The organism is Paenarthrobacter sp. NPDC091669 (assembly GCF_044756725.1).
GTDB lineage: Bacteria > Actinomycetota > Actinomycetes > Actinomycetales > Micrococcaceae > Arthrobacter > Arthrobacter bambusae_C.
This window is the reverse complement of the sequence record NZ_JBIVTK010000009.1, coordinates 171,655-227,917: the sequence shown is the minus strand read 5'-3', so window position 1 is coordinate 227,917 and position 56,263 is coordinate 171,655. Positions and strand designations below refer to the sequence as shown.

52 protein-coding genes, 1 tRNA gene and 1 pseudogene (2 of these 54 running past the window's edge) are annotated in these 56,263 nt (G+C 63.1%); 25 read left to right on the top strand and 29 right to left on the bottom strand.

The genetic code is table 11. From position 1 onward, the window contains the following. The 6 genes from ACIQLI_RS16565 to ACIQLI_RS16540 form a co-directional block, all read left to right on the top strand. Positions 1–669, top strand: the final stretch of a protein-coding gene (locus ACIQLI_RS16565) for an ABC transporter permease subunit (RefSeq protein ID WP_400390337.1). 1,002 nt of this gene lie to the left of the window's left edge; only the last 669 of its 1,671 coding nucleotides appear in the window; the start codon falls outside the window, past its left edge; the stop codon is at positions 667–669. Then, the gene (locus ACIQLI_RS16560; RefSeq protein ID WP_354231150.1) at positions 669–1,604 is read left to right on the top strand and encodes a sugar ABC transporter permease; all 936 of its coding nucleotides are present in this window, start codon (positions 669–671) and stop codon (positions 1,602–1,604) included. The genes ACIQLI_RS16565 and ACIQLI_RS16560 overlap by 1 nt, the downstream gene beginning before the upstream one ends. A 2-nt stretch (positions 1,605–1,606) precedes the next feature. Continuing rightward, on the top strand, positions 1,607–3,556 hold the full coding sequence (locus tag ACIQLI_RS16555; protein ID WP_400390335.1) for a glycoside hydrolase family 13 protein: 1,950 nt from the start codon (positions 1,607–1,609) through the stop codon (positions 3,554–3,556). A gap of 205 nt (positions 3,557–3,761) precedes the next feature. Next, entirely contained in the window at positions 3,762–5,171 is a 1,410-nt protein-coding gene (locus ACIQLI_RS16550) for an FAD-binding oxidoreductase (protein WP_400390361.1), read from the top strand. 327 nt (positions 5,172–5,498) lie between these two features. Next, positions 5,499–6,800 carry an MFS transporter gene (locus ACIQLI_RS16545; RefSeq protein ID WP_400390334.1) on the top strand — a complete coding sequence of 434 codons (1,302 nt, stop codon included), beginning with the start codon at positions 5,499–5,501 and terminating at the stop codon, positions 6,798–6,800. 49 nt (positions 6,801–6,849) lie between these two features. Continuing rightward, positions 6,850–7,338, top strand: a complete 489-nt coding sequence (locus ACIQLI_RS16540) for a pyridoxamine 5'-phosphate oxidase family protein (protein WP_400390333.1) — start codon at positions 6,850–6,852, stop codon at positions 7,336–7,338. A gap of 85 nt (positions 7,339–7,423) precedes the next feature. Here the strand turns inward: ACIQLI_RS16540 and ACIQLI_RS16535 are convergent, their stop codons facing one another. The 6 genes from ACIQLI_RS16535 to ACIQLI_RS16510 all read right to left on the bottom strand — a co-directional run bounded on the left by ACIQLI_RS16535 (position 7,424) and on the right by ACIQLI_RS16510 (position 14,648). Beyond that, positions 7,424–8,641: an amidohydrolase family protein gene (locus tag ACIQLI_RS16535; protein ID WP_400390332.1), complete on the bottom strand. Its 1,218-nt coding sequence runs from the start codon at positions 8,639–8,641 to the stop codon at positions 7,424–7,426. A gap of 36 nt (positions 8,642–8,677) precedes the next feature. Next, positions 8,678–9,700 carry an oligopeptide/dipeptide ABC transporter ATP-binding protein gene (locus ACIQLI_RS16530; protein WP_354231140.1) on the bottom strand — a complete coding sequence of 341 codons (1,023 nt, stop codon included), beginning with the start codon at positions 9,698–9,700 and terminating at the stop codon, positions 8,678–8,680. Positions 9,701–9,708: 8 nt separating this feature from the next. Further along, complete coding sequence (locus tag ACIQLI_RS16525) at positions 9,709–10,761, bottom strand: ABC transporter ATP-binding protein (protein WP_400390330.1); 1,053 nt, start codon at positions 10,759–10,761, stop codon at positions 9,709–9,711. After that, positions 10,758–11,759: an ABC transporter permease gene (locus tag ACIQLI_RS16520; protein WP_400390328.1), complete on the bottom strand. Its 1,002-nt coding sequence runs from the start codon at positions 11,757–11,759 to the stop codon at positions 10,758–10,760. Before ACIQLI_RS16520 ends, ACIQLI_RS16525 begins: the two co-directional genes overlap by 4 nt. A 74-nt stretch (positions 11,760–11,833) precedes the next feature. Continuing rightward, positions 11,834–13,558 (bottom strand): ABC transporter substrate-binding protein, encoded by a 1,725-nt coding sequence (locus ACIQLI_RS16515; RefSeq protein WP_400390326.1) that lies wholly within the window; start codon positions 13,556–13,558, stop codon positions 11,834–11,836. 43 nt (positions 13,559–13,601) lie between these two features. Further along, positions 13,602–14,648, bottom strand: a complete 1,047-nt coding sequence (locus tag ACIQLI_RS16510; RefSeq protein WP_400390324.1) for an ABC transporter permease — start codon at positions 14,646–14,648, stop codon at positions 13,602–13,604. A 138-nt stretch (positions 14,649–14,786) separates the two neighbouring features. Here ACIQLI_RS16510 and ACIQLI_RS16505 point away from each other — a divergent pair, with 138 nt between their 5' ends. Both ACIQLI_RS16505 and ACIQLI_RS16500 read left to right on the top strand, forming a co-directional pair. Beyond that, entirely contained in the window at positions 14,787–16,253 is a 1,467-nt protein-coding gene (locus ACIQLI_RS16505; protein WP_400390322.1) for a chlorohydrolase family protein, read from the top strand. A gap of 34 nt (positions 16,254–16,287) precedes the next feature. Further along, positions 16,288–16,989 carry a GntR family transcriptional regulator gene (locus ACIQLI_RS16500; protein ID WP_400390320.1) on the top strand — a complete coding sequence of 234 codons (702 nt, stop codon included), beginning with the start codon at positions 16,288–16,290 and terminating at the stop codon, positions 16,987–16,989. Between the two features lie 63 nt (positions 16,990–17,052). On the opposite strand, the gene ACIQLI_RS16495 is transcribed toward ACIQLI_RS16500, so the two are convergent. From ACIQLI_RS16495 to ACIQLI_RS16475, 5 genes are all read right to left on the bottom strand, one after another. Beyond that, on the bottom strand, positions 17,053–18,474 hold the full coding sequence (locus ACIQLI_RS16495) for a DUF4032 domain-containing protein (RefSeq protein WP_089593812.1): 1,422 nt from the start codon (positions 18,472–18,474) through the stop codon (positions 17,053–17,055). Continuing rightward, entirely contained in the window at positions 18,471–20,054 is a 1,584-nt protein-coding gene (locus ACIQLI_RS16490) for a beta-N-acetylhexosaminidase (RefSeq protein WP_400390318.1), read from the bottom strand. Before ACIQLI_RS16490 ends, ACIQLI_RS16495 begins: the two co-directional genes overlap by 4 nt. A gap of 93 nt (positions 20,055–20,147) precedes the next feature. Then, positions 20,148–21,230, bottom strand: a complete 1,083-nt coding sequence (locus ACIQLI_RS16485) for an ABC transporter ATP-binding protein (RefSeq protein ID WP_089593814.1) — start codon at positions 21,228–21,230, stop codon at positions 20,148–20,150. A gap of 206 nt (positions 21,231–21,436) precedes the next feature. Then, complete coding sequence (gene otsB / locus ACIQLI_RS16480; RefSeq protein WP_400390316.1) at positions 21,437–22,234, bottom strand: trehalose-phosphatase; 798 nt, start codon at positions 22,232–22,234, stop codon at positions 21,437–21,439. Beyond that, the gene (locus ACIQLI_RS16475; RefSeq protein ID WP_400390314.1) at positions 22,224–23,723 is read right to left on the bottom strand and encodes a trehalose-6-phosphate synthase; all 1,500 of its coding nucleotides are present in this window, start codon (positions 23,721–23,723) and stop codon (positions 22,224–22,226) included. The genes otsB and ACIQLI_RS16475 overlap by 11 nt, the downstream gene beginning before the upstream one ends. A gap of 175 nt (positions 23,724–23,898) precedes the next feature. Here ACIQLI_RS16475 and ACIQLI_RS16470 point away from each other — a divergent pair, with 175 nt between their 5' ends. Next, positions 23,899–24,777, top strand: coding sequence for a thioredoxin domain-containing protein (locus tag ACIQLI_RS16470; protein ID WP_354231122.1), 879 nt, complete (start codon positions 23,899–23,901; stop codon positions 24,775–24,777). Between the two features lie 179 nt (positions 24,778–24,956). After that, positions 24,957–25,033: transfer RNA gene (locus ACIQLI_RS16465), tRNA-Thr, on the top strand. A 242-nt stretch (positions 25,034–25,275) separates the two neighbouring features. On the opposite strand, the gene ACIQLI_RS16460 is transcribed toward ACIQLI_RS16465, so the two are convergent. Then, positions 25,276–25,770 carry a DUF2306 domain-containing protein gene (locus ACIQLI_RS16460; RefSeq protein ID WP_400390312.1) on the bottom strand — a complete coding sequence of 165 codons (495 nt, stop codon included), beginning with the start codon at positions 25,768–25,770 and terminating at the stop codon, positions 25,276–25,278. A 9-nt stretch (positions 25,771–25,779) separates the two neighbouring features. Further along, complete coding sequence (locus ACIQLI_RS16455; protein ID WP_400390310.1) at positions 25,780–26,709, bottom strand: helix-turn-helix domain-containing protein; 930 nt, start codon at positions 26,707–26,709, stop codon at positions 25,780–25,782. Positions 26,710–26,945: 236 nt separating this feature from the next. Here ACIQLI_RS16455 and ACIQLI_RS16450 point away from each other — a divergent pair, with 236 nt between their 5' ends. Next, positions 26,946–28,334 (top strand): MFS transporter, encoded by a 1,389-nt coding sequence (locus tag ACIQLI_RS16450; protein WP_400390359.1) that lies wholly within the window; start codon positions 26,946–26,948, stop codon positions 28,332–28,334. 75 nt (positions 28,335–28,409) lie between these two features. On the opposite strand, the gene ACIQLI_RS16445 is transcribed toward ACIQLI_RS16450, so the two are convergent. From ACIQLI_RS16445 to ACIQLI_RS16430, 4 genes are all read right to left on the bottom strand, one after another. After that, positions 28,410–28,877: a hypothetical protein gene (locus ACIQLI_RS16445; RefSeq protein ID WP_354231114.1), complete on the bottom strand. Its 468-nt coding sequence runs from the start codon at positions 28,875–28,877 to the stop codon at positions 28,410–28,412. A gap of 91 nt (positions 28,878–28,968) precedes the next feature. Next, entirely contained in the window at positions 28,969–29,376 is a 408-nt protein-coding gene (locus tag ACIQLI_RS16440; RefSeq protein ID WP_400390294.1) for an Hpt domain-containing protein, read from the bottom strand. Then, complete coding sequence (locus ACIQLI_RS16435; protein WP_354231110.1) at positions 29,360–30,085, bottom strand: signal peptidase I; 726 nt, start codon at positions 30,083–30,085, stop codon at positions 29,360–29,362. Before ACIQLI_RS16435 ends, ACIQLI_RS16440 begins: the two co-directional genes overlap by 17 nt. 178 nt (positions 30,086–30,263) lie before the next feature. Then, the gene (locus ACIQLI_RS16430) at positions 30,264–30,872 is read right to left on the bottom strand and encodes a TasA family protein (RefSeq protein ID WP_400390292.1); all 609 of its coding nucleotides are present in this window, start codon (positions 30,870–30,872) and stop codon (positions 30,264–30,266) included. 272 nt (positions 30,873–31,144) lie between these two features. On the opposite strand from ACIQLI_RS16430, the gene pnuC reads away from it, so the two are divergent. From pnuC to ACIQLI_RS16415, 3 genes are read left to right on the top strand one after another with little or no spacing between them, the layout of a single operon-like run. Next, positions 31,145–31,810 (top strand): nicotinamide riboside transporter PnuC, encoded by a 666-nt coding sequence (gene pnuC / locus ACIQLI_RS16425; RefSeq protein WP_400390290.1) that lies wholly within the window; start codon positions 31,145–31,147, stop codon positions 31,808–31,810. Position 31,811: 1 nt separating this feature from the next. Next, positions 31,812–32,921 (top strand): AAA family ATPase, encoded by a 1,110-nt coding sequence (locus ACIQLI_RS16420; protein WP_354231104.1) that lies wholly within the window; start codon positions 31,812–31,814, stop codon positions 32,919–32,921. Further along, a complete protein-coding gene (locus ACIQLI_RS16415) occupies positions 32,918–33,688 on the top strand; it encodes an NUDIX hydrolase (protein ID WP_400390289.1) in 771 nt (256 codons plus the stop codon). Before ACIQLI_RS16420 ends, ACIQLI_RS16415 begins: the two co-directional genes overlap by 4 nt. A 42-nt stretch (positions 33,689–33,730) precedes the next feature. Here the strand turns inward: ACIQLI_RS16415 and ACIQLI_RS16410 are convergent, their stop codons facing one another. The 6 genes from ACIQLI_RS16410 to ACIQLI_RS16385 form a co-directional block, all read right to left on the bottom strand. Beyond that, the gene (locus ACIQLI_RS16410; RefSeq protein WP_400390288.1) at positions 33,731–34,384 is read right to left on the bottom strand and encodes a DedA family protein; all 654 of its coding nucleotides are present in this window, start codon (positions 34,382–34,384) and stop codon (positions 33,731–33,733) included. A 129-nt stretch (positions 34,385–34,513) separates the two neighbouring features. Continuing rightward, positions 34,514–35,593, bottom strand: a complete 1,080-nt coding sequence (locus ACIQLI_RS16405) for a LacI family DNA-binding transcriptional regulator (protein WP_400390286.1) — start codon at positions 35,591–35,593, stop codon at positions 34,514–34,516. A gap of 38 nt (positions 35,594–35,631) precedes the next feature. Continuing rightward, positions 35,632–36,534 (bottom strand): carbohydrate ABC transporter permease, encoded by a 903-nt coding sequence (locus tag ACIQLI_RS16400; protein ID WP_354231098.1) that lies wholly within the window; start codon positions 36,532–36,534, stop codon positions 35,632–35,634. Then, on the bottom strand, positions 36,531–37,412 hold the full coding sequence (locus ACIQLI_RS16395; RefSeq protein WP_354231096.1) for a sugar ABC transporter permease: 882 nt from the start codon (positions 37,410–37,412) through the stop codon (positions 36,531–36,533). Before ACIQLI_RS16395 ends, ACIQLI_RS16400 begins: the two co-directional genes overlap by 4 nt. Positions 37,413–37,458: 46 nt before the next feature. Beyond that, positions 37,459–38,796 (bottom strand): ABC transporter substrate-binding protein, encoded by a 1,338-nt coding sequence (locus tag ACIQLI_RS16390; protein WP_400390285.1) that lies wholly within the window; start codon positions 38,794–38,796, stop codon positions 37,459–37,461. A gap of 51 nt (positions 38,797–38,847) precedes the next feature. Then, positions 38,848–40,284 (bottom strand): glycoside hydrolase, encoded by a 1,437-nt coding sequence (locus ACIQLI_RS16385; protein WP_400390284.1) that lies wholly within the window; start codon positions 40,282–40,284, stop codon positions 38,848–38,850. Between the two features lie 338 nt (positions 40,285–40,622). On the opposite strand from ACIQLI_RS16385, the gene ACIQLI_RS16380 reads away from it, so the two are divergent. The 3 genes from ACIQLI_RS16380 to ACIQLI_RS16370 all read left to right on the top strand — a co-directional run bounded on the left by ACIQLI_RS16380 (position 40,623) and on the right by ACIQLI_RS16370 (position 44,707). Continuing rightward, positions 40,623–42,182, top strand: a complete 1,560-nt coding sequence (locus ACIQLI_RS16380) for a glycoside hydrolase family 32 protein (protein ID WP_400390282.1) — start codon at positions 40,623–40,625, stop codon at positions 42,180–42,182. 127 nt (positions 42,183–42,309) lie between these two features. Beyond that, complete coding sequence (locus ACIQLI_RS16375) at positions 42,310–42,918, top strand: dihydrofolate reductase family protein (RefSeq protein ID WP_354231088.1); 609 nt, start codon at positions 42,310–42,312, stop codon at positions 42,916–42,918. A 130-nt stretch (positions 42,919–43,048) separates the two neighbouring features. Then, positions 43,049–44,707, top strand: coding sequence for a RecQ family ATP-dependent DNA helicase (locus tag ACIQLI_RS16370; RefSeq protein ID WP_400390281.1), 1,659 nt, complete (start codon positions 43,049–43,051; stop codon positions 44,705–44,707). A gap of 41 nt (positions 44,708–44,748) precedes the next feature. On the opposite strand, the gene ACIQLI_RS16365 is transcribed toward ACIQLI_RS16370, so the two are convergent. Then, positions 44,749–45,663 carry an NAD(P)H-hydrate dehydratase gene (locus ACIQLI_RS16365; protein ID WP_400390280.1) on the bottom strand — a complete coding sequence of 305 codons (915 nt, stop codon included), beginning with the start codon at positions 45,661–45,663 and terminating at the stop codon, positions 44,749–44,751. Further along, on the bottom strand, positions 45,647–46,432 hold the full coding sequence (locus ACIQLI_RS16360; protein WP_400390278.1) for a histidine phosphatase family protein: 786 nt from the start codon (positions 46,430–46,432) through the stop codon (positions 45,647–45,649). The genes ACIQLI_RS16365 and ACIQLI_RS16360 overlap by 17 nt, the downstream gene beginning before the upstream one ends. Positions 46,433–46,558: 126 nt before the next feature. On the opposite strand from ACIQLI_RS16360, the gene ACIQLI_RS16355 reads away from it, so the two are divergent. Then, positions 46,559–47,854, top strand: coding sequence for an NAD(P)/FAD-dependent oxidoreductase (locus ACIQLI_RS16355; RefSeq protein ID WP_400390277.1), 1,296 nt, complete (start codon positions 46,559–46,561; stop codon positions 47,852–47,854). 55 nt (positions 47,855–47,909) lie between these two features. Here the strand turns inward: ACIQLI_RS16355 and ACIQLI_RS16350 are convergent, their stop codons facing one another. Then, positions 47,910–48,626 (bottom strand): 3-keto-5-aminohexanoate cleavage protein, encoded by a 717-nt coding sequence (locus ACIQLI_RS16350; protein WP_400390357.1) that lies wholly within the window; start codon positions 48,624–48,626, stop codon positions 47,910–47,912. 103 nt (positions 48,627–48,729) lie between these two features. On the opposite strand from ACIQLI_RS16350, the gene ACIQLI_RS16345 reads away from it, so the two are divergent. Further along, positions 48,730–49,191, top strand: coding sequence for a GatB/YqeY domain-containing protein (locus tag ACIQLI_RS16345; RefSeq protein WP_354231078.1), 462 nt, complete (start codon positions 48,730–48,732; stop codon positions 49,189–49,191). Between the two features lie 40 nt (positions 49,192–49,231). On the opposite strand, the gene ACIQLI_RS16340 is transcribed toward ACIQLI_RS16345, so the two are convergent. The 3 genes from ACIQLI_RS16340 to ACIQLI_RS16330 all read right to left on the bottom strand — a co-directional run bounded on the left by ACIQLI_RS16340 (position 49,232) and on the right by ACIQLI_RS16330 (position 50,783). Then, positions 49,232–49,963, bottom strand: a complete 732-nt coding sequence (locus ACIQLI_RS16340) for a DUF72 domain-containing protein (protein ID WP_400390276.1) — start codon at positions 49,961–49,963, stop codon at positions 49,232–49,234. Between the two features lie 40 nt (positions 49,964–50,003). Further along, positions 50,004–50,219, bottom strand: coding sequence for a hypothetical protein (locus ACIQLI_RS16335; RefSeq protein WP_354231074.1), 216 nt, complete (start codon positions 50,217–50,219; stop codon positions 50,004–50,006). A 105-nt stretch (positions 50,220–50,324) separates the two neighbouring features. Next, positions 50,325–50,783 (bottom strand): MarR family winged helix-turn-helix transcriptional regulator, encoded by a 459-nt coding sequence (locus ACIQLI_RS16330; RefSeq protein ID WP_354231072.1) that lies wholly within the window; start codon positions 50,781–50,783, stop codon positions 50,325–50,327. Between the two features lie 139 nt (positions 50,784–50,922). Here ACIQLI_RS16330 and ACIQLI_RS16325 point away from each other — a divergent pair, with 139 nt between their 5' ends. The 6 genes and pseudogenes from ACIQLI_RS16325 to menE all read left to right on the top strand — a co-directional run. After that, entirely contained in the window at positions 50,923–51,876 is a 954-nt protein-coding gene (locus ACIQLI_RS16325) for an SDR family NAD(P)-dependent oxidoreductase (RefSeq protein ID WP_400390274.1), read from the top strand. Between the two features lie 2 nt (positions 51,877–51,878). After that, on the top strand, positions 51,879–52,769 hold the full coding sequence (locus tag ACIQLI_RS16320) for an amidohydrolase family protein (RefSeq protein ID WP_400390273.1): 891 nt from the start codon (positions 51,879–51,881) through the stop codon (positions 52,767–52,769). Next, complete coding sequence (locus ACIQLI_RS16315) at positions 52,738–54,012, top strand: acyl-CoA dehydrogenase family protein (protein ID WP_400390272.1); 1,275 nt, start codon at positions 52,738–52,740, stop codon at positions 54,010–54,012. The genes ACIQLI_RS16320 and ACIQLI_RS16315 overlap by 32 nt, the downstream gene beginning before the upstream one ends. A gap of 32 nt (positions 54,013–54,044) precedes the next feature. Continuing rightward, entirely contained in the window at positions 54,045–54,500 is a 456-nt protein-coding gene (locus ACIQLI_RS16310) for a MaoC family dehydratase (RefSeq protein WP_354231066.1), read from the top strand. A gap of 38 nt (positions 54,501–54,538) precedes the next feature. Next, positions 54,539–55,865: pseudogene (locus tag ACIQLI_RS16305) on the top strand (MFS transporter). Between the two features lie 12 nt (positions 55,866–55,877). Further along, positions 55,878–56,263 carry the 5' end (the start) of an o-succinylbenzoate--CoA ligase gene (menE, locus tag ACIQLI_RS16300; protein ID WP_400390271.1) on the top strand. It continues 1,165 nt past the right edge of the window, so 386 of the gene's 1,551 nt are visible here — the first part of the coding sequence; the start codon lies at positions 55,878–55,880; its stop codon lies off the right edge, out of view.

Below are 56,263 nucleotides of genomic sequence, written 5' to 3'. Positions count from 1 at the left end.
GCATTGACCTTCGTGATGGGACTGTTCCTGGCCATCACGTTCAACCGCGAGGACCTTCGTGGCAAAAAGGCCTACCGGATCCTGATGATCCTGCCGTACGCCTTCCCCGCATTCCTGTCCGGCCTGGTGTGGTCCGGAATCCTGAACCCCGAGTTCGGCTGGCTGAATCAGACACTGTTGGGCGGCGCCAACATCGGTTGGTTGACGGACCCCGTCCTGGCCAAGATCAGCGTGCTGGTGGTCAATGTGTGGCTCGGCTTCCCGTACATGTTCCTGGTCTGCACCGGCGCCCTGCAGTCATTGCCCTCAGAAATTGACGAGGCCGCACGCATGGATGGTGCTTCTGCCTGGCGGGTATTCCGCTCCATCAAGTTGCCACTTCTGCTGGTATCCGTAGCGCCTTTGCTGATCTCTTCCTTCGCCTTCAACTTCAACAACTTCAACGTCATCTACATGCTGACAGGCGGTGGACCGCGGTTCGCGGACACGGACCGGGACATCGGATCCACCGACATTCTGATCACCCTGGTCTACAAAGTGGCGTTCGGCCAAGGAACCGGACGGGACTACGGCCTTGCCAGCGCACTCGCGATCATCATCTTCATCATCGTGGCCACCATCTCGGCCATCAGCTTCAAACAGACCAAAGCACTCGAGGACGTGAACTGATGAGCGTACGCACACTCGCCGACACCAAGGAAACAGCGTCCGACGGCGGCACCCCACCGTTGACTCCCACAAAACGCCGCCCGTTCGGGGCCTGGTTCAAAGACAAAGGCTGGCGGCATCTTGTAGGCATCGTCACCACCATCTTCGCCGTTTTCCCGCTCCTCTATGTGCTGTCCGCTGCCCTGGATTCCAACGGCACCCTGGTAGGTTCCAACGGGCTGTTCACCAGATTCGATACCGGTAACTTCGTGGCTCTCTTCAGCGACCCCACCAGGCCCTTCGGACGGTGGTTCGTGAACACCCTGGTTGTAGGAACCGTCACCTCCGCCGCTACCGTTTTCCTCGGTGCCATGGCCGCCTACGCGTTCTCCCGCATGCGCTTCAAGGGCCGCCGGATGGGACTGTTGACCCTCCTGCTGCTGCAGATGTTCCCGCAACTGCTGGCCGTCGTCGCCATCTTCCTTCTCCTGAGCGGTATCTCCCAGGTGATCCCCGCGCTGGGACTGGGCAGCCAGCTGGGCCTGATCATGGTGTACCTCGGCGGCGCGCTGGGGGTGAACACCTATCTGATGTATGGGTTCTTCAACACGGTCCCGCAGTCATTGGACGAGGCCGCCAAGATCGACGGCGCCAGCCACGTGCAGATCTTCTTCGGCATCATCCTGCGCCTGGTGACTCCCATCCTCGCGGTAGTGGGGCTGCTGGCGTTTATCGGTATCTCCAGCGAATTCGTGATCGCCAGCGTAGTGCTGACCGACCCCGACAGCCAGACACTCGCCGTCGGACTTTACTCCTACGTGGCGCAGCAGCGTTCCGAGAACTGGGGCGTCTTCGCCGCCGGCGCCGTGATCGCCGCGATCCCGGTCATGGCGCTGTTCCTCTTCCTGCAGAAGTACATCGTCAGCGGCCTCACCGCCGGCTCAGTGAAAGGCTGACCATGCCGATCGCCCTTCCGCACCACGACGGTTCGGGTCTCTTCGTCACCAACACCGCAGCTCTGTCCGTGTCCCTGGGCGATACCGTCCGGCTCCGCGTCCGCGTCCCGCAGGGGTGGGGTCCGGCGTCGAAAGTGTGGGTCCGTTCCATCCAGGACGGCGAGCCCCGCTACGACGCCGCCATCCGGTTGGGCTCAGCCGAAGGCTGGGACTGGTGGGAAGCGGCGATGCTGGTGGCCAACCCCGTGGCCAAGTACCGCTTCCTGCTGGAGGTCACTGAAACGCCCGACGACGGCACAGGCGCGGCGGCCGCCGCCGGCAGCACCGTGGGACGCCGGTACTGGCACCTCAACGCCCAGGGTCTGTTCGGCAGGGATGTTTCCGATGCTGCCGACTTCAGGCTGACCACTTTTGCCCCCGCGCCGGAGTGGCTGCACAGGGGCACTATGTACCAGGTGTTCCCGGACCGCTTTGCCCGCTCCACCCAAGCGGAGAACCATCCCACTCCCGACTGGGCCGTCGCCTGTGGCTGGGATGAGCCGGTAAAGGGAACGGGAGCGGAGACGCCCACACAGTTTTATGGGGGAGACCTGCCGGGGATCACAGGCAAACTCGACCACCTGCACGCATTGGGCGTCGACGTCCTGTACCTGACGCCGTTCTTCCCTGCACGGTCCAACCACCGCTACGATGCCTCCACTTTTGACTGTGTGGATCCACTCCTGGGCGGGGACCAAGCGTTGGTGGACTTGGTGGAGGCAGCACATGCGCGCGGCATTCGCGTTATGGGGGACCTCACCGCAAACCACTCGGGCGACGCCCACGAGTGGTTCGTCAAGGCGCTCGCCGACCCCGGTTCGGAAGAGGCCGGGTATTACTGCTTCAGCCACGATCATCTGAGCTACGAGTCCTGGTGGGGTGTGCCATCCCTGCCCAAATTCAACTGGTCCTCAGAGGCCCTCCGCCGCCGCTTCGTGACGGATGAGGATTCCGTGGTGGCCCGCTGGCTGAAGCCGCCGTTCACCCTGGACGGATGGAGGATCGACGTCGGAAACATGACAGGACGCCTGGGATCTGTAGATCTCAACCATGAGGTTGCCCGGCTCATCGCGGAGCGGGTCAGGGAGGTCAACCCCCACGCTGCCCTGTTGGCCGAGTTCACGTCCGATGCCGGTCCGGATGTCACCGGGGAACACTGGCAGGGCGCCATGACCTATTCCAACCTCACCCGTCCGCTGTGGTCCTGGCTCGCGAAAGACGCTCCGAACGTGAACTTCTTCGGATCGCCACAGCCCGGCCCCCACAGGATCTCCGCCGAGGACTTCCTCGCGACGCATCACGACCTTGCCTCGGGATTTAGCTGGGGTGTGCGACAAAACAACATGAACGCCCTCAATACCCACGACACTGCCCGGGCGGCGACTGTCATGATCGACGGCGGCCAGGAAGTGGGCGCTGTGCTCACCTTTTGCCTGCCCGGAGTTCCGGTGATGTTTGCCGGCGACGAATTCGGCTTCGAAGGATACAACGGCGAGGACTCCCGGACGCCGATGCCCTGGGACCAGGGCGTCCGGGCCGGGAATCATCGCGTGGTCAAGGACCTGCGATCCGTTTACTCACGCCTGTCCCGGCTCCGCAGGGAACTGCCGGCACTGACGGAGGGCGGAGTGCGCTGGCTGCATGCCGAGGGTGACGCCATGGTGTTCATTCGGGAAACGCCGGAGTCTTCAGTGCTGGTGTTCGCCGCGCGGGACGCTGCGCAGGTGCTTCTGGACCCTTCCGTTCTCAGCGATGCCCAACTGGGCGCGTTGCTCGCCGCACCACTGCACCAGTCCGGGACGGTGACATCGGCACCTGCGGGGCCATCCGGCGTCGACGGTGTTTGCCTGCATGCCGAAGGTATCAGCGCTGGGATCTGGGCGTTGCCGGGAACCGCGGTTCCAATCCTGTGATTGCAGCGGGTTCCGGTCGACGCCGCTGCTGGTTGAGGCCGCTGCCTGCTGCCGTCACTGCCCATGCCGCTCTGGCTAGACTATGAGCACTGAAAACGCTGCGAAGACTGCCGGTTTGGCGTGTCCGCGGCGCTTATGTGGAGGTAGTGCTTTGTCGGACGAAACGGCTGTGGCCGGTACATCAGCGGAACGCATCAAGGACCGTATGGCGGGGCCGGCGGAAGAAACCCGACCAACAAGCGGGCAACGGGCGTTCCTGCAGGAGTTGTCGGCGGGGCTGCAGGCCGGGCAAATGGCCGGCGACGAAGAAACCCTCACCGTCTACTCCATCGATCAAGGGCCAACGCTGGAGAGGCACCTGCCACTGGCCGTCGTCTGGGCCGAATCCGTGGACGACGTGCAACACGTCGTCCGCACGTGCGCGGCGCATCATGTGCCGATCGTCGCCCGGGGTGCGGGCACCGGCGTTTCCGGCGGAGCCCACGCCACCCAGGGGTGCATCGTGCTGGGCCTTGAACGGATGAACCGCATCCTGGACCTCAACCCCGACGACGAGACCGCCGTCGTCGAACCCGGCGTCATCAACGCCGACCTCAACGCTGCAGCCGCCGAACACGGCCTCATGTACGCGCCCGACCCTGCCAGCTACAAGGTGTCCACAATAGGCGGCAATGTGGCCACCAACGCCGGAGGGCTGCGCTGCGCCAAATACGGCGTGACCCGCGATTCCGTCTTGGCCCTGGATGTTGTCATGGCCGACGGCTCCCTCATGCACACCGGCCACCAAACCTTCAAAGGCGTGGCCGGGTACGACCTCACCGCGCTGTTGGTGGGCTCCGAAGGGACACTCGGAATCGTGGTGGGCGTGACCGTCCGGCTGAAATACCTGCCCCGCGAAATCCACACCATCGCCGCGTTCTACCAGGACTTCCGAAGCGCCGCCGCCGGAGTGCTTGCCGTGGGCAAGGCCCGTGTCCAGCCCGCCATTATGGAGCTACTGGACAACGGCACCCTGGAGCAGCTCGACGAACTCCACGGCGGCGACCTCCAAAAGCGCGGAAAATCACTGCTCCTCATCCAAACAGACGGTTTCGGTGCGGCCGCAGAGGCCGACGTCGTCCGGCAAGTACTCGTCGACGGCGGCGCCACCGTCACCACCGAAGCCAGCGCCGAAGCCGAGATGCTGGTGGAACTGCGGCGCAACAGCCGCGGCGTGGAAGTGGACGACGAATTCCGGGTTGGCGAAGACATCGCCGTTCCCCGCTCGCGGTTGGTGGACTTCGTCGCGGAGCTCGAAGCCATGGCCGCACGGTTCCAGGTACGCCTCAAAGTGGTAGCCCATGCAGGCGACGGCAACCTGCACCCCACCTTCTGGATGGAGCGCGTGGACCCGACCACCGACGCCGACGCGTTGAGGCGGCTGAACGCTGCCCTGGACGAATCCATCCGGGTAGGCCTGGACATGGGCGGCACCATCACCGGCGAGCACGGGGTGGGCCAATACAAACTGCGCTGGCTCGGATTGGAACAACCGGAGCCTGTGCGGGAGTTGCAGCGGCGGATCAAGGAGCTGTTCGACCCGCAAGGGATCCTGAATCCGGGGAAGGCTATCTAGGGCCCTCTTCGTGGTGCGGCGCAGGGTGTGGCCCGCAGGGCCGCAACGCTCGGCGCGCTCGGTCGTTCCTCCCTTAGACGCGCGCTGCCGCGTCCCGGCCCTGCGGGGCCGCCAGTGGGGCCTGACGCTCTATCACGTCCCGCGTGGTTGGGGGGTGACGCTCTATCACTTCCAACCATCGTGCAGATCGCCTCAAGGTTTCTTGGTATTCCAAACCCGTAGCGATTGACGTTGGTCTCATTCGTTCGCCTTGTTTGCTTCCATTTACTTTCCGCCACTCTCCTCATAGGCTTACTTGGTATACCAAAGTGCTATGAGGGGAATGACGTGCGCGAGAAGCGGCAGGCTGGAGCTGGACTGGGTCCGAGGCTGACAACAGGGCTGGTGTTGCTTGGGCTCGTCATGGTTTCCGTCAATCTTCGGCCGGCCATTACCACCGTTGCCGGGGTGATGAACCAAGTGCCGGGTGTGTTTGGTCTGGATCCTGCGCTTCTTCCGTTGCTGGGGACTTTGCCTGTGTTGGCCTTTGGGGTTTCGGGTCCGATCGGACCTTGGCTGGCCCGACGATGGGGGACAGGGCGGGCTGTGGCTTTTGCGTTGATGGTTCTCGCTGCTGCGCTGATTGTCCGGGCAACGGTGCCCGCACTCTTGCTGCCGGGCACGTTCCTGGCCGGAATGGCGATCATGACCGCCAGTGTCCTGGTGCCTCAGATCGTCAAGGCAAACCGCGGCACGGGTTGGTGGACCGGGCTCTGCACCATGGGATTTGGTCTGGGCGCTGCGCTCGGCGCCGGGCTGGTCCAGCCCTTGCAACACCTCCTGGGCGGCAGCCTCCCATGGGCCTTGGCCGTATGGGCGCTGCCTGCCCTGGTAGGCGCCAGCCTCATTTACCGATCCGGAGGTACCCCTTGGAAAGGTGCCGATCGGACGAAAGGTGGCGACGCGTCGTCGTCGGCCGACACCAACAGAGGCGGCACCAACGTACCTGTCCCCGGGAAGTCGGCTACTCCGCTCAGAAAGCAGCGCACTGCGTGGGCGGTGACCGCGTTTTTCGGCCTTCAAGCGATGCTCTACTTCGCCATCACGTCGTGGCTGGCAGTGTATTTGGTATCCCGGGGAATCGCGCCAGCAGAATCGGCGGCCCTCTTGGCGTGGTTCAGCCTGGCGGGACTTCCGGCAAGCCTGCTGGCCCCCGTACTCGCCGGCCGTCCCGGCATCCTGAAAATCCTGGCACCGGGGCTTGGCTTATCGGTGGCGCTCGCGCTCCTGGGCGTCCTGGCGGCCCCGGTTGAAATGCAGTTCATGATGGTAGGGATTCTGGGCGTGGTGCAAAGCGCCGGATTCGGGCTCGCCATGGCACTGGTAGTGATCCGCTCGGCCGGACCTCAATCTGCAGGACGACTCTCCGCCATGAGCCAGGGGTTCGGATTCGCACTGGCGTCCTTCGGGCCGCTCGGGGCGGGGTTGCTGCACACCCTGACCGGTGGCTGGGAAGTGACGTTCTGGGTGCTGGCCGCCGAAGCCGTGGTGCTCGCCGGCGCAGGATTCTTCGCGATCCGTGGCCCCTTGGTGAGTGTGGAGCAGGCAACGGCAGCAGCTGAGCCAGGCCCCCAACCAACCCACGTTTGATCATGTGGGGCCCTGTCCGGGCGCAGCCCTGCAGCGTATCCTCGGCGGTATGACGAACTCACCATCAGGGACCGATCAGCCAAGCACTCCAGCCACCGAAGTCCTGGAAACCAACGAATGCTGGGAGCTCCTCAGGGGTGTCTCCGTGGGCAGGCTTGCCGTGTGGGTGGACGATCATCCGGACATCTTCCCCGTGAACTACAAGGTGGACCACGGAACCATGGTGTTTCGGACCGGTGAAGGCACCAAGCTCCACGCTGCCCTCAGCGACACCGCAGTTGCCGTTGAAGCCGATGGCGTCAACGTGGAGACGGGCGTGGCGTGGAGTGTGGTGGTCAAAGGCCAGGCGTCCGCGGTGAAGCTTGCCCAGGATGTCCTGGATACCGTCGGGCTTCTCCTGTTTCCATGGGAGGCGGGACAAAAAGACCAGTTCATCCGCATCACCCCCACCACAGTGACGGGCCGCCGTTTCACTGTGACACCTCCGGTCACGTGGTGGACCCCGTTGGATGATGCGCCCACAGCGCGGAGCGAGTAGCTCTTAACGCCGGAACCCGCCCCTGTTCGATCACCCTCGCGTTCAGCTGCGGGGGATCGGACAAGAGCGGGTTCAAAGGGGTAGCTTAGACCAGTTCCAACTGGTCCGCCACGATCTTGCCCTGGTGCATCACGGTCCGGTCCTTGCCACGATCCATGACGGTCGAGGCCACCGTTTCGCCGTCCACCAGCAGCAGGTCCGCTGGGTCTCCAACCTCGACGCCGGGACGGTGGGCCGTGTCCTTGAGCCTGGTCGCGTTGGGGTCAAGGATGCTGGCGCCGCCGATGGTGGCGATGGCCAGGCAGTGTTCGATCAGCTCGTCCTTGCGGAAACCGTGGGTGAAGGCCAGCTGCCAGGTGCGGTCCAGCATGTCGGTGTTGCCGTAGGGGGACCAGTAGTCGCGCTGGCCGTCTTCGCCCAAGCCCAAGCGGACACCGGCCTCGGTCAACAAGGGGATCGGCAGTTGGCCGGCAGCCGAGGGGGCAACCGATGCCAGGGAAACGTCCAACCCCGCGAACGCATCAATCAGCCTCCGGGTGGTGGCCTCGTTGACGCTGCCCAACTGGTAGGCGTGGGACATGGTTACCTTGCCCTGCATACCCAGCGCGCGGGTGCGCTCAAGCACCAGATCCGTGCTGAACACACCCAGCTCGCCCGGTTCGTGGAGGTGGATATCGATGGGAACCTGGTACTTCTCCGCCAAACCGAAGACGATGTCCAGATGCTTGGCCGGGTCCCGGTCCAAAGTGCAGGGATCGATGCCACCCATCACGTTGGCCCCTGCCTTCAGTGCCTCTTCCATCAGCTCAACAGTGCCCTCCTCGAGCAACAGTCCGGCCTGCGGGAAGGCGATGATGTCCACGGACGCTTGACCGGCAAACTTCTCCTTGGCGGCAGCAACGGCGTCGAAACGCTCCAGCCTGCAGTCCACATCCACCTGCGCGTAGGAACGCACGCGGGTGGTGCCCCGCGCGATCATCCGTCCCAGGGTGTCGTTCACCCGATCCTGCAGCGGGACCTCGGCGTTGCGCCAGTTCTGACGGTCGTTCATCATCATGTTCCACACGCCCGGACCACCCGTGTGTTCGCGGAAGGGCAAGCCGATGCGAGTGGAATCGAGGTGGACGTGGACGTCGGAGAACGACGGCAACAGAATCCGGCCGCGGCCATAGACAACCGTCACACCATCGGGAACGGCGCGGGCCGGGTCGTGAGGTTCGACGGCGGTGATCTTGCCGTCAGCGATACTCACATCGCTGATCCCTTGTCCCCAAGGACGGACGGCGTGGATCAGGGTGTTCAATGGGTGCTCCTTCGGTAGTGGATCTGTTGCATGCCTCTATTGCACGCCTGCCAGTACCGCTGCCGCCATACCCGTGTGGTGGCAGGCAGGGGCGGCAGGAGTGGCAGGCGTGGGGATCTGGTCGATGCAGCGTTGCCGCTGATCGTCGGGGAGGGTGCCGATCAGCGGGCAACGGGTGCGGAAGACACAGCCGCTGGGCGGGTTGGCCGGTGAGGGCAGGTCGCCGCGAAGCCGGATCTTCACTTGTTCCCGCGCTGCACGGGGGTCCGGCAACGGCACTGCCGAGAGCAGCGCCTTGGTGTACGGATGCCCTGGATCGCTGAACAAGGCGTCGCGCGGCCCCTGTTCGACGATCTTGCCCAGGTACATCACCGCAACCTCATGGGAAATGTGCCGGACCACGGAGAGATCGTGGGCTATGAAAATGTAGGAAACACCGGTGTCGCGCTGGATCTGCTGCAGCAGGTTCACCACCTGTGCCTGCACGGAGACGTCCAAGGCGGAGACCGGTTCGTCGCACACGATCACCGACGGGTTCAGGGAAATAGCCCGGGCAATGCCCACACGTTGCCGTTGCCCACCGGAGAACTCATGCGGGAAGCGGTTGTAGTGCTCCGGCTTGAGTCCCACCTGGTCCAGGAGTTCCTTGACACGGTTCTTGAGCCCACCCGGCGGGCTGATCTTCTGCGCCACCATGGGAGCCGCGATGGCTGTGCCGACGGTCTGCCGGGGATTCAGGGAAGCAAAGGGATCCTGAAAGATCATCTGGACTTTGCGCCGGAAGTTGTACAAATCCTTGCCACGCAACCCGCTGATGTCCACGCCGTCGACCACGATCCGCCCGCCCGTCGGATCCAGGAGGCGGGCCACCATGCGGCCGGTGGTCGACTTACCGCAACCGGACTCACCCACGAGCCCCATAGTCTGGCCTCGGGCAAGACTGAAGGACACGCCGTCGACCGCTTTGACTGAGCGCTTGGCAGCCCCCGGAAGGAGACCGCCCTTCAGCGGAAAATGCTTCTGAAGGTTCTCCACCTGGAGAATGGGCTGATGTTCCATGACGGGTCCTAACGCGAATTCCGGATGGTGATGATCTGCGGGCTGCTCAAATGGCATCGTTTGCCGTGCCCGTCCTCAACCCGCAGCTCAGGGCGCTGGCTGACGCAGATGCCGTCGTCGGCAAGCTCTGCGTACTGGCACCGTGCGCTGAAGATGCAGCCCTTGGGCAGGTCAAGGAGCGACGGCGGCTGACCGGGGATGGGGTTCAGCCGGCTGGATGAGCTGTTCAACGTGGGCATCGAGTTAAGCAGGCCCAGCGTGTAAGGGTGCTGGGTGTCGTAGAAGATGTCATCCACGGGGCCGGACTCGACGCATTGGCCTCCGTACATGACCAACACGTTGTCGCAAACCTCGGCAACCACTCCGAGATCGTGGGTGATCAGGATCAACGCGGAGTTGCTTTCCTCCTGGAGCCCGGACATCAAGTCCAGGATCTGGGCCTGCACCGTGACATCCAGTGCAGTGGTGGGCTCGTCGGCGATCAAGAGCTCCGGCTCGCAGATCAACGCCATGGCGATCATGGCGCGCTGGCGCATGCCACCGGAGAAGTGGTGGGGGTACTCGTCGTAGCGCTGCTCGGGACTGGGGATGCCCACCCTTCCCAGCATGTCGACGGCGGCCGCCCGGGCCTGCTTCTTGCTCGCCTTGTTGTGGACCAAGTATGCCTCGGCGATCTGGTGGCCCACAGTGTAGAAGGGGTGCAGCGCCGAGAGCGGATCCTGGAAAATCATGCCGATGTTGCGTCCACGGAGCTGGCGCATTGTCGATTCCGGGATCGCAACAAGGTCCTTGCCCTGGAACATCGCCTGGCCGGTGACTTGCGCCGAGGTGCCCTTGAGCAGGCCCATGAGCGCCTGGCTGGTGACGGATTTTCCGGATCCCGATTCGCCCACGATCCCCAAGGTCTGGCCGCGTTCCAGCGCGAAGTCCATGCCATTCACTGCGGAGACAACGCCGTCGTCCGTTGGGAATTTCACGGAGAGGTTCCGGACCTCCAGGAAAGGAGCGGTGGCTGTACCGCCGGCAAGTGCGCTCGCGGTAGTTGTACTCAACTGGGTCATTGGAGCCTCACTCGGGGATCGATGGCGGCGTAGGCGAGGTCCACCACAACGTTGGCGACGATCACGAAGAACGCGGCCAGCATGGTGATGGCCATGGTGACGGGGAGGTCGCCGGAAATGGCGGCATGCACTGCGGTGAAGCCCAGGCCGGGGACGGAGAAGATCTGTTCCGTGAGGACTGCGCCGCCCAGAAGGAGGCCAATGTCCATACCGAGCATGGTCACCACGGGAGTGATGCCGGCCCGCACGCCGTGCTTGAACGTGACAGTCCGCGGCGCCAAGCCCTTGGCCCGGGCAGTCCGGATGAAGTCCTCACCGAACGTCTCGATCATGTTGGTCCGGGTGACACGGATATAGGAAGCACTGAAGAGTACGGCCAACGCGATCCACGGCAGCAAGTAGTTGGCCACCCACGCCCCGGGACCTTGCGGGCCAAAGGGGCTGTTGATCTCGTTGGTGGTGAACGGCAGCAGGTGGAGCTGGTTGACGAACAGGAGCAACAGGAACAGGCCGGTCACCGGGATGGGCAGCGAGACACCCACGGAGGCTGCGCCAACAATGAACTTGTCCATCGGCGACCCCTTGCGCAGGGCAGCCAAAAGACCCAGGCCGACGCCGGTGACGGTCCACAGCACCAGCGCGCCGATGGCCATGGAGAAGGTGTAGGGGAGCGAGCGGGCGATGATGTCCGCCACGTTCTCATTGGTTTGGAAGGACTTCCCGAGGCAGGGCCACTCACACAGTGTCTGGGCGCCGGGGGCACCGATCATCCGTGAGGAGAAGAGTCCGCGGATGTAGTCGGCGTACTGGACCAGGAAAGGCTGGTCCATTCCCAAGGCAACGCGGGCTTCGGCAACGCGTTCGGGCGTGCATTCCTGACCACAAGCAGCGGCCGCGGGGTCCGAGGGGCCCAGCTGGAAGAGCGTGAAGGTGATGAAGCTGACGGCGGCGAGAAGCAGGACCAACGAGCCGGTCCGGCGAAGAATGAAAGTCATCATGGTGGTGGTTGCGGGCCGCCCGCTGATGCAGGCGGCCCGCTTCTCCTTCTGGACTATTGGTTTTCGAAGCCCGACTACTGCTCGACGCCGACGATCGAGAGGTCGATGCCGCCGAAGAAGTAGCCCACCTGGGCATTGCGGACGTTCGAACCCACCACGCTGTTGGTGTGGCTGCGGATGAGCGGGACGATCGGGTAGGTCTTCAACGCCGATCCGAAGGCCTCGGACCACTTCTTGCCCAGTTCCTCGGACGTGCCATCCGTATTGCGGAGATCAAACATGGCCTTGGAAACTACGGGATCGAAGTAGCGGGACGTGTTGGAGAAGCCGTAGCTGGTGCCGTCGTTGTTCGGGCCCAGCAGGGGATCTGCGGAGGTTCGGATGGACGCAGGATCGGCGCCGCCGCACCAGCCGGAACGGCCCATGTCCGGGAGTTGCTCGCTGGCCAGGATGGAGTAGTAGTTCGGTGCGGGAATCGCCACCAGTTCCACCTCGATGCCCAGGGCCTTCAGGTTCTGCTGCACCACGGTGCCCGTGTTCTTGAAAGCATCCCGGTTGTTGGCGTAGCCGTACGTGAGGCTCTTGGGGTAATCCTTGCCTTCCAGGAGCTTCTTGGCTTCCTCCAGCTTGGGCTTACCCGTGGGATCCAGTTCCAGCTCGGTCTCCACGTAGCCACGCATTTTCGAGTTCAGCGGGCTCTGGGTGATCTCGCCAAAGCGACGTCCGCCGTACTGGACCAGGATGGACTGGCGGTCCAGCGCCAAGGCGATGGCCTTGCGGACATCCGGGTCCTTGATCTTTTCCGTGTTCAGGCTCAGGACGTCGTTGCATCCCAGGAGACCGGAGGCGACGCGGTCCTTGACCTTGGCATCGACCAGTTTGGCGGAATCCGAGGTCTGCAAGGCGCCGTTGGAGTCCAGGGTGATGGCGTTCGGGTCCGAATCGGCCAGCAGCTGCTGGCTGATGGTGGCCTGCGACGTGGAGAGCGAGAAGCTGAACGTGTCCGGAAGGGCCGAACGGTTGGGGTCCGTGGCGGGATCCCAGTGCGGGTTGCGGACCAGCTTGAGGGACTTGCCGCGGTTGTACGACTCCACCATGTAGGGCCCCGAGGAAACGGGGTGGTTGGTGTAGTCCAGCTTGGTGTCCTTGGCCTTCGGAACCGGGGCCGTGTTGGACCGCGATGCCAGGGCCGGGAACTCCGCGAACGGCTTCTTCAAGTGGAAGACCACGGTGCGGTCATCGGGCGTTTCAACCGCCTTGAGCACAGCGGAAGGATCCTTATACGGCCCCTTGTACCCACCGGCGTCGAGCGCTGCATTAAGCTCCTGCGGCGCCTGGGTGAAGACGTCCTGCGCGAAAGTTCGCTCTACGCCGTACTTGATGTCGGCCGAGGTGATGGGCGTGCCATCCTCGAACTTCACGCCTTCCTTGAGGGTGAACGTCCAGCTCAGGCCGTCATCGGAGACCTTGCCTGTATCGGTCGCGAGGTCCGGGACCACTGTTGGCGGCTGGCCTGCGGTTTCCTTGGCCATGGTCAGCGTGCGGTAGTACAACTGGCCGACGTTGGCGGTCTGGACATAGTTGCTGTTGCCCGGATCCAGGGTCTGGAAATCGGAGGACATGAGGACGTTGACGTTGCCGCCCTTGCCGTTGAAGCCGGACTTGACCACGTTGGGGGCCAACTCCGTGACCGACCCGGCCGTCTGGGAACTGCCAGGCTGGCTTTGGCCGGCGCCGCAGCCAGTGGCTGCCATGGCGATCAACACCGAAAGTGCCAGTGCTCTTGCAGGGGTTTTCATGATGCTCCTTGTGAGGGGTGGGAGGCGATGCGGGGGATGAGGGTTAGTGGCGGGAGGCTTTGGGATCCAGGGCGTCGCGGACTGCGTCGCCCAAAAGGTTGAAGGCCAGGACGGTGACGATGAGCATGATGCCGGGCACGGCGAGGAACCACGGATCACTGAGGTACCAGTTGCCGGATTGGGCAGCGTTCAGCATCTGCCCCCACGACGGCGTGGGGTCCTTGACGCCGACGCCGAGGAAGGACAGCGCCGCTTCTGCCGAAATGTTGGTGGGGATCAGCATGGTGGCGTACACCAGGACGACGCCCATGACGTTGGGGATGATCTGCCGGAACAGGACGCTCAGGTGGGAGGCGCCGAAGGACCTGGCGGCCTCCACGAATTCGCGCTCGCGGAGGCTGAGCACCTGCCCGCGGACGATCCGTGCGAGGTAGGCCCAACCGAAGAAGCCCAGGATGATGACCAGCGAAGCCATGGGCAGGAAGCTGCCTTCACCCAGCGGGGTATCCCTGAGCCGCGACTGCAGGATGGGCGTCAGGGACAGCACCAGGAGGAGGTGCGGGAATGCCAGGAACAGGTCCATGATTCGGCTGATGATGGCGTCGGTCTTGCCGCCGAAGTAGCCGGCGGCCGCTCCGAGGACCGTTCCGAGGACCACTGACACTGCGGTGGACAGCAGGGCGATGGTGAGGGAGACCTGCCCGCCGTAGGCGAGCCTGGCGAACAGGTCGCGGCCCAGCCCGGGCTCGACGCCCAGCCAGTGCTGGGCGGACGGGTACATGTAGCCGGGGAGTGGCAGCCCTGGTGTCTGGAAGTCATCCAGTACATCCGGGCTGGTGTTGGAGGTGAAGGGGTCGTTGCCGGACATGGCACTCAAGACGGGAGCCAGGATGGCGAAGAGCATGATCGCTACCACCACGCACAGGCTGAGGAGGGCGATCTTGCTTCGCCGGATCCGCATCCAGGCGGTGGCGAGCAGGGAGCGGGCCTCGGCGGGTGCTTTGGCCTCCGGCGTCGTTGCCGGAGGAAGCGGCGGGCTGCCGATGCTTGGTTCGGACTGTAACTGGGTCAACGGTTCTGCTCGATTCATGATCCAAGGAGCTGGCTCCGGAGTTCTTGTATACCAAAATAGACTAGATCAGGATTGATGCGATGTAAATCACAAATAATGTACTATTTGGAATACCAGAGAGTTTTTTGGATCTGTACCACATGAGGAGGAGTTGCCGTGCCCACCAAGGTCACCGCCCGGTACGTGCTGGGTCATCACAAGGGACGTCACGTGCTGCTGGAGGACGCGTGTGTGGTCTACAGCGGCGACGTCATTGACTACGTTGGCCACGACTACACGGGGCCTGTGGACGAGGAACTCGACGCCGGGGATGCCTTGCTGATGCCGGGGTTGATCGACCTCGATGCCCTGACGGACATCGACCACCTCATTCTGGACAGTTGGGCCGGCCCGGAGCAGGCCAAGGGGCATCAGTGGTCCGAGGACTACTTCCGCAACCGCCGGGCCAACGTGTTCACGGCCGAAGAACGCCAGCAGGTCCGGGAATACGCCTTGATTCAGCTGATCCTGCACGGCATCACCACATACATGCCCATCGCGTCCGAGGTTCATTCCGAGTGGGCTGAACCCTTCGAGGAGCTGGCGGGCATGGCGGAGACCAGCCGGCGGCTTGGCCTTCGGGGCTACCTTGGTCCCGCCTACCGGTCGGGCGTCAACGTTGTGCTGGAGAACGGCAGCCGTTCAGTAATGTTCGACGACGATCGCGGCCGTGAGGGACTGGCCGATGCCTTGCGCTTCCTGGACCATGCGACGGAACTCAATGACCCGTTGGTTAACGGCGTCCTGCTCCCGTGCCGCATAGAGACCCTGGACCTTGAGCTGCTCAAGGCGACCGCGGCGGCCTCCGGCGAGCGGGACGTCCTGGTCCGCCTGCACTCGCTGCAGGGCTTGGTTGAACGTGAGCTCATCCACGAGTGGCACGGCGTGACGCCCCTGGAGCTCCTGGACCAAGTGGGTTTGCTCAACGAACGCCTATTGATCCCGCATGCAACCTACACGGACAGGAATCCTGCGGTGCATGGCGAAGACCGCGGGGACCTGACGAGGCTGGCGGACAGCGGCGCCAGCATCATCCACTGCCCACTGACCTCCATGCGCTACGGGAGCACGCTCGACGCGTTCAATGCCTACAAGGAGGCAGGCATCAACATCTCGCTGGGCACTGACTCGTTCCCACCGGACCTCATCCGGGGCATTGACTCCGGTGTGCAACTCGCCAAGATCCTGGCGGGCTCCAACGACGCCGGGGACGTTGCCGGATACGTCGACGCCGCCACGCTGGGTGGAGCGCAGGCCTTGCGGCGTCCCGACTTGGGGCGGCTGGAGTCCGGCGCCCAAGCAGACATGGTCGCTTTTTCACTCGGCGACCTTCGCGACGGCGTCCACGAGGACCCCATCCGAACCCTCCTCCTGAATGGAACAGCGCGCCAGGCGGTGCTCTCCGTGGTGGCAGGACGGACCATCATGGCAGACGGCGTGATCGCCGGAGTAGACCTGGACTATTGGCGGTCCAAGGGCCAGGAACTGTTCGACAAGATGCGCCGCGCCTACACTGTGCGGGATGCCCGGAACCGACCGGCCGATCAGCTGTTTCCTCCCGTGTATGCTCGGTTGGAACGCTGACCGGAGCCGTCCGGCGAAAGGAGCGGACGCCGGCATGAAGGGAAGTTTGACAGTGGCTGAGACGATGCCGGATACCGGGAACGGCCGTGATGATGAGGCCCGCGCGGAAAACGTCTACCAACTGGTGTTGGAAGGGATCGTCACGGGTACTTACGCGCAGGGCATGCGCTTGCGCGAGCGCGAACTTTCCGAGCTCTACAACGTCTCCCGCATACCGGTCCGGGAAGCCATCCAGCGCTTGGAGCAGGACGGTTTTGTAGCGACATTTCCGCGCCGTGGTGCCGTGGTGCGCCAACTGACACTGACGGATGTCAACGAGCTCTTCGATATTCGCCTATGCCTGGAAACCTTCGCCGCGCGGATGGCTGCAACCAGGGTTGCCGAGGGCAGCGATGGCGGACGACTTCAAGAGCTTATGGAAGCGTCCAAGACTGCTATCGACGAGGACCGGGCAGAGGACGTCGCCGTCATCAGCGCCGGGTTGCACGCCGAAATCGTCCGCCTATCCGGCAACCGGCTGCTGATCGAATCCGTGAAGCCCCTCTTTGGCCGGATGCGCTGGATCTTCGGGCTGGCCCACAACCGCAGCAACGAACTCCAGCGCGACGAGCACACGGAGTTGTGCAATGCCATCCTGAAGGGCAGGCCGGACCTGGCCTACTCGCTGGCGTACTCACACATCGAGCTGGGCCGCGAACCAGTTCTGGCCGGCCTCGCCGAAACCTTGGAACCGTGAGTTTTCGTACAGATAACGCCCTTTAGAGGCCCTCTTCCGGGCGTCATCTGTACAAAAACTCCGCTAGTCGTCCGCGTCCGGGTATTCGTCCTCGTCTTCATCGTCGTACCGGCCGGATTCCTCCACCTCGACCTCAAGGATCTTCAGCAGCTCCGTATCCGGATTCAGCATGATGGCAGCCTCGTCGCGGCGGTGCTGGAGCACGGTGTCCAGGTAGGACTGAACCGTCTCCGCCAAGGGGACGTACCTGTCCTGCTTCTGGCTCATGTACCAGCGGTGCTCCAGGACTTCGTGCACCACTTCCGCGGGCTCCAGCTTCCCGGCCAGGTGCCGTGGAATGGAACGGACAATGGGCTCGAAGATCTGGCTGACCCAAATGTGGGCGCTGATTTCCTCGTCCAGGTCCGGGTTGTTGTCCGCCCGGAACTGGTCCATGTCGTTCAAGAGCCGGCGGGCCTGGTTCTCCTGGGCGTCCAATCCGGTCAGGCGGAGCAGCCGACGTTGGTGGTGCCCGGCGTCGACCACTTTGGGCTGGAGCTGGATGGTGGAGCCGTCCGCCGTAGTCTTGATGGCGTACTCCTCCACGTCGAAGCCCAGCTCGTTGAGGCGCCGGATGCGGGCAGCCACGCGCCACCTTTCGCCGAGTTCGAAGGACTCCTTCTCCGTCAGCTCGGTCCAGAGCCGGCGATAGCTGTCCATGATCAGCTCACTGGTGGCTACGGGATCCACCTTTTCCTCGATCAGCCCGCCGTCCAGCAGGTCCATCAGTTCACCGGCGATGTTCACGCGGGCGATTTCGAGGTCGTATTCACGTTGGCCCATGGAGAGGTCCGGATAGAGTTCGCCCGTTTCGGCGTCCACCAAATAAGCGGCGAAGGCCCCGGCATCACGGCGGAACAACGTGTTGGACAGCGAAACGTCACCCCAGTAGAAGCCCACGAGATGCAGGCGGACCAGCAGCAGGGCCTGCGCGTCAATAAGGCGCGTCAAGGTGTCCTTGCGGAGCATCTGCGAGAACAACGCGCGGTACGGCATGGAGAACTTGAGGTGCCGGGTCACCAGGACAGGGTTCAGCGGCCGGCCATCCGCGGTGGTGCGTCCGGTGATCACAGCAACCGGCTCCACGCAGGGAACATCCAGCCGGGCCAGCTTCCGCAGCATGTGATACTCGTGGCGGGCCACGTGCTCGGAGGTTTCCTTGATGGCGATGACCGAACCACCCAGATGCGCGAAACGCACGATGTGCCGCGAGATGCCGCGGGGTAGCGCCGCAAGGTTCTCGGCCGGCCAATCCTCCAGGGCGATGTGCCACGGAAGATCCAGCAGTTCAGGGTCGGCCGACGCCGCCGTAATGTTCAGCGAACCGATGACGCTCGCGGGCGGTGCGGTGTCCTGCGCACTCGCGGCTTCAGTGCGGGGGAGCTTGCCGATCTGCCCGTAGTCGGTAGGTTCGTCGTGCCACTGGGCTCCGTTTTGCTCGCTCATGCCTCAATTGTTCCGTACTCAGGGGTGGAGGATGTTCCGGCGTCCGGGAACGGCCACTTCGAGGTGGCTGACCACTCGACGTCGGGCGCGGCCTGGAAGGCGACGCCCTGCTGGGCGAGCCGCTCGCCCAAGGCGCCCAGACGACGTCGGAAGTCACCTGCGTTGCGGACTTCCTGGCCGGACCACGCGACTTCCGCCAAGGAAACAGCCCGGGGATAGAGGAGCCACTGCGCCTGCTCGTTGTTCCGTACGGTTTCTGTCCACAGGGGCCCTTCGACGCCGAGGATCTGGTGGTCCTTGAGGCCGCCCTGGGCAGGATCCCAGTTGTAGTACTCGGACCAGGTGAAGGGTCCGCCTTCCACCCACTCGAGACCGATGGGGCTGTCAGACGCGTACTTTTGGTCCAGGTAGGTATTGGCGGCGGGAGACATGATCACCTTCGCGCCGCTTTCTTCGGCCTGACGGACCACCGGGGCGAAGTCGCCGTGCCAATACTGGATCACGGCACCTTCCGGAAGCTCGACGGCGGCGAACTCGTTCCAGCCCACCACCGTCTTGCCGGTTTCGGCGCCGATCCGAACGAACTGCTGGACCATGGCCACGTAGTCGTCATGTCCGGTGACATGGGCTTCGTCGCCGCCGATGTGAAGGTACGGGCCGTCCGTAATGGCGGCGAGCTGGCGGAGAACCTCGCGGACAAACTCGTACGTAGCGGGCAGGTCGGCTGAGAAGGTTGACCAGCCCACGTCGGGGGTGGTGCTCATGGGCTTGGCCTGGCCGTCAGGGTTGAGCTGTGGAATGGCGGCGAGGGCTGCGTTGACGTGGCCCGGGAAGTCGATCTCCGGGATCACCAGCACGTTATTGGTGGCGGCGTAGGCCTGGATGTCCTTAAAATCCTGCTGTGTGTAGAAACCCTCGCGCCCACGGGCAGGAACCGCGGCAGGGACCTCCACGGCGCCTTGTCCGCCCAAGGCAGTCAGCTGGGCGTACGGCAACCCTGACGGGTTTTGTTCCGGTTCGTGGATCTCGATCCTCCACGACTGGTCATCCGTGAGGTGCAGGTGCAGGGCGTTCAGCTTGAACTGGGCCATGACGTCGATCTGCGCCTTGACCTCCTCCACCGTGAAGAAGCTGCGGGCAACGTCCAGCATCAGGCCGCGGTATGCGAACCGCGGCGCGTCGGCAATGTCGACGGCGGGAATCACCCATTCGGCGCTGCTTGCGTCCGCCTTCTCAATGGAGGCAGGGAAAAGCTGACGGAGCGTCTGAACCCCGTTGAAAAGTCCGGCCTGCGTGGAGGCCGTGAGCCTGACGCCATCCTCGGTGACATTGAGGGTGTACGCTTCCGGGCCGCCGTCGAACGCTTCCGCGAACTCAAGGGAGATGTCACCGGGGCGGGTGTCCTCAACGATGGGCAGCTCGAAACCGGTGCCGGCGCGCAGCAGCGAGGCCAACTGTTCGGCGGGCTGCGCGGCTGGGGCTGTGGCGCGGATCCGTGCTGTGGGGGCGAGCCTGAAGGCTGGTATGTCCTGGAGTGCGACGTGGGAGGGGCGGGGGATCAGGGTGTCCGTCGTGTTCATGCCATTCTTTCGCAGGAGAAAGGTTAACGCGAGAGCGGCCCGACCTGGAGGGGTCGGGCCGCTTTCATGCGGAGTTATGTGACTACCGGTGGACTAGTCGCCCAGGCGGAGGCCGGTCTTGGTGTCGAACAGGTGCACGTGGCCGGACTGCGGACGAACGAAGATGGACTCGCCCTTCATCGGGGGACGACGACCGTCGACGCGTGCAACGATGTCGTGGCTCTTGCCATCAAGGATGGTGTGGCCGTAGACGTAAGCGTCGGCGCCGAGTTCTTCAACCACGTCAACCTCAACCTGGAGGCCTTCGCCGTTGCCGACGGTCTCAAGGTCTTCCGGACGCGAACCGACGGTGACAGTCTGGCCGTGAGCCTCTTCGAGGATGTTGCGCGGCACGGGGTAAACCGTTCCGCCGAACTGGACGCCGCCGTCGACAACCGGCAGTTCCAGCAGGTTCATGGCCGGGGAGCCGATGAAGCCTGCAACGAAGACGTTCTGCGGGCGGTCGTACAGGTTGCGCGGGGTGTCAACCTGCTGAAGCAGGCCGTCCTTCAGCACTGCGACGCGGTCACCCATGGTCATTGCCTCGACCTGGTCGTGCGTCACGTAAACGGTGGTGACACCAAGGCGGCGGGTCAGGGATGCGATCTGCGTACGGGTCTGGACGCGGAGCTTGGCATCAAGGTTGGACAGCGGCTCATCCATGAGGAAGACCTGCGGGTTACGGACGATTGCACGGCCCATGGCAACACGCTGGCGCTGACCACCGGAGAGTGCCTTCGGCTTGCGGTCCAGGTAAGCCTCAAGGTCAAGAAGCTTGGCGGCTTCGCGAACACGCTCGGCGCGCTCTTCCTTGGAGACGCCGGCAATCTTCAGAGCGAAGCCCATGTTGTCTGCAACCGTCATGTGCGGGTACAGGGCGTAGTTCTGGAAGACCATTGCGATGTCGCGGTCCTTCGGGGGAACATCCGTGACGTCGCGGTCACCGATCAGGATGCGGCCGGCGTTCACGTCCTCAAGACCTGCAAGCATGCGCAGGGAGGTGGACTTACCGCAACCGGAGGGTCCAACGAGGACCAGGAATTCGCCATCGGCGATGTCGATGTTGAGTTTATCGACGGCGGGCTTATCTGTGCCCGGGTACAGACGCGTAGCGTTATCAAAAGTAACTGTAGCCACAGTTATCAATCCCTTCACCGGCAGGTACGTGCCGGACGATCCGTTGTGAATGGTTCATTTTCTTCAGTTGAACTCCCCGGCCAATGGCCGGGGAGGATCATGTGACGTCGCACGGTACTGTGCGTCACATCACATCCAAGAGTATGTCAGACTTTTGGGCATACTACCTAAATGTTACGAACGTCACATGTTGCCCTGATCACTCGCTAGGCCTCGGCGGTGACCCTCCGGCGCTCCCTCAACAGGGCTTCCAGCAACTCCGCCACGTGCACCGGCGCTTCCACCCTGTACTGGGCCTGAGTGAAGTCCAGGCCAACTTTGATGCCCACATCATCACCCAGGAGCCGGCCCAACGCGTCCTCATCGGTAACGTCGTCACCTGCGAACAGGATGGCCGTAGCGCCGGTTGCCTGACGCAGGAATTCAACGGCCTCACCCTTGGACGCGTGGACCACGGACGTCTCCAGCACGCGTTTACCCGTTTTGAGGTAGACACCCGGATGCTCACGGAGCACCCGCAGGGCGGCCTCGACGGCGTCTTCCGCTACGTCGTCGTCGGCCATCCTCGTGTGGAGGACGACGCCGGCGGGCTTGTCTTCGAGCAACGTCCCCGGCGCGATGTTCACGATTTCCGCGAGGACCTCACGCACCGAGGCCAGTTTGCTGCGCTGCTCATCGTCCAGTTCCAGGCCCAAGGATCCTTCACCGAGCCACACTTCAGCCCCGTGGCTGCCAATCAGCAGCGTGTCTGCCGGAGGTGAAGCGACCAGCCGCAGGCTGTCCAGTGCCCTGCCCGAGATGAGTGCCGTCGTCGTGCGTGGAAGTTCGGCGAGGCTCGCCAGAGCGGCGGCTGAACGGGGCAGGGGACGGGCATCCTCCGCCCGATCCACGAGGGGGGAGAGGGTGCCATCGAAATCGAGGGCCACCAACAGATGCTCCGTGCCGGAAATGCGCCGCACTGCTTCAAGCAGCTCCGGCGACAGGGAAAGCCTCTCAGCTGTCATCGCGCACTACCTTCTCTTCCAGGGCGGCCAGGAACTCCGCCGACCAGTGATCGACGTCGTGGTCCAAAATCTGCTTGCGCATCAGCTTCATGCGCCGGCGGGCTTCCTTGGCGGGCATATTGATGGCCCGCAGGACGGTGGACTTGAGTCCGTCGATGTCGTGCGGGTTGATCAGGAGCGCCTGCTTGAGTTGGTCGGCAGCTCCGGCGAACTCACTCAGGACCAACGCGCCGTCATCCTCTGAACGGGCCGTGACGTACTCCTTGGCCACCAAGTTCATGCCATCGCGCAGCGCGGTGACCAGCATGACGTCCGCAGCGAGGTACAGCGCCACCATTTCTTCCACCGGGTAGCTGTGGTGCAGGTAGCGGACCGCAGTGTTCTGGATGGTGTCGTAGGTGCCGTTGATGTGGCCCACGGTGCCTTCGATCTCCTCGCGGAGCAGCCTGTACTGTTCAACCCGTTCCCGGCTGGGGCTTGCCACCTGGATCAGGGTGGCGTCCTCCACCTTGATGTGGCCGTCCGCCAGGAGTTCCTCGAAGGCCTTGAGCCGGTGCCGGATGCCCTTGGTGTAGTCCAAGCGGTCCACGCCCAGGAGGATGGTCTTGGGGTTGCCGAGGTCCTTGCGGATCTGCTGTGCGCGCTCGATGATCTCAGGGTTGGACGCGAGCTCGCGGATCTGGGCAACGTCGATGGAGATCGGGAAGGCCTGCGCCCTGGCAATGTGCGTGACCTCGCCGTCGGGACCCTTGACGTGAACCTGCTGCTGCTTGACGCTCGCGCCCAGGAAGCGCCGGGCCGAACGCATGAAGTTGCCGGCGTCGCTGGGCCGCTGGAAGCCCAGGAGGTCCGCGCCCAGCAGGCCGTCAATGATTTCACGGCGCCACGGCAGTTGGGCGAAGATCTCCGGCGGCGGGAACGGGATGTGGTTGAAGAAACCAATCTTGAGGTCCGGCCGGGTCTCGCGCAGCAGGCGGGGAACCAACTGGAGCTGGTAGTCCTGCACCCAGACGGTGGCGCCGTCGGCGGCATGGCGGGTCACGGCGTCGGCGAACTTCCGGTTGACCTTGCGGTAGGAATCCCACCACGTACGGTGGAACTCCGGCGGCGCAATGACGTCGTGATACAGCGGCCAAATGGTCGCGTTGGAGAAGCCTTCGTAGAACAGCTCTACATCATCGCTGCTCAACTGGACCGGTATGAGGTCCATGCCTTCATGGCTGAACGGGCGCACCGTCTCGTCCGGGGCGCCATGCCAACCCACCCACGCGCCGTCGGACTTCGTCATCATTGGCGCGAGCGCCGTTACGAGACCGCCGGGCGAACGCCGCCAACCGTCGCTGCCATGTCCGTTGTCATCGCTGATGCGGTCAACGGGCAGCCTGTTGGAGACCACCATGAAGTCGAACTTGGTTGCCGTGGGCTTCTTGACGGGAGAAGCCCGAACGCCTTCATCGGTCTTGAGTTTCTCGCTTGCCAAATCCTGCATTAATGCTCCCTGGGGTTGCTGTGACTCAACTCCCAGCCTACTAGCGGAATCTTCCATGGCACTTGATCGTTCAACAACCGGGCAAGGGGTCTGCGCCGGATCTTCAAGTTTGCTCCCGTAAACTGACCCCGTTGCCCTAGCTATGCCCTTTGACGTCGAATACCCCGAGGAACTGATGAGCCCCGCAAACGAACAACGCCTGTCCAAGGCTGAACGCACCGCCCAGGCACGGGAAAAGGCGCGCGCAATCCGCGAAGAGCAGTTGAAGAAGGACAAGCGCAACAAGCTTCTGGTCGGCTGGGGCATTGTGGTTGCCGTTGTGGTCATCATCGCCTTGGTGGCGTTCGTGGTCATCGGCCAAGCGCAGAACAACGCACCTATTGCCGATCAGGGCCCGACGCCGGCCAACGGCAACGTCCACGGCGGCGTGACGCTGCTGGCCAACAGTGAAGTTGTTAAGTCGGAGCCGGCCAGCGTCAACGTTGCCGACGTCCCCAGCCCTGCAGCCACCCCGCCTGCCACCGTGACGGTCCCGGGCGGCGAAGCCGAAGCCGGCAAGCCCGTCAAGGTCATTGCCTACATCGACTTCATCTGCCCCGTGTGCAAACGGTTCGAAACCACGTACGGAGAATCGCTGACCAATCTCCGCAACGAAGGCAAGATCTCCCTCGAATACCGTCCCCTCGGCTTCCTGGACCGCCAGTCCACCACCAACTACTCCTCCCGCGCAGCCAACGCAGCTGCCTGCGTAGTGAACTCATCCCCGGAAAAGTACGCGGACTTCTTCAACTTGCTCTTCGAGCGCCAGCCGGCCGAAGGCGGAGCGGGCATCTCCGACAACGACCTGAAGAAAATGGCCACCGAGGTTGGTGCAGCCAACATCGACACCTGCGTCGACAGCAAGCAGTTCCGTCCGTGGGTGAAGGTCGCCACGCAGGAGGCTGCGGCAGTCGGCGTCACCGGCACACCCACCGTGTTCATCGACGGCAAGCAGTGGGACGGCAGCACCGACCTGAACGCTGAAATCCAGACGGCAGTTGACGCCAAGGGCTAGCAACCCTCGCGGAATGCACGACGGCGGCCGGCCACCCTTGTTCCTGGGTAGCCGGCCGCTGTCGTACTGTCTGGTCCCGGCTGGGTACGGTTTGGTCCTGGCGAATTTCGTTGACGGGGATGGTCTGGGCTAACCTTATCTAGCGCTCTTTCGCGCTGTGCTTCGGGTAACCGGAGCGTGCCTCCTTAGCTCAGTTGGCCAGAGCACCGCTCTTGTAAAGCGGGGGTCGTCGGTTCGAATCCGACAGGGGGCTCCACGAACCCCTCCATTCCGGCGATTTTGCCGGGATGGAGGGGTTTTGCGTGTCTGCAATGCTGACGCACGATTGTTTTTGCAGGAACCAGATCTCAGCGACAACGAGTCCGGGCGGACTCAGGTGCTGAACGGCATCGAATTTCAGCGCTGGCGGCGAAGAGCGCCACTCCAAGAGGCGTCTCACATGCATAAATTAATTGGCCTCACCAGGTCCGCGGCAACACTGAAAGCGGCTGGAAGGTGCTACTTTCGGACGCTGATCACCGGTGCAGTCTTCTGACGAAGCTGCATCAGGCCGGCGACGGTCAGCCCGGCAGTAAGCGCCAGGGCCGCTACCCAGAGTGTGAGGCCGGCGAGGTCGTGGATGGCCATTTGGGGGAGCCGTCGATCAGGTACGGCGACGACGCCGATGAAGGCGCCGATGAGACCGAAGTAGCTGCCGGTCATAAACCGCTGATGCGCCCGGACGTTGCCACGGCGGACGGTCACCAGGCCCAACGTCAGGGTGCAGAACGTCAGCACGGACAGGGCGTGGAGCCAGTTGAACCCGCCGTCGATGGTCCGGATCCCGAACGAGGTGAGGACCACGACGTACATGGCCACCGCCCAGATGCGCCCCAGTATCTTGTGAGCTGCGCTGCCTTTGTTTCGGCGGAGAAGGTTCACAGCGCCGAAGATCAGGGCGTAGCCCGCTGCGATGGCATGCAGGGCGATGAGCAAAGTCCAGGGCGAGGGCATACGGCCAGCCTAGCGAAGTCGGAAGGGACCATCGGACTGTGGCAGCGTGGACGATTGTTGATCCAGGGACAATCGGGCCGGCCCTTCCGGCTCTGCCGCATCGCCGGCGGCCAGCAGTTGAAGTGCTTCCGCGGCCGGCGTTCCCGGGTCCGCGGCGTACATGAGGATCCTGTGCCCGGAATCGTCGGGCGGTGTGAGGACCTCGAAGTTCAGCTCCAGGGCACCTACTTCGGGGTGGTGCATATGCTTCAACCCGGACATGCAGTTCTCCACGGGGTGCCGAGCCCACAATTTCGCGAACTCCTCGCTCTTCAAGGTGAGCTCACCCACCAAGGACGCTAGTTCAGGGTCATCTGTGGCCCGGCCGGCGACGAGCCGCAGGGATGACACGGCGCGCGTCGCTTCCTCCAGCCAGCGTGGGTAAAGTTCGCGGGTGTGGTGGTCAAGGAACAACAGACGGGTCATGTTTGGCCTTGTTGCAGCCGACTTTGGTGCGTCGAAGTCCAAGTGCCCGGCAACCAGGCGATGGCCAAGCCGGTTCCAGGCAAGCACCTCGCTACGGCGTCCCAGAACGATGGCGGGGGTGCCGGACATTGACTGAATCAGGCGGAGCGTCCCCGTCCTGGCCTTGTCCGGCTTCGTCACGGTGCGGCGTTTGGTGTTGCGGGCCCGGGCAAGATTGAACAGGTGGGCTCGCTCGTCGATGGTGAGATTCAGGGCCCGGGCAATCGCATCGATGATGGCTTCAGAAGCATTGTTACTGAGGCCCTGCTCCAGACGGGTGTAGTAGGTGTTGCTGACTCCCGCGAGCATGGCCAGTTCCTCCCGCCGGAGGCCTGGTACGCGGCGGATGCCGTAATTGAGCAGCCCAACGTCTTCCGGCTTCAGGGCGGCCCTTCGGACGCGAAGGAACTCCCCAAGTTCACTCACCATAGTCATGACCACCATTCTGCCGGTCCCCGGCGGTAGTGTCCTGTCCCTGTCAGGGGTAGGCAGGAGGGGGTGTGGTTGATCCGGGCGCATGCGTAGACCGTTGGAGCTGTGAAGAAGCCGCCCGCGGGCGGTTACAGCTCCAGCAAAGGATCACCTCAATGACGACGCAACCGGATGTCACCAAAGGCACCAGCCTTCCACCTGCCACCGACCGTAAACCCCCATCGGACTCGAAAAGGCAGATGACCGGCCGGCAGCGCCTGGCGCTCATTGTCCTGCTCGCGGCCAGCTTCACCCTCGCCGTCGACTTCTCAATCCTCAACGTAGCCCTTCCAGCCATCGGCGCCGACGTCGGCTTCAGCTTGGAGAACCTCCAGTGGATCGCGACGGCGTTCGCGCTCTGCGCAGCGGGGCTGACTCTGCTGTTTGGCCGTGTGGCAGACATCGCCGGGCGGCGAAAGATGTTCATCATCGGCATGGCCTTGCTGGGCGTAGCTTCCCTCGCCGGCGGATTGGCAGCCGACCCTGCTTTGCTGCTCATTGCCCGCGTCGGCCAAGGCATCGCGACAGCCATTGTCGTTCCCGCCGCCCTATCGTTGCTGCTGGCATCCTTTCCTGAGGGGCCCCTGCGCGATAAAGCATTGGGCCTCAACGGTTCCCTGATGGCTGCGGGCTTCACGACCGGCGCCATTCTGGGCGGGCTGCTGACAGACCTGTTCAGCTGGCGATGGGCGTTCTTCATCAACGTGCCTGTAGCGATCGCAGTCCTCGCCATTGCCCCCATCGTTCTGGCCGAGAGCAAACCCAGCACCAAGTTGAGGCTTGACGTTCCAGGTGCCATCACGGTGACCCTCGGTCTGCTGGCACTGGTCTTCGGCCTTACACATGCTGCCGAGCACTCCTGGAGTGACCCCCTGACACTGGGTTCCCTCGCCGCAGCAGTCGTCCTCTTTGTGGCTTTTGTGGCCGTCGAACGCAGGGCAGCCTCGCCGCTGGTACCGCTGGAGATTCTGAAGCGCTCCACAATCGCCTGCGGAAACATCGCCGGCATCCTCGCCTTTGTCACCGAAACGTCCTTGGTATTCCTGCTGACCCTGTACCTCCAGCAGGTCCTCGGCTACACCCCGCTCGGGGCCGGCCTGGCCTTCGCAGTCCTTGGCCTCGGTACCGTGCTTGGGGGCATCCTCGGTCCCAAGGTCATAGGCAAAATCGGCAACAAGAAGGCAATCGTTTACGGGTTCATCGTCCAGACGATCGCTACCGGGGCCCTCGTGTTGATCAGCGCAGACCCCGCATCCATCGGTCTGCTGCTGGTCGCCACCTTCATTGGTGGCGTCGCCAACCTCGTGGTCATCGTCGGGTTCATGGTCACCGCAACCTCCGGCCTGCCAGATGAAGAACAGGGCTTGGCCACCGGCCTGGCAACCATGAGCCAACAGATCGGTATCACCATGGGCATTCCGATCATGAGCGCTATCTTCACAGCCCGGATCCTCACCATCGGGAACAACGAGGCCCCGGCCGTCCTCAGCGGCGTCACCACCGCCATTTGGGTCAACGCGGGCTTGTGCCTGCTCACTGCACTGGTGGTGGGCCTGTTGTTGCGCAGGCCGGCGCTGTCCACCAACTGAGCCCAACAGGCAGAAGCCCGGCGGAGGGCACAAGTCACAGACCTACGCCCCCGGCGCCGACCGCAGGCATCTGGCTCACGGGCAGTTCAGCGTCCCTGTCAGGGGTGCGCCCGCCCATGCGTTGGTGGAGTTGGGCACTTTGTAGTAGCCACGGATCTGGTAAGTCCAGGTGCCTGAGAGGTTGCTCGTGCTTTGGACCCCGGAGCCGTAGCTCTTTCCTGAGGCCTTGCTGAGGTCGCCCGTGAACCGCACAACGCCGTCGGGGTCTATGACTTTGAGCTCGTGGTAATTCGCGTGGGCGACGACTGTGAAACTGCTGACGCTGATTTTGGCTTGGCCAAACCAGAGGAATGAATCGCAGGACTTCGTCACGGTTACCGTGTTGGCTGCCGGGGCCGGGATCGTTGCCGCACTGACAGCCATGGCACCTGATGCGGTGTCGTTGAACTTGGCGTGCGCCGGTGAAATGTGAACGCCCAGCAGCAGGAGCATGGCGGCCAGGATGATGGCCGGTACTTGCCAGACGATGCCTTTGCCATGCATGTGCGTGATGCCGTTCCGGTAGTGCGAATGATGTGTTTCCAGTGTGCCGAACGGGCCTCAGGAAACACCTCGGTGAACACTCAAGGTCCGCTCAAGACCGGAAAAAACCCCGGTGCCGGGTCAGCGATGTATGCGCGGCCCGGATGAGGTCGGACCGTGAAGCGAGACAACGGTCTGTGGTCTGCCTCAGCGCAGGCAGCGCATGGGCGGCGTCGTCAAAGTGGTTTTCCCGGATCATGGATTCGATGGCCCGGCATTGGTGCTCCGTTTCCATGGCTCCCACCATGGAAGAGCTGATCTTCAGGCTTAGAACAGCGGTGGTGGTCTCCGTGGCGTCGTGCTCGTCCACAGCGTGGACGATTCGTTCGACGCGTTGCGGAAGCATCGCGAGGTATTTGGCGAGGAAACGCAGTGCCGGTTCGGGGCTTCCCAGTTCCTCGGCGAGGGATTGGAGCCTGCCCAGATCCAGTTCACCGCCTGGATTACCCGATGGCTTCATCGCGGCCTCCGGCCGTTTCTCCGGGTGTGGTCTTGGCGGGGTCCTTGGTCCAGATGGAGGCGAGCATTCCGATGACCAGGATGGTGGGTGCGCCGTACATCAGGATGTTCATGACGAGGGGTTCGCGGAGGGCACGGATGGCGTTGCCGACACCCGGGATGGTGGCGACGTGCTTGTCCACGGTCTTGCCTTGAAGCGTGGCGATCCAGGGGTCGATGCCGTTGTTGGCGTCGCCCTTGGTTTGGACTGCCACGCCGCCGTCGGCGGTGGTGGTGATCTCGATGATCCGGTGGGTTTCCACCCGCTGGTCTTCGACCGGGATGTGGTACGTGATGATGTCGCCGACCTTGACGTCGGTGATGGGGGTGGGGACGGTGACGACGACGTCGCCCGGGTTGATCAACGGCGCCATGGATCCGGTGAGCATGGTGGAGGTCTGGTAACCCAGAACGCGCGGGCCGATCGCGAGGAACAGGAACACCAACGCAGCGAGGACCAGCATGCCCACGCCGATACCCCTCACCACTTTGCCGCCAATCCGGCGGAAGGTGCCGGTGGTGCTTGCAATGGAGGTGGCCGCTGCGGGCTGCTTCACAGCGGCGGTCTGAAGGACGGAAGGAACGACGGCGGCGGGTTGGGTCCCGTTCTCTGCTGCGGCAGAACGCCGGCCGCGAACTGCGGGAGTGGTGATGGTGCTCAGTGCGCTCATGCCTGGCGTTCCTTTCGTGGTGTTCGACGTGCTTTCAGTCTGTCCTCCCCTGCTCAAGGGAGCGTGCGGGTAGGCCTCAAGACATGATCAGGAAATGGCCAGGAACCGGCCGGAAGGGCATACCGGCCGGCCCCTGGGGTCTAGCGGGCTGACGGTGGTGGGTCAGCGGGGTGGGGGTTTACTTGGTGGTTTCGGTGCGTTGGGTGCCGGTGAAGGAGAAGGCGACGGTCGACGTCGCGCCTTGGAAGTCGTTGTTCGCGGTGGTGGGGAACGCGGTGGTGACCTTGAGGTTGTCGGTCTTGGCCGAGGTTACGGAGCTGAGGTTGGCCAGGGCTTTGTTGGCGGTGATGACCGGGGCGGAGGCCAGGACGGTGGTCTTGGTTCCGGTGCAGGTGTAGGGGGCTGCGGTGCCGGTCCAGGCTACGGAGCAGTTTTCGATGGTCAGCTGCAGGCCGTTGGTGGTGTCTGTGGTGAGCAGGGATCCGGTGGCTCCGGCGGAGGTGGTGAGGGTGACGTTGTTCAGGTCCGAGTTGCCGGTGTTGGCCAGGGTGACGAGTTTTTCGACCTTGTCTCCGGGGAGCAGTCCTGCGATGGGGACGTTGAGGGTGTTGGCCGGGCCGGGGGCGCCCAGGGCGATGGTGACCGTACCTGCGGTGACAGCCTGCGACGCGGAGGTCGAGGAGGTGAACGCACCGTAGGTTCCCATGCCGGCGACGGCGGCTGCGGTGCCGACCAGTGCGACGGAGGCGAGGATTTTGCCGGAGGTGGTCTTGAGGCTGATGGCCATCTGGGTGTGGTCCTTTCGGGAGGCCACCGCGGGTCCGGCCGGCCGTTTCTTCCAGCCTCTCTGGCTGACAAGAACTACTGTGCCGGGGCTGGATCAAGAACCAATCCTGCAAACCCGCAACACTTCCTCAGGAAAACCTCAAGACTCCCGCACGGGACAAACCCGGGTCCCGGACTGTCCTCCGAGACCGTTTCGAAGAGTTGTTGTCAGATTGACGATAACTCTGATACTGTCATTCTTATCAGCGTGATAATAACGAAGGAAGAACGACGATGATGGCACTGCTCGACTGGATGAATTCCGCAGCAATCCCCGATCTCTTCGGCAGTCCCGTGAGTTGGATCGAAGTCATCGGCTTCGCCACCGGTGCTGCCTGTGTTTATGGCGTAGCCCGGCAAAAGCTGTGGAACTGGCCTGTCGGCATCCTGAACAATCTTGCGTTCATCGTGTTGTTTCTCGGAGCCGGCCTTTACGGGGAGACCGTTCTGCAAGTGATCTTCGCGTGTGTTGCTGTTTATGGTTGGTTCAACTGGGTGCGGGGCAGTGCCGACACCGACAACAAGAACGACTTGCGGATCCGCGACGCCGCCGGCAGGGAGATCCTCCTTGGCGCCGTCGCTACCTTGGCCGGCACTGCTGCTGTGGCGCTGGTCCTCACCCACGGAACCGATTCCCAGGTTCCTTGGCCGGACGCCTTCGTGCTGACCGCCTCACTCGTAGCAACCTACGGGCAGGCCAAGAAGATCTTCCAACACTGGTATGTATGGATTCTCATCGATGTGGTCTCCATCCCCCTCTACTTCAGCCGCGGTCTGGCACTGACAGCCATCCTTTACGTCGGCTTCCTGGCCCTCTGCATCTACGGACTTATCGACTGGAAACGTGCCCGCAGGTCTGAAACACCGGTTATCCCCGAAGCCATCAAGACAGGAGCATGACGTGTACAAGCAGGCCATGGTTATCGGCAAGTTCTATCCGCCACACGCAGGCCACGCCCACCTGGTCACCACTGCCGCGGCGCAGGCCGAACGGGTCGCTGTCCTGGTCTTGGGCGCCCGCTTTGAGTCCATCAGCGTTGAAGACCGGGCCTCGTGGCTTGCCGAAGAGTTTGAAGGAGTCGACGGCGTGGAGGTCATCGGAATGCGCAACGACTGCCCTGAGGATTACCACTCAGACGAAATCTGGAAGGCCCAGACCGAACTGATGCGTTTGGCGCTCAAGTCCCACGGCATTACCTCCGTTGATGCCGTGTTCAGCTCCGAAGAGTACGGCAACCAGTTGGCCCGCGTCTTTAACGCTGAACACGTCTTGGTGGACCCGTCCCGGAGCACCTACCCGATCAGTGGCACCCAATGCCGTGATGACCTCGGGGCGGCGTGGCCCTGCATCATCAGGCCCGCCCGCCAGGAGATGGCAACGCGCATCATTGTGGTTGGCGCCGAGTCCACGGGCACCACCACACTGGCCAAGGCGCTTACCGGGCATTACCGGCCACGGTTCCCTCGGCTCGCAGACGTCCCCGAATTTGGTCGCGAATACACCTACACGAAATTCGAGGAACTGAGTGCCCGGACCCCGGATGCCACACTTCAGAACATGGTGTGGACAGCACAGGACTTCGGCCTGATTGGCGCGCGACAGACCGAGATGGAAAATGCGGCAGCCGACGCCTGTCCCTTGGTGATTGCAGACACCGACGCACTGGCCACCACACTCTGGGAGAGGTTCTACCTGGGGGAAGGAAGCTTCGGCTCGTACCACGCCGCCGACGTTCTGCCCCGGCGTGATGTGTACCTGATCACCGATCACGAGGGCGTGGAGTTTGAAGACGACGGGTGGCGTGAAGGAGAGCACCGACGCGCAGAAATGACTGAGTGGTTCAAGGAAACGCTGACTGAGGAAGGGCACTCCTGGATACTGGTCACCGGTGACCACGACCGGCGCATGAAAACCGCCGTCGGGATCATTGACCTGATCCTTGCCCAGCGGAGCAGCCTTATTTCCCCGCCCTGGGCCACCAGAACCGTTCTCGAAGGAGCAACGGCATGACGCCCGAAACAAACTCCGCCGGGAAATTTCTGGAAAGCTACAACCCCCGGGACTATCCCCCCACAGCCTTGACGGTGGACCTGGTGGTCTTTGCAGTCACCGGCGGGGTGCTGAATGTCGCTTTGGTCAGGCGGGGAGAGCACCCCTTCAAGGATTCGCTTGCCCTGCCAGGAGGCTTTGTCGGCCCGGAGGAGTCGGCCAGTCAGGCAGCAGGGCGTGAACTCGCCGAAGAAACAGGTCTGGACCTCGGAAGGCTGCCGGTTCATATCGAGCAGTTGGCTACCTACACCAGCCCGGACAGGGATCCCCGAATGCGGGTTGTCTCTGTAGCCCATCTGGCACTCTTGGCTTCCAATGGGATCTCGCTGCCAAAGATCGCCGCCGGGTCCGATGCTGCCGCTGCTGGTTGGTATGGCGTCCATGACATTCTCCGCGGCAAAGAGCTGGCTTTTGATCACGCCGCCATCCTGGGGGACGGATTGGCGCGGCTGGCAGGGAAAATGGAATACACCACCGTCGCTGCCCGACTCCTGCCGGAGGAGTTCACGCTGACGCAGCTTCGCACCGTATACGACGCCGTGTGGGAAACAACCCTGGCCGCGGGCAACTTCACCCGCAAGATGATGCCTCAGTTGAATGACGCCGGCCGGAAGACCCGCGGAACAACCGGCGGCGCCCCGGCTGCGCTGTTCACGGCCACGGACCGGCACATCCATCCGCCGCTCAAACGCTTCCCCACGGCTCCGGTCCAACCACGTAGGCCGTGAGGTGTTATCCAAGCCAGCGGTCAGAACATTAACTCAGAACGCCTACTTGGCGCTTTCCTTGCCTCGTCTTACCCTGCGGACAACGAGCCACGCAATGAAGGCGGCAAGCCCTGCGTAGACGGCGTAGTTGAGGAATCGCGAGTACTGGTCAACCAAGTGGTATTGCTTGCCGAGCAACGCGCCCAGGCCGATGAGCAGCGCATTCCATACTCCGGTGCCGGCGATGGTGAAGATGCTGAAGGTCATCAGGTTCATGCGTTCGGCGCCCGCCGGGAGGGAGATGAGGCTGCGCACCCCGGGCAAGAGCCTGCCGAAGAAGATCGCTGACTTACCGTGGCGTTCGAACCAATCGGCGGCTTTCTCGAAATCTTCCCGATCGACCAGTGGAAGTTTCGACAGCAAGTGGATGGACCGCTTAAGCCCAACTTTGTATCCCAGCCAGTACAACAGCAGCGCTCCCGCATAGGCACCCAGGGTGCTGGTAAGGAACACCAGGAGCAGGTTGATGCTGCCTTGCTGGGTGAGGAAGCCTGCCAGGGGGAGGATGACTTCGCTGGGAATCGGCGGGAATACCGTCTCAAGAAGCGTCAGCAGGCCCACGCCCCATTCGCCGAGGGCTTCAATTACTTGAGCGGCAACACCGACGATCCCGGTCAGCTCGTCGGTGGAACCACCCGTTTCCAGAGAGCCGATCAAAGCAATGTCCTTCCCAAGAGCTGACAGATTCACAAGGGAAGCCCAGTGATGGGGGACCACTGGGCTTCCACCCTCAACGCTATTCCCATGAGCGCCTGGGGGCAATGAGCAGTTATTTGTGCAGGAATGCTAAGCGGGTGAATGCACGGCTACGGACGCCCGTTCAACCGGCGGGCAGGCGATCTTCACAGCTGATTCAAGGGGAGCAGCATCCAGGCCCAGGAGCATGCGCACGCCGGCCGCGCCCAGTTCGTAATGAGGCAGTGACACTGTGGAGAGCGGCGGACGCAGGTGGGCAGCGATGACTTCCTGGTTGTCGAAACCAACCACGGCAATGTCTTCCGGGATGGACAGCCCGTTTTCCCGCAGGCCATCGTAAAGTCCCATGGCCATGCGGTCGTTGTAGCAGTACACGGCGCTGACCCCCAGCGTGAGCAAATTCTGCGTGGCGCCGTAGCCGCCTTCCTGATCCGGGTACGCTTCGAGCACCAAATCGGGATCAAAAGGAATTCCAGCGGCTTCGAGGGCGTCCTTGTACCCCTGGAGTCGACCATCCCTGGCAGGTGAGGGGGTGGTGGCGTTGATGAAGGCGATGCGACGGTGGCCACCGCGGACCAGGATCCCGGTGGCCGATTGGCCACCCTGTGTCTCGTCCGGGACCACGGCGCGCGCAGCTCCGGATTCCGGAGAGAAACAGTTAACCAGGACGAAGTCAGATTCCCGAAGGGTTTCCGGAATCTCCGTAGGGCGGTGGAACCACGTGGAGTACAGGATGCCGCGTACTTTGTATTCCAGCATCATGGCGATTGCGTCTTTTTCGAGCTCTTGATTGCCTTCGGTATTCGCGATCAGCAGGGCGTAACCATGTTTCCAGGCTTCGTCTTGGGCGCCGTGGATGATTTGGCCTGCGAACGGCGTGGTGGCTACGCCGTCGGCGACCAGCCCGATGAATCTGGACGTGCCGCTCACCAGCGTTTTGGCCATGGCGTTGGGACGGTATCCCAACTCGGTGATCGCCTCGGTGACACGTTGGCGGGTTTCGTCGGCAATCCGGGCGTTCTTCTTTTTGTTGATCACCAGGGAAACCGTGGCAGTGGATACTCCGGCCAGCTCAGCCACTTCGCGGAGGGTCACCGGATGGGCACGGCCTGTTCTGACAGGAACAGCGGGGGTGGCCGCGTTGCCTGACTCTCTCTCCTGCGAAATCATCTGTCCTCCATCAGGAGTATAACCGTCGGCCATTGCGGTCATCCCTTGTTCGCTCCGCTCTCAAGGCCTTGGATCATGGCCTTGTTGAGGACCAGGAATACCAGCAGCAGCGGTGTGATGGTCACGCAGACGGCGGCGAAGGTGGCCGTCCAATCGACCTTGCCCATGGCGCCGATGTAGTTCTGCAAGCCCAGGGGGATGGTCTTGAGGTCTTCTGAGAGAACAAAGGTGTTGGCGAAGATGAAGTCGTTCCAGATGAAGATGCTGTTGACCAGCACCACGGTCACCACGGTGTTGAGGGAGAGCGGCAGCGTGATCAGCCCGAAGATCCGGTAGGGTCCGGCCCCGTCCAGGGATGCTGCCTCGTAGGTTTCGCGGGGAATGTACTCGAAGAAGGACGAGAAAAGGTAGATGGACATCGGCAGGGCGAAGCCGGCCAGCGGGATGATCATCGACTGGTAGGTGTCCAGCAGGTTCACCGCGGAGTAGTCGATGAACAGCGGGACCAGCGCGATCTGGACGGGAACAATGATGCCGACCAGGAACAAGCCCCGGACGAACTTGCTGAGGCGGAAGCCAAGGACCTGGATGGCGTAGGCGGCCATCATGCCGAACAGGACGATCAGAATGTTGGCGCCCATGGTGACGATGAAACTGTTCAGGATGTTCCGTCCGAGGTCGCCGGTTTCAAAGGCGCGGGCATAGTTGTCCCACGTCAACGAGCTGGGAAGTCCGAACGGATCGCCGGTGGCAAAGTCCTGTTCGGTCCGCAGGCTGGTGACGAACAGCCAGGCGAGCGGGTACACCTGAACGATCACGATGAGCATGATCAGGACCCTCGAGAGTGTCCGGTACAAGCTGGGCTTCCGACGCCGGCGCTGGGGGACGGGAGCAGGAACCCTGGCGCGGGTCGGCTGAGCCGGGGCTGTCTGGGTGATCATGAATCTGCCTTCCGCTTGAGCATGAACAAGATGAGGCCGACGGCGACGAGGCACTCGATCACGATGAAGACGGCGATGGTACTTGCGTAGCCAAAATCCGTGCTGGTGAAGGCTGTCTTGTACATATAGGTGGTGAGGAGCTCGGAGGATTGTCCCGGGCCGCCGTTGGTCATGAGGTACGGGATATCAAAACCACGCAGGCCGTAGGTGGTGGCCATGATGGTGGTGGTAATCCACACGGGCCGGATGTAGGGGAAACGGATCTTGGTGAAGAGCGTCCACTTCGATGCGCCGTCCAGGACCGCGGCTTCTTCGAGTTCCTTGGGCACGGCGATCAGGGCCGCGTAAATGATGAGCATGTAGAGGCCGGTGAACCGCCATCCTTCAGGGGCGGAGACCGCGGCCAGCACGGTGTTGACGTCGGACAACCAGGCCCGCTCCAAGGAACCCAGTCCTATCCAGTGCAGCAGCTGGTTCAGCAGGCCGACGGGGTCAATGGAGTAGATACGGACAAAGAGGAACGCAATGGCCACCGTGGAGATCACTGCGGGCAGCAAATACAGGGTTTTGATGAGTTCGCGTCCCCTCCGCAGGGAGGTGAGCAGGCTGGCGACAACCAGGGCACCGCCCAGTTGCAGGACCAGGCAGATGGCCAGGTAGATCAGGGCGTTGAAGAAGGAACGCCAAAAGATGTCATCAGCCGTGAGCATTCGGACGTAGTTGGCGAGCCCGACGAACTCCATGTCACTGATGCCGTTCCATGAGAAGAAGCTCAGGAACAAGGACTGAAGAATGGGGAAGAGGACTGCTGCGCAGTAGAGCAGCAGGGGCGGGAGCAGGAAAACCAGGACTGAGGTTCGTGACCTGTTGGGAAGCATGGTGGGCCTTTCGGGCGGGGGCCTTGCCGGCCCCCGCCGTTTCGGTTTACTTGAAGAACTTGGGCGCGTTCTGCTTGATGGCGTCGTCCATGGTCTTGGTGAATTGTTCGGGTGTGATGTTGCCCTGGACCAGGAGGACCAGCTCTTGCTGCAGGCGGCCATTGGTGGTGGGGTCAAGCTGGGTGTCCCACGGCATGGCCTGCTTTTCCCCGAGGGTGTTGGCCGTTTCGAGGGCCTTCTTGTACAGCGGCGTAGCGTTCGCGGGGACGGTGGTTTCCACGGTGGTGGTGGGGGAGAGCGCCCCGGTGGCGGCGTACTCAGCCGGGTACTTCTCCAAGGCGAACTTCAGGAAGTCGCTGACCAGGGGATCGTACGTTTTCGAGTTCACGGCCATGCCGATGCCGGAAGGCGAAACGAACTCGTTGGCCGCCGTCACGGAACCCGGTGTTGTGGGAAGGGTGAAGAAGTCGATGTCGTCCCGGACGTCAGGGTTGAGTTTGTCGGTGGCGAGGCTGGGAAGTTCCCATGTTCCGATGTTGTACATCGCGGCTTGGCCGGAAGTGAACTGGTTCTGGGCGTCCGAGTAGCCCTGCGCGGAGAAGCCCTCCTGGAAGCACTTGGCCTTGCCGAGTTCGGCCATCCATTGAACGGTCTTCTGACCCGCGGGATCGCTGAACGCAGCTTCGCCCTTCTTCAGTTTCTGGACGAAGTCCGGGCCGGCAGCCCGGAACGGCTGGTATGCGATATAGCGTTCCAGCGGCCACTGGTCCTGCCCGTCGATGGCGATCGGTGTGATTCCTGCGCTGCGCAGGGCCGTGCACATCGCGGGGATGTCGTCCAAGGACCGGGGGACAGCCACGCCCGCTTTGTGGAGCAGGGCCTTGTTGTACCAGATGAATTCCAGCTCGAACTGGAACGGGATCATGTAGAGGGATCCGTCATCGAAGCGCTGGTAGTCCAGGGCTCCGGGCCGGTAGTCGTCGTAGAGGTCCAGCGACTTCAGCAGCTTGTCGGCCTCCACCATCTTGCCCTGTTTGGCCAGCTGCTGGGCGAACGGGGTGGCATCGGTGTCAAACAGCTCGGGGAGCTTGTTGGCCGCAGCCAGGGTTTCGAGCTTCTGGATGTAGGAAGGCCGGTCCGGGGTGGTGATGAGGTTCAGTGCAAAACCCGGGTGGTCCTTGGCGTAGTCGTCGGCGAGCTTCTTCATGATGTTGATGACGGCGCCATCGGCAGGCCTGGAGAGGAGCCACGAGATTTCACGGGGCTTGATCTCCCCGGTGGGGCTGACATTGGAGGGGTCTGTAGCAGCTCCTCCGCCGCCACAGGCTGTCAACGCCAGGGCAGCGACGGCTGCGACGGCGGCAGCACGGAGTAGTTTCTTCATTGCGGCAATCTCCCTTGATTGGAACAGAGGTTGGGGTGGGGTGCGGGATATTCAGTTGTCGGTGCGCTGTCGTATCTCAAGTTCGGTGACAGTGGCGGTTCCTTCGCCGGCAAAGACGCCGATCCTGCCGGTAGTGAGGTCGTACATCCTGGCGCTGAGCGCCACTTGACGGTCCACGACGGCGACGCAAAGGTCGTCGTCGACGATGACCTCAAGCGTGTGCACGCCGGGGGTGAGGTCACAGGGCCGCTCAAGTTCGACGTCGAACGGGACATCACCTGAGACGTGCCACTGCGCATCGCCGGTGATGGCGCGGGGCCAGCGGTCGAAGACGAGCCGGCCACGCTTGGGTTCCAGACGGAGGACGTAGGAATGGTCGCCATCGTTGCTTGAGCGGAGCAGCAACCCGCACTCGGTGGTGTTGGGAGCTATGTCCAGCACCACCTTGGCGTAAAACTGCTGCGGCAACTCCTCATCGGACACCAAAGCCGTGTACCCGTCCGGCACATCGAGCCGGGTAGGCAACGCACTGGTCAGGGACACCGGGACGTCATCCCAGAAGCTCTCTACCAGCTCGTCCGCGAAGGAGAATGCCAAGGTTCCGTCCGGGTTTTGGCGGGCTTCCAGCACGGACATGGTGCCGGCCCACTGCCATGGCCCATGATCGGTGTTGGTTTCCTTGGTGGCGATCCAGCCAAAGAAGAACCGGCGACCGTCGCGCTCGGCGGACTTTGAGGCGTAGAAGGCGCGGCCGTCGATGCTGTCCAGGTGCGGCACGGTCCACGGGCCGTCGGGGCTTTTGGCCATGCGGTAGCGGGTGGTGAACGATTCCGAGAACTCGGAGTACACCATGTACCACCAGTCACCCCAGGCGAACACATCCGGGCATTCGTGGGTGATGTACCGGCGCGGGTCCCAGAACGGATCGGTGTACTGCCAGGCCATCAGGTCGGCGGACACGCACTGGGCTATCACGCCGCGGCGGCGTTCCGGACCGGTGGAGTGCCGGGCTGCCAGCAGCATCCTCCACTGCTTCTTGCTGTCATCCCACAACACGAAGGGATCGCGCCAGTCTCCGGACTCGTAGCCCTCCGGAGCGCCGAAAGTCAGTTCCGGATGCTTTTGCCAGGTCCGCATGCCATCGGTGCTGGTGGCGTGCATGACCAACTGGAGGGGCGCGCCGTCGGCCCCGACGTTCCGGGGGTTTTGGCCAGTGTAGAAGAGGTGGTGGACGCCGGACCCGTCCGCCACGACGCTGCCGGTGTAGGCGTTGAAGTCCAGATCGGTTTCGCTGCCATGGTGCAGGGAGACGCCGTGGTTCTCAAACTGGGTGAGGTCCTTGGTGGTGACCAGGTTCCATGATGTTCCGGGTTTTGGGTCTGAGCGGTCTTCGTGAAGGTAGAAGAGCCAGAACTCCCCGTCCTTCTCGTAGGGGATAAGGTCCCCAACCCATCCGTCGTCGGGTTGGAAGAAGACTGGGCGTTTCATCTGCACTGATGTCCGTTCTGCTAAAGCGTTTGATCACTCGTAAGTTAGCTTGAAATTCAATCACGATCAAGCGTTTTAGCAATTTTTGTTTTCGTCCAAATACATGGTGCTAAAACGCTTGACCGTCATGACATCCGCCGCTAATGTCCTGCGTAGCCGATGACTCACCGGGCCGCTCGATGCTGAGCCGTCCGGACCCGGCCATGAGTACCGCTCCAGCTCTCCCTCTGACGTGCAGTATCAGGCTGCCCGGGACCCTTCCCGACGGCCCTGCACGCTCATCACCATGACGTTTGGCATGCCGTCGCGCCCGCCAAACACTGAGAGGAAACGAATCAATGACGTACGACATCTCTCGCCGCACTGCCCTGCAAGGTGCAGGGGTTGGTGCCTTGGCACTGTTCATGAGCAGCGCCATCCCCGTGGCCGCTAACGCCCAGACATCCCTCCGGGCGATCTACCACATGACTCCGCCCTCGGGCTGGCTGTGTGATCCGCAGCGACCCGTCCATTCAAACGGCGCTTACCAGCTCTACTACCTTCACTCCGGACAGAACAACGGACCGGGCGGATGGGACCATGCGACCACCGGCGACGGAGTGTCATATACCCACCATGGAGTGGTGATGCCACTGCAGCCGGACTTCCCCGTGTGGTCGGGATCGGCCGTCGTGGACACCGCCAACACGGCCGGCTTCGGTGCCGGTGCAGTGATCGCGCTCGCCACCCAACCCACGGACGGCATCCGGAAATTCCAGGAACAGTACCTTTACTGGTCCACGGACGGCGGCTACACCTTTACCGCATTGCCTGACGCGGTCATTGTGAACACTGACGGACGGACGGCCACCACCCCCGCCGAGGTGGAAAACGCAGAATGGTTCCGCGACCCCAAGATTCACTGGGACGCGACGCGCAATGAGTGGGTCTGTGTCATCGGCAGGGCCCGCTACGCTGCCTTCTACACCTCTCCCAACCTGCGCGATTGGCAATGGAAGTCCAACTTCGACTTCCCCAACCATGCCCTCGGCGGCATCGAATGCCCGGATCTGTTTGAGATGACCGCCGGAGACGGCACCCGGCATTGGGTATTCGGCGCCAGCATGGACGCCTACAGCATTGGCCTGCCCATGACCTTCGCCTACTGGACAGGTTCATGGAACGGCACAGCGTTCATCGCGGACAACCTCACACCACAGTGGCTTGACTGGGGATGGGACTGGTACGCCGCCGTGACCTGGCCGGCCGTGGAAGCGCCTGAGACGAAGCGCCTTGCCACCGCGTGGATGAACAACTGGAAATACGCGGCCCGCGACGTGCCCACGGACGTGTCCGATGGCTACAACGGACAGAATTCCATCACGCGCGAGCTCAGGCTCGAGCGCCAACCGGGCGGCTGGTACACCTTGCTCAGCACCCCCGTTCAGGCGCTTACGAACTATGTCACGTCCAGCACCACCCTTCCGGACCGCACCGTCAACGGAAGTTTCGTACTGCCGTGGAGCGGGCGGGCTTATGAGCTGGAGCTCGGTATCTCATGGGACACGGCAGCGAACGTTGGGGTGTCAGTGGGTCGCTCACCAGATGGCAGCCGCCATACAAACATCGGCAAATACGGTGACGAGTTGTACGTCGATCGCGCACCCTCGGACCAAAGCGGTTACGCGCTGGCACCCTATACCCGCGCCGCCGCGCCTATCGACGCCAACGCCAGATCCGTCCACCTGCGCATCTTCGTAGACACCCAAAGTGTTGAGGTGTTTGTGAACTCCGGGCACTCGGTGATTTCGCAGCAGGTGCACTTCGCTGCCGGGGACACGGGGATCTCCCTCTATGCCGACAGCGGTCCGGCAAGCTTCACCGGGATCACCATCCGCGAGTTCGGGAACCCCATCTAAGGCTCCGCCCTAAAGGCTGGAAAGAACGACGGCGACGCTGCTGCGGGTGGAAGCGTCGCCGTCGTTCTTCCGGTCCGCTTGGCGGTTGGCATCTTGACAACCCGCACGCACCCACGACACTGAATTCATGTATAGGAATTGCCGGGTCTCGGCCCAGTTTTCGATGTCCTTGGACGGCTTCATTGCCCGCGACGATGACAGCGTGGGCCCCTTGTTCGACTGGTACGAGGCGGGGGACGTTGAAACCTGGATGCCTGGACACCCTGTTCCGTTCCACCTCAGTGAAGCCGATGCTGCGTACTGGAACTCGCTTCCGCGTGAGGGGGCGTTCATCTCGGGCCGCAGGCTGTTCGACATCACCAACGGGTGGGGAGGCCATCCGCCCAATGAATCGCCCACCGTGGTGTTGACGCACCGCGAACCCCCGGCGGATTGGCCGCCCACCAGACGGGACGGCGAGCCCGTGCCCTTCGAGTTTGCCGGGGACCTGGATACGGCACTGGAGCGCGCTGCCGTTCTCGCCGCCGGCGGAGAAATCGGAGTTGCAGGGGCCGACGTCGTGCAGCAGTGCCTTAGGCACGGCGTGGTGGATGAGCTCCGTGTAGACCTGGTGCCAGTGCTGCTCGGAAGCGGTATCCCGTGGTTTGGAGCACGTGAAGGCGACCTCCTGTTTGACGAGCCCGTGATTGTTCCGGGCACCCGGGTGACCCACCTGATCTACCGGGTGCGCCGTTAGGGAGCAGGCAACAGCGAGTTATCCACAGCGGGTCAGCAGCGCACGACGTCGAGGGCCAGCCTCCGCTAGGCTGGTCACCTCGGCTGATGCAAGTGGCCGCAGGAACCTCTATGCGGAGCCACCCTACGAAATGTCTGTTGACCTTGCCCTGCGCGCCCTCGCGGCGTCGTCTTTTTCCCTTCCTGAACTGCGTGATGGCCAACTCGCAGGGATGAGCGCCCTTGCTGAGGGCCGTGATGTCCTGGCCGTCATGCCCACCGGGTACGGCAAATCCGCCACCTACCAAGTGGCGGCACAGTACCTTTACCAGCAGACGGGACGCCCCGCCGTCGTGGTGTCTCCCCTCATCGCCTTGCAGGAAGACCAGCTTGACGGGCTCGCGGAGGACCTGGGCCACCATGCCGCCGTCGCCATCAATTCTTCCCGCAGCGATTCCGAGGTGGAGGCCGCTTGGCACGCCGCTGAATCCGGCAAGGCCACGTTCCTGTTTCTTGCACCGGAGCAACTGGCCAAGCAGGCGACGGTAGAACGGATCGCCGCGCTGGACATCACCATGTTCGTGGTGGACGAGGCCCACTGCGTATCCTCCTGGGGCCATGATTTCCGACCCGACTACCTCGACTTGGGCACCGTCCGCGAGCAGTTGGGCAACCCGCCCGTGGTGGCGCTGACTGCCACCGCCTCCCCGCCGGTGCGCGACGAAATCGTGGAACGGCTGGGCATGAAAGACCCGCTCGTCCTGATCCGCGGCTTCGACCGGCCAAACATCAGCCTCACAGTGGTCCGGCACCAGGAAGACAAAGCTAAACGAACAGCCGTGCTGGACCATGTTGCCTCCCTGGCCGCGGCGAAAGGGATGGGATTGCTGTACGTTGCCACCCGCAAGGACAGCGAAAAGTACGCAGCCAAACTGGCAGATGCCGGGCTTCGTGCGGAGGCGTATCACGCGGGCAGATCGGACACTGACCGGGAGACCATCCACGAGTCATTCATGGATGACCAAGTGGATGTAGTAGTGGCCACCACGGCGTTCGGCATGGGCATTGACAAGCCCAACGTGCGGTTTGTGGTGCATGCCGACATTCCGGCGTCACTGGACTCGTACTACCAGGAGATTGGCCGGGCCGGCCGTGACGGCGGTTCCGCCGAGGCGATCCTGCATTACCGGGCGGAGGACCTGGGGCTGCGTAAGTTCTTCAGCACCCATTCCCCGGATCCCGATGCGCTCACGGCGGTGTTGAAGGTCATTAAGAATGCCGGCGCTCCTGCCCCGAAGACCGCGTTGGTGGAGCTCACGGGCTTCCCCGCCCGGCGTGTCACCGCACTGGTGAACCAGCTGGAAGAAGTGGGTGCCGTCAGCACGGGCAAACGCGGAACGCGCCTTGAATCGAAAGCCCGGCTGTCCACCCTGGTGGGGCGTGCCGTGGAGCGTGCAGAGGCCCGACAGCGAGTTGAACAGTCGCGGCTCACCATGATGCGCGGCTACGCGGAGACGGACAGTTGCCGACGCCAGTTCCTGCTGGGCTACTTCGGTGAGGACCTGCCGGAGCCTTGCGGCAACTGCGACCCGTGCGCTGACAGGCACGACGACGACACGCTGGACCGGGCGCCCCAACCCGACGCGGGGGAGACGTTTCCCCTCCAGTCCACGGTGGTCCATAAGGAATGGGGGCCGGGGTTGGTGATGCGCCACGAGGATGATGTCATCACTGTCCTGTTCGAACAGGAGGGCTACAAAACACTGTCCCGCTCCGCCGTCGTCGAGCACGGGCTGCTGAAGCCTGCCTAAGTGCCTGCGGCAGCCGCCGGCCGACTGCTTCAGTGCGGAGTTCAGGTGTGGAGTTCCAGCATCAGGGCCGGAAGTTCGTCGGCCAGCTCGCGTGCCAGGAAACCGAGCGGGCCGAGCTTGCTGGCCAAACGGTCCGCCGCCGCAGCGTGAAGGTGGGTTCCCCAACAGGCGGCCTGCGCATCGCTGGTTCCCCGCGCCCGCAGCCCGGCTACGGCGCCAGTGAGAACGTCACCGCTGCCGGACGTCCCCAGCCCGCCGTACCCGGTGGTGATCTTCCATAACTTCCCGTCTGCGCCCGACGGCCCGGCAATAATGCCCTGGCAACTCACCACTGCATCAAACCGGTCTGCCACAGCGGCAACATCGCGTTCGAGGTCTTCCACGTCCCGGCCCAGCAATATCCCGGTCTCCGTCGGATTGGGCGTCAGGATCAGCCGTCCCCGCCACGGTTCGAGATCCTCCTCGATCCTGCCCAGCACTCCCAGGGCAAAAGCATCTAGTACGACGGCGGGACGTCCTTCGGTGCCCGTGCCGCCGTCGGACTGTTCCCGCTCCAGCAACGCGCGCAGGAGTGCCTCAGCGAGGTCGAGGTCGTCCAGGCCGGGCCCAATGAGGAGGGAGTCCGCTTTCTCGAGGTCGCCGGCGATGCGGTCCAGGCCCTCGCCGGTCACTGAGCCGTTGGTGTTGTCGGGCAGGCCAACAGCTCCGCATTCAGGCAGGGCCACGCCAATCTGCACCGCAGCGGACTCGGCGACGGCCAGAGTGATTTTCCCAGCCCCGGCACGGAGCGCCGCGGTACCGGCCAGCAGCGCCGCGCCGGGCGTGGTCCGGGCCCCTCCGATCACCAGCACCGCTCCGCGCGAGTACTTGTCCTCGCCTGGTGCCGGCAACGGCCAGTCACGCAGCAGCGAGGGTGTCACCAGGATGGCGGCACTGGATTCACTGTGGATGGACATTGGCGTCTCCTGCATGTTCGGTCACTGCCACTCCTTGCTCGGCCAGATGGTCGGCCACATTGAAGCTTTCCAGTTCCCAGGGGCCGGCGCCGGTAGGACGCACGTAACGGGTGATCGACGCATTCAGCACCGAGGTGGTCGCGGCAAGGTCCAGAATTTCGTCCTCGGACATACCTTCCAGGACGTAGCGGACCAGCAGGATGACGGCATCGTGGCAGACCAGCATCACCCGGTGCCCCGTGCCCAAGGTGTTGAGCTCGTCCAGGATTGAACGCAGGCGGAGTGCGACGTCAGCCCACGATTCCCCACCGGGCGGACGGTAGTACAGCTTGCCCAGCCATAGCCGCCGCTCGGCTTCGTCCGGGTACCGCTTCTCGACGCCCAAGCGCGTCAAACGGTCCAGAATCCCCAGTTCCCGGTCCCTCAGACGTTCGTCGGTGAGTACCTTGACGGGCCAGCCGGCTGTCTCCACGGCGATATCCGCTGTCTGTCTGGCGCGGGCATAGGGGGAGGACACCACAGCATCCGGCCGGAACTCTTCGGCGATCCGGGCGAGTGCCGTTCCCAGTGCTTTCGCCTGCTCCTGGCCCGTGCCGGATAAATTCACGTCGGGGTCCCTGGCAGGAACCTGGATAATCTCCGCTCCGGCCAGGCGCGCCTCCGTCGCGGCCACGTTGCCTTCGCTTTCACCGTGCCGGATCAGCAGCAACTCCACGGCACCGGCCTCCTGCACTGCGTCCGTCAGTCCGTCCTCGTTCACAAAGATCACTCCTCCGCGTGCGTTGCCGAATGCAGAACACTACCCACTGCGTACCCATCAGGGCCAGATGGTAAACGCACGACGACGATTGCGAACCCCCTTTTGTCCGGACTTGGAGTGAAGTAAGTTGCTCGCATGGAGGACTCATACCAAGTCATCATTGCCGGTGCCGGTTTCGCAGGCGTAGCGGCAGCCAAGGAACTCGGACGCAAGGGTGTAAAGGTCTTGCTGATCGACTCGAACAACTACCACCAGTTCCAGCCGCTCCTCTATCAGGTAGCGACGTCCCAGATTGGCGTGTCAGCCATCGCTCGGCCGCTGCGTTCAGTTTTCCGCCGGTACAAAACGGTGAAAGTCCTGACGGCGAAGATCGAGTCAGTGAGTGCTGCAGAACGCACGGTTACCACGTCGGATGGAAGAACCCTGCGTGGAGGGATTCTGGTGATCGCCGTAGGGGCGGTTCCAAACTTTTTCAATACTCCGGGCGCCCAGGAATTGGCGTTCCCGCTGTACTCCGTCACAGACGCCACCAGGCTTGGGACGGGTCTGACTCGATTGCTTGACCAGGCCGACAGAAACCCTGACGGTTCGGTGGACGTAGTGGTGGTGGGAGGCGGGCCCACCGGTGTGGAGACCGCGGGAGCGATGGCGGAAAACGTCAAATATGTGGTGAGCAAGTATTTCTCGCCGGAGCTCGCAGCACGGTGCCGGGTGCATTTGGTGGATATGGTTCCCAGTGTCCTGAACATGTTCTCCAAGAAATCCCAGAGTTATGCCACCGAACATTTGAAGAAGGTTGGCGTCCACCTCCACATGGGATTGGGCGTCACTGAGGTCCGGCAGGACGGGGTGACTTTGGCGGACGGGAGTTCGGTTCCCGGACAAATCGTGGTGTGGGCCGGCGGCCTGAAGGCGGGTGACCTTATTGCCGGCTCAGGCCTGACCCAAGGGAGGGGAGGCCGCGTTGACGTCCATCCGGACCTGACTGCTCCGGACGTGCAGGGCGTCTACGTCATCGGCGACGCAGCCAACATCACCGATTCAACGGGGGCGAAGCTGCCCCAGCTGGGTTCGGTGGCACAACAGGCCGGTAAGTGGGCGGCCAAGAACATCCTCGCGGACCTCGGCGGAGGCAGCCGGGCGCCCTTCCACTATGTGGATAAGGGCTATATGGCGATGGTGGGTCGTGGCGCCGCGGTGGCAGAACTGGGCCGCAAGCGAATCCAACTGCAGGGCATCCTTGCCTTCCTGTCCTGGCTGTTGGTCCACCTCGCGCTGCTGTCGGGGCTCCAACAGAAGATCCGTGCCTTGTTCTCCTGGCTCAACGGCTATCTTCTTCACAGTCCCGCCCAGGTTGTAGTCAGCGGGCCCATCGAGAAGGAACCAACGGAACAGGACCCGCCAGGCCCGGAGGTTTCAAAGGAGTCCTGACGGGGGACCGGCAACTGTTGTGCGGAGTTGCAGGTTGAACAGCCTCGCTTACTGTTCAGGCGGAAAGCAAGTTCCTGGCTGCGGCAACCAGTTCAGCATTGCCCTCAGCGCGCCCTCCGTGGGGGAGCAGGAGCGTATCTTCGAGACCTATTCGGGTGTCCAATCCCCACTGGGCCGCCAGCTTCAGCGCAACCCAGGTGGACCGTTCCTCGCCGTGGAGCAGGATCGGCACCTGGACCGCTGGTTCCCGCACCAGTTCCAAGAGCCACTTGGCCTCTCCTTCCACAGCCTCGGCCGGGATGTCCTGCAGCTCGATCAACACCCTCAGGCATTCAGCCCGGAGTGGCGAGCAGGCCCATCGGCGGGCAGCGTCCGCTTGCCAGATTCCCGCCTCGATGCCAATGCCGCGGGCGTGCAGGGCTCCGGCCACGTCGTCGGCACCGTCCTCGTGCCAATTGACGGAGGCGAAGTCCGGTGCGTCACGCCACGACTCCACCATCTTCACGCGGGACGATGCGTCGGGGGAAGTCCAGGCACCCGTGGTCAAACCCACAGGCACGTCAGGACAGGCATGGCGCACTGCGCGGAGCCACTGGGTGACGTAGTGCGGTTCCATGGTGTCCGCACCCTGTGGATTCTTTGGATGGACATGCAGGCTGTGGGCGCCTGCAGCCACTGCTGCCGCAGCTTCCTGGGCAATCATGGCCGGATCTGCCGCCAGCCGTTGGTGGAGCGGGACGTTTCGAGCCCCGTTGAGGCAAGCCTGTAGCATCACACCGCCCATGGTACGAGGTTGTCCTCGTGGGGCGGGAGACCTTGTTGAGCGGCCAAGCTGGGAAGATAGCAGAAGGAATCCCGAATCAAGGAGCAACATCATGACCCTTAAAGAACGCTTGAAAGCCGACGTAGTTGACCACATGAAAGCGGGCAACAAGGTTGCGCTGACCACAGTGCGCAACGTGCTGGGCGAGATCACCACCCGCGAAAAGTCAGGTAAGACGCCGGTGGAGCTCGACGACGCGCAGGTCACCTCGCTGCTTCAGAAGGAAGCTGCCAAGCGTCGGGACACGGCCCGGATCTATACCGAAGCCGGCGAAGCCGACCGGGCTGCGGCCGAGGTGGCAGAAGCGGAGATCATCGAGGCTTACCTCCCGAAGGCGTTGACCCGCGAAGAAGTGGAAGCCATTGTGGACGAGGCCATCGCTGCCCTGAAGGCCGATGGACAGGAGCTGTCCATGCGTTCCATCGGAGCCGTGATGAAGCCTGTCACGGCGAAAGTCGCAGGGCGCTTCGATGGCAAGACGGTCAGCGAGATCGTACGCGGCCGCTTGGGCTGATCGAGGCTGCCGGGCCTCACCGCGGGCGGCGGCCTGCCGGTCAGTTGACCCCCAGCAGCCACCTCAAAGTGTCAGCGTTCCGCACGGCATTACCAGCGCCGTCGTTGTTGAAGTAGACGTACACATCCTGGCGCGAGCCGTTCCACTCCCGAATCCGGTCCGCCCACCAGCGCAGGTCATCATCGGAGTAGGAACCGCCGTACAGGTGGTGGTGGTCCGGACCGTGCAGGCGGACGTAAACGAAGGGTGCAGTTGCATGGAGGATGCACGGCAGGTTGGCGCCACTCATAATGCAGTAGGCGGCCCCGTGCCGTTCAAGCAGCGCGTACACGTCCGGGTGGTCCCAGCTGTCGTGGCGGAACTCGACAGCGACGCGGATCCAAGGGGGCAGGGCTGCCAGGAAGTAGTCCAGCCGGGCGTCGTCGCGTGCGAAACCGGGCGGCAGCTGCACCAGCAGAACGGCTCTTTTGTCGCCGAGCTCGTGCCAGCAGCGGACTATGCGTTCCACCCACACCTCAGGGCTGTACAGCTTCTTCGCATGGGTCAGCCCGCGGGGTGCCTTCACCGACATCGCAAAGCCGGCCGGAAGACGGTCACGCCAACTGGCGAACGATGTGTCCCGGGGCCAACGGTAGAAACTCGCGTTCAACTCCACCGTTCTGAACCTGGCCGCATAGAGGGCCAGGCGCTTGGACGCAGGCAGTCCCGGGGGATAGAGGACGTGCTCCCAATGGTCGTAGCTCCAACCTGACGTGCCAATGTGGATGCCCATGGTGTGAATGTACCCGCGCTGGACTGTCCTAACCCGGGTGTTACAGCTTGCCGCTCCGGGCCATCAACGCCTGGAGATCCTCGGCAACTTTGGCTACCTCGCGCTGGCGTGCGCTCCTGTTCGGAACGGACCCGTGCGTTGCCGGGCGAGCCGGAGGGCTGGTAGGGCGGGCTTGGCGTCGGACTTGGGGGTCGCGCACAGGGGCGTCAACGGCGACGGTGCCCTGCAGGGGATCGTGGAAAAGAGGAAAGCTCATAGTTTCTGATCCTGACATACCTGGTTTGGCTCCGATATGGACAGATGCCTACCACCTCGGCGGACGGCTGTGCAGATGTCCATGGGGCCCAGCTTGAGCCGGGGCCTAACCCCACAATGCCTTTTTAAGCAGCGCCCTCAGCTGGACGTTCTCGTCCTCCGTCAGTGCTGCGAGCTGGGTCTGTTCGCACACTTCGAGCCCGGCCCGCGCTTTGTTGTGGATCCGCCGGCCCTCCGCTGTGGAGACGATGATCTTGGCCCGGCGGTCCTGCTTGCCCTGGGCGCGTTTGACCAGGCCGCGGTGTTCGAGGTCGTCCACGAGGCTGACCACTTGGCTGGGGTCGAGGCTGAGGAAATCGGCCAACTCGCGTTGCGTGGGTTCCAGTCCGCTGCAGGCGAGGGTCAGCACTGAAAATGACCGTTCCCGGAGGCCGTAGTCGGCCAGTGCTTTGTTATTCAGGAGTGATCCTGTGGCATGCAGTTTGGCCAGCAACAGGCCCACATCGCTGCCGATTTTTGCTGCGGCCAGGCGCGGGGTTTCCACTTCGGTGCTTTGCGGGCCCATGACAACTCCAATAGTAATGAAAAACAATCGTTGACTTTTTCAATGATCCGTATTCTCATTGATCATGACAAGGATCTCACGATGCAGTGGGATCGGCCCCACCGGCTTCGGCCGGTTACTGCATGCGAAGGAGCACGCCATGAGCTTGAACGGCAAGGTTGCAATCGTCACCGGGAGTGGGCAGGGTCTTGGACTCGCTTACGCGAGGGAACTCGCCCGCCGTGGTGCCGCCGTCGTGATCAATGACGTGAACGCTGGGACCGCTGCAGAGGCTGTCGCGCTGATAGAGGCCGACGGCGGCCTGGCCACCGCCGTGGTGGTTCCAGTGGGGAGTACGGAGGCTGCGAAGGCTTTGGTGGCGGGTGCCGTCGAGGCATTCGGCCGGTTGGACATTCTGGTGACGAACGCCGGGATCCTGCGGGACAAGAGCCTGTTGAAGATGACGGATGAGGACTTTGACCTCGTCATCAACGTCCATCTGAAAGGCACGTTCACCTGTGTCCGTGAAGCGTTTGCGTACTTCAAGGAAAACAACGTCGCCGGCCGGATCATCACCATCGGTTCGCCGACCGGCCAGCGCGGCAACTTCGGGCAGACCAACTACGCCGCAGCCAAGGCTGGAATCGTGGGCATGGTCCGGACCTGGGCCTTGGAAATGAAAAAGGCCGGTGTGACGGTCAACTCCGTGATCCCCGTGGCTGCTACGGCCATGACCAAAACCGTTCCTTACTTCCAGAAAGCCGTCGAAGCGGACGAGCGTGGTGAGGCCATGCCGTCCTTCTTCCGCCACGACCTCGGTTTCGGAACGGCCGACGACGTCGCCGGGCTGATCGCCTTCCTCGCCTCTGATGCGGCCTCGGAGATTACCGGCCAGGCGATCGGTGCCGGTGGTGACCGGCTGCAGGTGTGGACGCACCCGACGGCGGCCAGCACCGGGTACCGCGAAGGCGGCTGGAGCTACGAGGCTTTGCAGGACAACGCCGGCTCGCTGTTTGGGCCGGGGGCGTTGCAGAGCTTCGGTGAGGAGTTCCTGCCGTTGCCCGCCGAGCTGCAGCCCGAACCGGCCACGTCAGAAGCGGTACAGGCGCGCTGATCATGGGCGACCGTTATGAACTGGGCATTGACGCCTCCGGGCTGGATGCGATTGACATGCACGTCCACCTCGAAGTGGATAGCTGCGGGCATGGGTCCCTGCCGGACGCGTTGACGGAGGCCTCGGCGAAGTACTTCAAAGCCGAAGACAGGACCCCGTCGCTGGACCGGATCGCGGAGCTTTACCGGGAACTGAACATGGCCGCCGTCGTTTTTACCGTGGACGCCCGGACGCAGCTCAAGCACGAGCCAAACAGCATCCCGGAACTGATTGCCGGGGCCGCACGGAACAACGATGTGCTGATCCCGTTCGGCAGCGTCGATCCCCGCACGGGGGAAGAGGCAATCGCCGGAGCCAAACACCAAGCCGTTGAGCTCGGCGCCCGCGGCTTCAAGTTCCACCCGTCGCTGCAGGGCTTCGACCCGTCCAACGAGCAGTTCTACCCGCTCTGGGAATCTCTTCAGGAACTGGGATTGCCATGCATTTTCCACACCGGCCAGAACGGTATGGGAGCAGGTCTTCCAGGGGGCTACGGGATCAAGCTGGCGTACTCCAACCCGTTGTTGCTGGATGCGGTTGCTGCTGATTTCCCGGGTTTGCAGATCATCATGGCCCACCCCTCGGTGCCGTGGCAGGACGAGGCGAACTCGATCGCGACGCACAAGTCCAACGTCTTCATTGACCTGTCCGGGTGGTCGCCGAAGTACTTCCCGGAATCCTTGGTTCGACTGTCCAATTCGGTGTTGCAGGAGAAGGTGCTGTTCGGCACGGACTTCCCGCTGATCACCCCGCAAAAGTGGCTGGGTGCGTTCGCGGACCTTCCCTTGAAGGACGAAGTCCGTCCGAAGATCCTCAAGGACAATGCCGTCAGGCTCCTGGGACTGGGTGGCTGAGATGACCACCACGACGGGATCAACAGCGACGGACCAGCGGCTTTATTCCGTGGCGGACTGGTACGACGCCGAAGCGCTCTTGACCACCGAAGAGCGTCAGGTGTTGGGCCGGTTGCGGGGCTTCCTTGACGCACAGGCGAAACCGCTGCTGGCTGAATACTGGGAGCGCGGCGATTTCCCGGAGCAGCTAGCCCGGCCCTTGATTGATCTGGACATCATGGAACCGGCCGAGCTGACCGTCGAGACACCGGCTCGGGAGATTTACCACGGCTTCCGGATCTTCGAACTGGCCCGCACGGACGCATCATTGGCCACCTGGTACACCGCCCAGGCAGGGCTGTTCAGGACCGCGATCCGGGTTGGTGCTTCCGAGGATCAGCAGCGCGAGTGGATGCCCAAGGTCATCGATTTCTCCCTCAAGGGTGTCTTCTCGCTGACCGAACCCGAGCACGGCTCGGACATCGCCGGCGGGCTCGCCACCACCGCCCGCTTCGAACCAGGCACAGGCGACGGCGGCACGGGATCCGATGACGGGACGTGGGTTCTGGATGGTGCCAAGCGGTGGATCGGGGGCGCCTCCACAGCCGATGTGCTGTGCGTGTTTGCCCGGGACGTCGCTGATGGGCAGGTCAAGGCGTTCCTCGTGGACCGGACCGCCGCCGGCGTCAGCCTGGAGAAGATCCATGGCAAGACCTCGCTGCGGATGATGCAAAACGCCCACATCACCCTGAACAAAGTCCGCGTACCCGAGGCCATGCGCCTGCACAACGTGAATTCGTTCAAGGACGTTGCTGCGATGCTGCGGGCGATGCGTTCGGATGTTGCCTGGATTGCGACCGGCATCCAGGCCGGCGCGTTCGAAGCCGCGCTGGCCTACGTCAAGGAACGCCAACAGTTCGGCCGGTCGCTGGGGTCCTTCCAACTGGTCCAGGAGAAGTTGGCCCGGATGCTCGGCAATATCACCGCTTCGCTTTCACTGGTGGTGCGGCTGACTGAACAGCAGGGCTGGGGCATCTACCGGGACCAGGACTCGGCCCTGGCCAAGATGCAGACGTCCCTGATGATGCGCGAAACCGTCGCCCTGGCCCGCGAAGTGGTGGGCGGCAACGGCATCACCCTCGCCGCCGACGTCGCGCGTTTCCACGCCGACGCCGAAGCCGTCTATTCCTACGAGGGCACCCACGAAATCAACGCCCTCATCATCGGCCGTGCCCTCACCGGCGTCGGCTCCTTTACCAGCTAAATCTCTTCAAACCAACAACACAGGAGGCAAAGATGCCCAATCTCGTTGTCGATTTCGACACCCTGCCCACCATGTCCGGCAAGGACCTCGGCACTACCGATTACCGTGAGATCACCCAGCAGCAGATCAACCTGTTCGCTGACGCCACGGATGATCAGCAGTGGATCCACACCGACCCCGAGCGAGCCAAGGGCGGTCCCTTCGGCGCTCCGATCGCTCACGGTTTCCTTACCCTGTCCCTGATCATCCCGTTCTGGGGCGAACTGTTCGACGTCGAGGGAGTCACCACCAAGGTCAACTACGGCCTGGACAAAGTCCGCTTCACATCGCCGGTGAAGGTCGGCTCCAAGGTCCGCATGCAGGGCTCCATCGCCGAGGTCACCGAGGTCAAAGGCGGCGCCCAGATCAAGGTCAACGCAACCATCGAGATCGAAGGCCAGGAACGCCCTGCCGTCGTCGCCGAATTCCTGGCCCGCTTCTACAAGTAAAGATCCAATTCCCTTCCCTCCTCTCCCAAGGAACAGCCATGTCAGGACACACTGCGCTCGCACAGCCGAGCACGGCCGCCAAGCGCAAAGAGGCGCGCACGGTCATCATGTCCAGCTATCTGGGCAGCACCATCGAGTTCTATGATTTCCTGCTCTACGCAACGGCGGCAGCGGTCGCTTTCCCCAAAGTCTTCTTTGCCGGCACGGATGAATGGGTGGGTGTAGTCGCTGCCTACGCCACCTTCGCCGCAGGCTATGTTGCCCGCCCCCCTGGGCGGCATCATTTTCGGCCACTTCGGCGACCGCATAGGGCGCAAGGGCATGCTGATCGTGTCCATGGCGATGATGGGTATTGCCTCCACGTTGATCGGCCTGATTCCGGGAGCCAACGTCATTGGCCCTTGGGGAGCTGTGATCCTGGTGGTCCTGCGCGTCTGCCAGGGAATCGCCGTCGGCGGTGAATGGGGTGGGGCCGCACTGATGGCCTTGGAGCATTCCGATCCCAAGAGGCGAGGCTTCGCGGCGTCGTTTGTGAATGCAGGCGCACCCACCGGGGCTGTCTTGGGCACTGTGGTCATGGGTATCTTCTCAGCCCTTCCCCAGGACGCTTTCCTGGCATGGGGTTGGCGTGTGCCGTTCCTGTTGTCCTTCGTGCTGCTGATCGTGGGCATGTTCGTGAGGTTGCGGGTGTCCGAGAGTCCCATCTTCGCCGAGGCCGTGGCCAAGGAAACTGCCCAAGGGACCAAACGCAAGATCCCGCTGCTGGAAGTTCTGAAGCGTCCCAAAGCACTGATCATGATCATGTTTGCCGGTGCCGCCGGCTTCGGGCTGCAGGTAGTACTGCCCACGTTCTCCGTGACTTATGCCGTGTCCAAGGGCGCACCGCAGCAGGGCGTGCTCTATGCCTTCGCAGGAGCCTCGGCCATCTCCATCCTGTTCGTGCTGCTGGGAGGCCGGTTATCGGACCGCTTTGGCCGACGCCCGGTGATGGTGACAGGCCTGGCGCTGTTCATCCTCTACCTGTTCCCCATGTTCGGGATGCTCAGCTCGGGCAACATCGCTTTGGTCTTCCTGGCCTTCACCGTGGCGCTCATTCTGCACTCCTCCCTCTACGGACCCCTCGCCGCGTTCGTATCCGAGCAATTCGGCACCACCAACCGCTACACCGGCGCGGCAGTGGGCTACCAGTTGGCCACGCTGATTGGTGCAGGATTCACCCCCGGCATCGTCGCCGGCCTCTACAAGGACGCCGGCCAGAGCATCGTCCCCGTGGTGGTCTTCCTGTCCGTCATGTCGCTGGTGTCGATTGTCTTCATCCTGTTGACGCGGGAGTCTAAGAACAACGACCTTTCAACGGTCAGTTAGGAGTAGCGCACCATGGACAACAACGGAGTTGGATCCTGGCTGCACCGCCGCCGCCGCAAGTCCGGAACCGCAACGGCCCTCATTTCCGGTGATCAAACGCTGAGCTACACCGCGCTCGCCGATCGCACCGACCGCCTGGCCAACGCCCTCAAAGCCAGGGGAGTAACCAAGGGGGACCGCGTGGCCTTCCTCGGCGAGAACCACGCGTCCTTTGTGGAGACGTTCTTCGCCTGCGGGCTGCTGGGCGCGATCTTCGTCCCGTTGAACACCCGTTTGGCAGCCCCGGAACTGCAATTTCAACTGCAGGACTCCGGCGCGCGGCTCCTGATCAACGCCGGGGCCCTGGACGTCGTGGCCTCCGCATCCGTGACGGACACAGTGGTAACCCACCGTCTTGT

Bases quoted from the DNA above. Each gene is read 5' to 3' on its own strand.
- ACIQLI_RS16495 (WP_089593812.1), bottom strand. From the start codon at position 18,474: ATGAGCGAGCAAAACGGAGCCCAGTGGCACGACGAACCTACCGACTAC.
- ACIQLI_RS16315 (WP_400390272.1), top strand. From the start codon at position 52,738: ATGCCGTCAGGCTCCTGGGACTGGGTGGCTGAGATGACCACCACGACG.
- ACIQLI_RS16520 (WP_400390328.1), bottom strand. From the start codon at position 11,759: ATGATGACTTTCATTCTTCGCCGGACCGGCTCGTTGGTCCTGCTTCTC.
- ACIQLI_RS16525 (WP_400390330.1), bottom strand. From the start codon at position 10,761: ATGACCCAGTTGAGTACAACTACCGCGAGCGCACTTGCCGGCGGTACA.
- ACIQLI_RS16445 (WP_354231114.1), bottom strand. From the start codon at position 28,877: ATGCATGGCAAAGGCATCGTCTGGCAAGTACCGGCCATCATCCTGGCC.
- ACIQLI_RS16515 (WP_400390326.1), bottom strand. From the start codon at position 13,558: ATGAAAACCCCTGCAAGAGCACTGGCACTTTCGGTGTTGATCGCCATG.
- ACIQLI_RS16335 (WP_354231074.1), bottom strand. From the start codon at position 50,219: ATGAGCTTTCCTCTTTTCCACGATCCCCTGCAGGGCACCGTCGCCGTT.
- ACIQLI_RS16555 (WP_400390335.1), top strand. From the start codon at position 1,607: ATGCCGATCGCCCTTCCGCACCACGACGGTTCGGGTCTCTTCGTCACC.
- ACIQLI_RS16430 (WP_400390292.1), bottom strand. From the start codon at position 30,872: ATGGCCATCAGCCTCAAGACCACCTCCGGCAAAATCCTCGCCTCCGTC.
- ACIQLI_RS16385 (WP_400390284.1), bottom strand. From the start codon at position 40,284: ATGAAACGCCCAGTCTTCTTCCAACCCGACGACGGATGGGTTGGGGAC.
- pnuC (WP_400390290.1), top strand. From the start codon at position 31,145: ATGATGGCACTGCTCGACTGGATGAATTCCGCAGCAATCCCCGATCTC.
- ACIQLI_RS16380 (WP_400390282.1), top strand. From the start codon at position 40,623: ATGACGTACGACATCTCTCGCCGCACTGCCCTGCAAGGTGCAGGGGTT.
- ACIQLI_RS16530 (WP_354231140.1), bottom strand. From the start codon at position 9,700: ATGGAACATCAGCCCATTCTCCAGGTGGAGAACCTTCAGAAGCATTTT.
- ACIQLI_RS16470 (WP_354231122.1), top strand. From the start codon at position 23,899: ATGAGCCCCGCAAACGAACAACGCCTGTCCAAGGCTGAACGCACCGCC.
- ACIQLI_RS16325 (WP_400390274.1), top strand. From the start codon at position 50,923: ATGAGCTTGAACGGCAAGGTTGCAATCGTCACCGGGAGTGGGCAGGGT.
- ACIQLI_RS16375 (WP_354231088.1), top strand. From the start codon at position 42,310: ATGTATAGGAATTGCCGGGTCTCGGCCCAGTTTTCGATGTCCTTGGAC.
- ACIQLI_RS16310 (WP_354231066.1), top strand. From the start codon at position 54,045: ATGCCCAATCTCGTTGTCGATTTCGACACCCTGCCCACCATGTCCGGC.
- ACIQLI_RS16405 (WP_400390286.1), bottom strand. From the start codon at position 35,593: ATGATTTCGCAGGAGAGAGAGTCAGGCAACGCGGCCACCCCCGCTGTT.
- ACIQLI_RS16330 (WP_354231072.1), bottom strand. From the start codon at position 50,783: ATGGGCCCGCAAAGCACCGAAGTGGAAACCCCGCGCCTGGCCGCAGCA.
- ACIQLI_RS16540 (WP_400390333.1), top strand. From the start codon at position 6,850: ATGACGAACTCACCATCAGGGACCGATCAGCCAAGCACTCCAGCCACC.
- otsB (WP_400390316.1), bottom strand. From the start codon at position 22,234: ATGACAGCTGAGAGGCTTTCCCTGTCGCCGGAGCTGCTTGAAGCAGTG.
- ACIQLI_RS16355 (WP_400390277.1), top strand. From the start codon at position 46,559: ATGGAGGACTCATACCAAGTCATCATTGCCGGTGCCGGTTTCGCAGGC.
- ACIQLI_RS16560 (WP_354231150.1), top strand. From the start codon at position 669: ATGAGCGTACGCACACTCGCCGACACCAAGGAAACAGCGTCCGACGGC.
- ACIQLI_RS16510 (WP_400390324.1), bottom strand. From the start codon at position 14,648: ATGAATCGAGCAGAACCGTTGACCCAGTTACAGTCCGAACCAAGCATC.
- ACIQLI_RS16340 (WP_400390276.1), bottom strand. From the start codon at position 49,963: ATGGGCATCCACATTGGCACGTCAGGTTGGAGCTACGACCATTGGGAG.
- ACIQLI_RS16435 (WP_354231110.1), bottom strand. From the start codon at position 30,085: ATGAGCGCACTGAGCACCATCACCACTCCCGCAGTTCGCGGCCGGCGT.
- ACIQLI_RS16365 (WP_400390280.1), bottom strand. From the start codon at position 45,663: ATGTCCATCCACAGTGAATCCAGTGCCGCCATCCTGGTGACACCCTCG.
- ACIQLI_RS16460 (WP_400390312.1), bottom strand. From the start codon at position 25,770: ATGCCCTCGCCCTGGACTTTGCTCATCGCCCTGCATGCCATCGCAGCG.
- ACIQLI_RS16550 (WP_400390361.1), top strand. From the start codon at position 3,762: ATGGCGGGGCCGGCGGAAGAAACCCGACCAACAAGCGGGCAACGGGCG.
- ACIQLI_RS16345 (WP_354231078.1), top strand. From the start codon at position 48,730: ATGACCCTTAAAGAACGCTTGAAAGCCGACGTAGTTGACCACATGAAA.
- ACIQLI_RS16455 (WP_400390310.1), bottom strand. From the start codon at position 26,709: ATGACTATGGTGAGTGAACTTGGGGAGTTCCTTCGCGTCCGAAGGGCC.
- ACIQLI_RS16475 (WP_400390314.1), bottom strand. From the start codon at position 23,723: ATGCAGGATTTGGCAAGCGAGAAACTCAAGACCGATGAAGGCGTTCGG.
- ACIQLI_RS16395 (WP_354231096.1), bottom strand. From the start codon at position 37,412: ATGCTTCCCAACAGGTCACGAACCTCAGTCCTGGTTTTCCTGCTCCCG.
- ACIQLI_RS16440 (WP_400390294.1), bottom strand. From the start codon at position 29,376: ATGAAGCCATCGGGTAATCCAGGCGGTGAACTGGATCTGGGCAGGCTC.
- ACIQLI_RS16500 (WP_400390320.1), top strand. From the start codon at position 16,288: ATGAAGGGAAGTTTGACAGTGGCTGAGACGATGCCGGATACCGGGAAC.
- ACIQLI_RS16400 (WP_354231098.1), bottom strand. From the start codon at position 36,534: ATGATCACCCAGACAGCCCCGGCTCAGCCGACCCGCGCCAGGGTTCCT.
- ACIQLI_RS16415 (WP_400390289.1), top strand. From the start codon at position 32,918: ATGACGCCCGAAACAAACTCCGCCGGGAAATTTCTGGAAAGCTACAAC.
- ACIQLI_RS16320 (WP_400390273.1), top strand. From the start codon at position 51,879: ATGGGCGACCGTTATGAACTGGGCATTGACGCCTCCGGGCTGGATGCG.
- ACIQLI_RS16450 (WP_400390359.1), top strand. From the start codon at position 26,946: ATGACCGGCCGGCAGCGCCTGGCGCTCATTGTCCTGCTCGCGGCCAGC.
- ACIQLI_RS16490 (WP_400390318.1), bottom strand. From the start codon at position 20,054: ATGAACACGACGGACACCCTGATCCCCCGCCCCTCCCACGTCGCACTC.
- ACIQLI_RS16390 (WP_400390285.1), bottom strand. From the start codon at position 38,796: ATGAAGAAACTACTCCGTGCTGCCGCCGTCGCAGCCGTCGCTGCCCTG.
- ACIQLI_RS16370 (WP_400390281.1), top strand. From the start codon at position 43,049: ATGTCTGTTGACCTTGCCCTGCGCGCCCTCGCGGCGTCGTCTTTTTCC.
- ACIQLI_RS16350 (WP_400390357.1), bottom strand. From the start codon at position 48,626: ATGCTACAGGCTTGCCTCAACGGGGCTCGAAACGTCCCGCTCCACCAA.